Origin of the sequence: Aurantimonas endophytica, from assembly GCF_014196845.1 — a bacterium.
Taxonomy (GTDB): domain Bacteria; phylum Pseudomonadota; class Alphaproteobacteria; order Rhizobiales; family Rhizobiaceae; genus Aurantimonas; species Aurantimonas endophytica.
This window is the reverse complement of sequence record NZ_JACIEM010000001.1, coordinates 1,290,659-1,346,804: the sequence shown is the minus strand read 5'-3', so window position 1 is coordinate 1,346,804 and position 56,146 is coordinate 1,290,659. Positions and strand designations below refer to the sequence as shown.

At 68.0% G+C, this 56,146-nt stretch carries 54 protein-coding genes, 1 tRNA gene, 1 other RNA gene and 1 pseudogene (2 of these 57 cut by a window edge); 29 read left to right on the top strand and 28 right to left on the bottom strand.

What is annotated here, in order from left to right; translation table 11 throughout:
* On the bottom strand, positions 1–95 hold the start of the coding sequence (locus GGR03_RS06575) for an ATP-dependent helicase (protein ID WP_183206738.1). The gene continues 2,401 nt to the left of window position 1, outside the view; 95 of the gene's 2,496 nt are visible here — the first part of the coding sequence; it begins with the start codon at positions 93–95; its stop codon lies off the left edge, out of view.
* Between the two features lie 143 nt (positions 96–238).
* Between GGR03_RS06575 and GGR03_RS06570 the strand changes: the two genes are divergently transcribed.
* Positions 239–1,123: a dienelactone hydrolase family protein gene (locus GGR03_RS06570; RefSeq protein WP_183206737.1), complete on the top strand. Its 885-nt coding sequence runs from the start codon at positions 239–241 to the stop codon at positions 1,121–1,123.
* A gap of 124 nt (positions 1,124–1,247) precedes the next feature.
* Here the strand turns inward: GGR03_RS06570 and GGR03_RS06565 are convergent, their stop codons facing one another.
* A complete protein-coding gene (locus GGR03_RS06565) occupies positions 1,248–1,676 on the bottom strand; it encodes a hypothetical protein (RefSeq protein ID WP_183206736.1) in 429 nt (142 codons plus the stop codon).
* A gap of 239 nt (positions 1,677–1,915) precedes the next feature.
* Here GGR03_RS06565 and GGR03_RS06560 point away from each other — a divergent pair, with 239 nt between their 5' ends.
* From GGR03_RS06560 to GGR03_RS06550, 3 genes are all read left to right on the top strand, one after another.
* A complete protein-coding gene (locus tag GGR03_RS06560) occupies positions 1,916–4,483 on the top strand; it encodes a cation:proton antiporter (protein WP_183206735.1) in 2,568 nt (855 codons plus the stop codon).
* A gap of 239 nt (positions 4,484–4,722) precedes the next feature.
* The gene (locus GGR03_RS06555; protein WP_246367719.1) at positions 4,723–5,160 is read left to right on the top strand and encodes a putative pterin-binding protein; all 438 of its coding nucleotides are present in this window, start codon (positions 4,723–4,725) and stop codon (positions 5,158–5,160) included.
* Positions 5,161–5,174: 14 nt separating this feature from the next.
* Entirely contained in the window at positions 5,175–7,577 is a 2,403-nt protein-coding gene (locus GGR03_RS06550) for a putative bifunctional diguanylate cyclase/phosphodiesterase (protein WP_183206734.1), read from the top strand.
* Between the two features lie 34 nt (positions 7,578–7,611).
* On the opposite strand, the gene GGR03_RS06545 is transcribed toward GGR03_RS06550, so the two are convergent.
* A complete protein-coding gene (locus tag GGR03_RS06545) occupies positions 7,612–8,103 on the bottom strand; it encodes a thioesterase family protein (RefSeq protein WP_183206733.1) in 492 nt (163 codons plus the stop codon).
* Positions 8,104–8,220: 117 nt separating this feature from the next.
* Here GGR03_RS06545 and GGR03_RS06540 point away from each other — a divergent pair, with 117 nt between their 5' ends.
* A complete protein-coding gene (locus GGR03_RS06540; protein WP_183206732.1) occupies positions 8,221–9,630 on the top strand; it encodes an FAD-binding oxidoreductase in 1,410 nt (469 codons plus the stop codon).
* A 138-nt stretch (positions 9,631–9,768) separates the two neighbouring features.
* On the top strand, positions 9,769–13,701 hold the full coding sequence (locus GGR03_RS06535) for an AsmA family protein (RefSeq protein WP_343058658.1): 3,933 nt from the start codon (positions 9,769–9,771) through the stop codon (positions 13,699–13,701).
* A gap of 31 nt (positions 13,702–13,732) precedes the next feature.
* On the opposite strand, the gene GGR03_RS06530 is transcribed toward GGR03_RS06535, so the two are convergent.
* The 4 genes from GGR03_RS06530 to ssrA form a co-directional block, all read right to left on the bottom strand.
* Positions 13,733–13,948 (bottom strand): ribbon-helix-helix domain-containing protein, encoded by a 216-nt coding sequence (locus GGR03_RS06530; RefSeq protein ID WP_183206730.1) that lies wholly within the window; start codon positions 13,946–13,948, stop codon positions 13,733–13,735.
* Positions 13,945–14,202 (bottom strand): DUF4169 family protein, encoded by a 258-nt coding sequence (locus GGR03_RS06525; RefSeq protein WP_183206729.1) that lies wholly within the window; start codon positions 14,200–14,202, stop codon positions 13,945–13,947. Before GGR03_RS06525 ends, GGR03_RS06530 begins: the two co-directional genes overlap by 4 nt.
* A gap of 8 nt (positions 14,203–14,210) precedes the next feature.
* On the bottom strand, positions 14,211–14,804 hold the full coding sequence (locus GGR03_RS06520; protein ID WP_183206728.1) for an SspB family protein: 594 nt from the start codon (positions 14,802–14,804) through the stop codon (positions 14,211–14,213).
* A gap of 59 nt (positions 14,805–14,863) precedes the next feature.
* Positions 14,864–15,222, bottom strand: a transfer-messenger RNA (tmRNA) gene (gene ssrA / locus GGR03_RS06515).
* A gap of 214 nt (positions 15,223–15,436) precedes the next feature.
* Here ssrA and GGR03_RS06510 point away from each other — a divergent pair.
* From GGR03_RS06510 to GGR03_RS06485, 6 genes are all read left to right on the top strand, one after another.
* Positions 15,437–16,231 (top strand): thymidylate synthase, encoded by a 795-nt coding sequence (locus GGR03_RS06510; protein WP_183206727.1) that lies wholly within the window; start codon positions 15,437–15,439, stop codon positions 16,229–16,231.
* A complete protein-coding gene (locus GGR03_RS06505) occupies positions 16,228–16,779 on the top strand; it encodes a dihydrofolate reductase (RefSeq protein WP_343058657.1) in 552 nt (183 codons plus the stop codon). The genes GGR03_RS06510 and GGR03_RS06505 overlap by 4 nt, the downstream gene beginning before the upstream one ends.
* Before the next feature lie 187 nt (positions 16,780–16,966).
* On the top strand, positions 16,967–18,151 hold the full coding sequence (hflK, locus tag GGR03_RS06500) for an FtsH protease activity modulator HflK (protein WP_183206726.1): 1,185 nt from the start codon (positions 16,967–16,969) through the stop codon (positions 18,149–18,151).
* On the top strand, positions 18,151–19,302 hold the full coding sequence (gene hflC, locus GGR03_RS06495; protein WP_183206725.1) for a protease modulator HflC: 1,152 nt from the start codon (positions 18,151–18,153) through the stop codon (positions 19,300–19,302). Before hflK ends, hflC begins: the two co-directional genes overlap by 1 nt.
* Positions 19,299–19,484 (top strand): DUF2065 family protein, encoded by a 186-nt coding sequence (locus tag GGR03_RS06490; RefSeq protein ID WP_183206724.1) that lies wholly within the window; start codon positions 19,299–19,301, stop codon positions 19,482–19,484. Before hflC ends, GGR03_RS06490 begins: the two co-directional genes overlap by 4 nt.
* Before the next feature lie 234 nt (positions 19,485–19,718).
* A complete protein-coding gene (locus GGR03_RS06485) occupies positions 19,719–21,356 on the top strand; it encodes a Do family serine endopeptidase (protein ID WP_246367613.1) in 1,638 nt (545 codons plus the stop codon).
* A gap of 19 nt (positions 21,357–21,375) precedes the next feature.
* Here GGR03_RS06485 and serB read toward each other — a convergent pair whose 3' ends face one another.
* Entirely contained in the window at positions 21,376–22,263 is an 888-nt protein-coding gene (gene serB / locus GGR03_RS06480; protein WP_183206723.1) for a phosphoserine phosphatase SerB, read from the bottom strand.
* 17 nt (positions 22,264–22,280) lie between these two features.
* Here serB and miaA point away from each other — a divergent pair, with 17 nt between their 5' ends.
* The 4 genes from miaA (at position 22,281) to GGR03_RS06460 (ending at position 26,978) form a co-directional block, all read left to right on the top strand.
* Positions 22,281–23,189, top strand: coding sequence for a tRNA (adenosine(37)-N6)-dimethylallyltransferase MiaA (gene miaA, locus GGR03_RS06475; RefSeq protein WP_183206722.1), 909 nt, complete (start codon positions 22,281–22,283; stop codon positions 23,187–23,189).
* Between the two features lie 70 nt (positions 23,190–23,259).
* Complete coding sequence (locus GGR03_RS06470; RefSeq protein ID WP_183206721.1) at positions 23,260–24,042, top strand: GGDEF domain-containing protein; 783 nt, start codon at positions 23,260–23,262, stop codon at positions 24,040–24,042.
* 78 nt (positions 24,043–24,120) lie between these two features.
* The gene (locus GGR03_RS06465) at positions 24,121–24,930 is read left to right on the top strand and encodes a DUF1206 domain-containing protein (protein WP_183206720.1); all 810 of its coding nucleotides are present in this window, start codon (positions 24,121–24,123) and stop codon (positions 24,928–24,930) included.
* Between the two features lie 263 nt (positions 24,931–25,193).
* Entirely contained in the window at positions 25,194–26,978 is a 1,785-nt protein-coding gene (locus tag GGR03_RS06460; RefSeq protein ID WP_281378955.1) for an acetolactate synthase 3 large subunit, read from the top strand.
* Between the two features lie 91 nt (positions 26,979–27,069).
* On the opposite strand, the gene GGR03_RS06455 is transcribed toward GGR03_RS06460, so the two are convergent.
* Positions 27,070–28,068, bottom strand: a complete 999-nt coding sequence (locus tag GGR03_RS06455; RefSeq protein WP_183206719.1) for a hypothetical protein — start codon at positions 28,066–28,068, stop codon at positions 27,070–27,072.
* A 161-nt stretch (positions 28,069–28,229) separates the two neighbouring features.
* On the opposite strand from GGR03_RS06455, the gene ilvN reads away from it, so the two are divergent.
* From ilvN to GGR03_RS06435, 4 genes are all read left to right on the top strand, one after another.
* Positions 28,230–28,802 (top strand): acetolactate synthase small subunit, encoded by a 573-nt coding sequence (gene ilvN / locus GGR03_RS06450; RefSeq protein ID WP_183206718.1) that lies wholly within the window; start codon positions 28,230–28,232, stop codon positions 28,800–28,802.
* A gap of 50 nt (positions 28,803–28,852) precedes the next feature.
* Positions 28,853–29,446: a LysE family translocator gene (locus GGR03_RS06445; protein ID WP_183206717.1), complete on the top strand. Its 594-nt coding sequence runs from the start codon at positions 28,853–28,855 to the stop codon at positions 29,444–29,446.
* Between the two features lie 77 nt (positions 29,447–29,523).
* On the top strand, positions 29,524–31,512 hold the full coding sequence (locus GGR03_RS06440) for a hybrid sensor histidine kinase/response regulator (RefSeq protein ID WP_183206716.1): 1,989 nt from the start codon (positions 29,524–29,526) through the stop codon (positions 31,510–31,512).
* 119 nt (positions 31,513–31,631) lie between these two features.
* Complete coding sequence (locus GGR03_RS06435) at positions 31,632–32,759, top strand: ATP-dependent DNA helicase (protein WP_183206715.1); 1,128 nt, start codon at positions 31,632–31,634, stop codon at positions 32,757–32,759.
* Positions 32,760–32,841: 82 nt separating this feature from the next.
* On the opposite strand, the gene GGR03_RS06430 is transcribed toward GGR03_RS06435, so the two are convergent.
* Positions 32,842–34,344, bottom strand: coding sequence for an apolipoprotein A1/A4/E family protein (locus GGR03_RS06430; protein ID WP_183206714.1), 1,503 nt, complete (start codon positions 34,342–34,344; stop codon positions 32,842–32,844).
* A gap of 205 nt (positions 34,345–34,549) precedes the next feature.
* Between GGR03_RS06430 and GGR03_RS06425 the strand changes: the two genes are divergently transcribed.
* From GGR03_RS06425 to GGR03_RS06400, 6 genes are all read left to right on the top strand, one after another.
* Positions 34,550–35,296 carry a pyridoxine 5'-phosphate synthase gene (locus GGR03_RS06425; RefSeq protein WP_183206713.1) on the top strand — a complete coding sequence of 249 codons (747 nt, stop codon included), beginning with the start codon at positions 34,550–34,552 and terminating at the stop codon, positions 35,294–35,296.
* 224 nt (positions 35,297–35,520) lie between these two features.
* Complete coding sequence (locus GGR03_RS06420; protein ID WP_183206712.1) at positions 35,521–36,108, top strand: transglycosylase SLT domain-containing protein; 588 nt, start codon at positions 35,521–35,523, stop codon at positions 36,106–36,108.
* A 97-nt stretch (positions 36,109–36,205) separates the two neighbouring features.
* Positions 36,206–36,844 (top strand): TetR/AcrR family transcriptional regulator C-terminal domain-containing protein, encoded by a 639-nt coding sequence (locus tag GGR03_RS06415; protein WP_183206711.1) that lies wholly within the window; start codon positions 36,206–36,208, stop codon positions 36,842–36,844.
* Between the two features lie 24 nt (positions 36,845–36,868).
* Positions 36,869–37,888: a ketol-acid reductoisomerase gene (gene ilvC, locus GGR03_RS06410; protein ID WP_183206710.1), complete on the top strand. Its 1,020-nt coding sequence runs from the start codon at positions 36,869–36,871 to the stop codon at positions 37,886–37,888.
* Between the two features lie 272 nt (positions 37,889–38,160).
* A complete protein-coding gene (locus GGR03_RS06405) occupies positions 38,161–38,577 on the top strand; it encodes a PilZ domain-containing protein (RefSeq protein ID WP_183206709.1) in 417 nt (138 codons plus the stop codon).
* Between the two features lie 118 nt (positions 38,578–38,695).
* Positions 38,696–38,771 (top strand) — tRNA-Lys (locus GGR03_RS06400).
* Between the two features lie 378 nt (positions 38,772–39,149).
* Here the strand turns inward: GGR03_RS06400 and GGR03_RS06395 are convergent.
* The 12 genes from GGR03_RS06395 to GGR03_RS06340 form a co-directional block, all read right to left on the bottom strand.
* Positions 39,150–40,457 carry a cation:proton antiporter gene (locus GGR03_RS06395; RefSeq protein ID WP_183206708.1) on the bottom strand — a complete coding sequence of 436 codons (1,308 nt, stop codon included), beginning with the start codon at positions 40,455–40,457 and terminating at the stop codon, positions 39,150–39,152.
* Positions 40,458–40,787: 330 nt separating this feature from the next.
* Entirely contained in the window at positions 40,788–41,066 is a 279-nt protein-coding gene (locus tag GGR03_RS06390; RefSeq protein WP_183206707.1) for a nitrate reductase, read from the bottom strand.
* Positions 41,063–42,112: a WD40 repeat domain-containing protein gene (locus GGR03_RS06385; RefSeq protein ID WP_183206706.1), complete on the bottom strand. Its 1,050-nt coding sequence runs from the start codon at positions 42,110–42,112 to the stop codon at positions 41,063–41,065. The genes GGR03_RS06390 and GGR03_RS06385 overlap by 4 nt, the downstream gene beginning before the upstream one ends.
* Entirely contained in the window at positions 42,100–43,080 is a 981-nt protein-coding gene (locus GGR03_RS06380; protein WP_183206705.1) for a CobW family GTP-binding protein, read from the bottom strand. Before GGR03_RS06380 ends, GGR03_RS06385 begins: the two co-directional genes overlap by 13 nt.
* Positions 43,081–43,091: 11 nt before the next feature.
* Positions 43,092–44,318, bottom strand: coding sequence for a CobW family GTP-binding protein (locus tag GGR03_RS06375; RefSeq protein WP_183206704.1), 1,227 nt, complete (start codon positions 44,316–44,318; stop codon positions 43,092–43,094).
* A complete protein-coding gene (locus GGR03_RS06370) occupies positions 44,311–44,724 on the bottom strand; it encodes a transcriptional repressor (RefSeq protein WP_210291995.1) in 414 nt (137 codons plus the stop codon). The genes GGR03_RS06375 and GGR03_RS06370 overlap by 8 nt, the downstream gene beginning before the upstream one ends.
* 73 nt (positions 44,725–44,797) lie before the next feature.
* Entirely contained in the window at positions 44,798–45,793 is a 996-nt protein-coding gene (locus GGR03_RS06365; protein ID WP_210291994.1) for a metal ABC transporter substrate-binding protein, read from the bottom strand.
* A gap of 19 nt (positions 45,794–45,812) precedes the next feature.
* Positions 45,813–46,697: a metal ABC transporter permease gene (locus GGR03_RS06360; RefSeq protein ID WP_183206702.1), complete on the bottom strand. Its 885-nt coding sequence runs from the start codon at positions 46,695–46,697 to the stop codon at positions 45,813–45,815.
* The gene (locus GGR03_RS06355; RefSeq protein ID WP_246367612.1) at positions 46,694–47,464 is read right to left on the bottom strand and encodes a metal ABC transporter ATP-binding protein; all 771 of its coding nucleotides are present in this window, start codon (positions 47,462–47,464) and stop codon (positions 46,694–46,696) included. Before GGR03_RS06355 ends, GGR03_RS06360 begins: the two co-directional genes overlap by 4 nt.
* Positions 47,461–47,607, bottom strand: coding sequence for a hypothetical protein (locus GGR03_RS06350; RefSeq protein WP_183206701.1), 147 nt, complete (start codon positions 47,605–47,607; stop codon positions 47,461–47,463). Before GGR03_RS06350 ends, GGR03_RS06355 begins: the two co-directional genes overlap by 4 nt.
* Before the next feature lie 106 nt (positions 47,608–47,713).
* Positions 47,714–48,934, bottom strand: a complete 1,221-nt coding sequence (locus GGR03_RS06345) for a metallochaperone AztD (protein WP_183206700.1) — start codon at positions 48,932–48,934, stop codon at positions 47,714–47,716.
* Positions 48,935–49,052: 118 nt separating this feature from the next.
* Entirely contained in the window at positions 49,053–49,610 is a 558-nt protein-coding gene (locus GGR03_RS06340) for an NAD(P)H-dependent oxidoreductase (RefSeq protein WP_183206699.1), read from the bottom strand.
* Between the two features lie 81 nt (positions 49,611–49,691).
* Between GGR03_RS06340 and GGR03_RS06335 the strand changes: the two genes are divergently transcribed.
* Positions 49,692–50,618, top strand: coding sequence for a LysR substrate-binding domain-containing protein (locus GGR03_RS06335; RefSeq protein ID WP_183206698.1), 927 nt, complete (start codon positions 49,692–49,694; stop codon positions 50,616–50,618).
* Positions 50,619–50,794: 176 nt separating this feature from the next.
* On the opposite strand, the gene GGR03_RS06330 is transcribed toward GGR03_RS06335, so the two are convergent.
* Positions 50,795–51,688: a LysR family transcriptional regulator gene (locus tag GGR03_RS06330; RefSeq protein WP_183206697.1), complete on the bottom strand. Its 894-nt coding sequence runs from the start codon at positions 51,686–51,688 to the stop codon at positions 50,795–50,797.
* Between the two features lie 103 nt (positions 51,689–51,791).
* Between GGR03_RS06330 and GGR03_RS06325 the strand changes: the two are divergent.
* Positions 51,792–52,654: pseudogene (locus GGR03_RS06325) on the top strand (SDR family oxidoreductase).
* 29 nt (positions 52,655–52,683) lie between these two features.
* On the top strand, positions 52,684–53,157 hold the full coding sequence (locus GGR03_RS06320; RefSeq protein ID WP_183206696.1) for an AtaL-like protein: 474 nt from the start codon (positions 52,684–52,686) through the stop codon (positions 53,155–53,157).
* A gap of 212 nt (positions 53,158–53,369) precedes the next feature.
* Here the strand turns inward: GGR03_RS06320 and GGR03_RS06315 are convergent, their stop codons facing one another.
* From GGR03_RS06315 to GGR03_RS06295, 5 genes are all read right to left on the bottom strand, one after another.
* Positions 53,370–53,837, bottom strand: a complete 468-nt coding sequence (locus GGR03_RS06315; RefSeq protein ID WP_183206695.1) for a DUF6691 family protein — start codon at positions 53,835–53,837, stop codon at positions 53,370–53,372.
* A gap of 11 nt (positions 53,838–53,848) precedes the next feature.
* Positions 53,849–54,283: a YeeE/YedE family protein gene (locus GGR03_RS06310; protein WP_183206694.1), complete on the bottom strand. Its 435-nt coding sequence runs from the start codon at positions 54,281–54,283 to the stop codon at positions 53,849–53,851.
* A 36-nt stretch (positions 54,284–54,319) separates the two neighbouring features.
* Entirely contained in the window at positions 54,320–55,108 is a 789-nt protein-coding gene (locus GGR03_RS06305; RefSeq protein ID WP_183206693.1) for a sulfite exporter TauE/SafE family protein, read from the bottom strand.
* A gap of 81 nt (positions 55,109–55,189) precedes the next feature.
* Positions 55,190–55,567: a rhodanese-like domain-containing protein gene (locus tag GGR03_RS06300; RefSeq protein ID WP_246367610.1), complete on the bottom strand. Its 378-nt coding sequence runs from the start codon at positions 55,565–55,567 to the stop codon at positions 55,190–55,192.
* 10 nt (positions 55,568–55,577) lie between these two features.
* On the bottom strand, positions 55,578–56,146 hold the 3' portion of the coding sequence (locus GGR03_RS06295) for an MBL fold metallo-hydrolase (RefSeq protein WP_183206692.1). The gene runs 325 nt beyond the window's last position; the window shows 569 of its 894 coding nt (coding positions 326–894); the start codon falls outside the window, past its right edge; the stop codon is at positions 55,578–55,580.

The window sequence follows — 56,146 nt, the reverse complement described above, 5'->3', positions numbered from 1 at the left end:
TCCGGGGAGCGCGTGCCGCGGGCTGCCATCGCCCGCGCGGCAATGCCGCCGGTCGCCGCCGGTGCGGCCCGGCCTGATTCGTCGAAATCGGTCATCGTTCTTTATGTAATGGATGGCGCCCGGAACACTAGGGGAACGGCCGGTCGATGCGCCGCGGCACCCGGGCTTGGCTCCCCCGCGCGGCGCCGCTATCGTGGGAGCGGCTCGCAGTGACCGGCGAGGCGACAGGGGGATCCGCATGACCGGGACGCCGAAGATCACCCAGGCGATGATAGACGCCTACGACGAATATACCCACCTGACGCTCGACCGGCGCGGCTTCATGGCGCGGTTGACCGGACTTGCCGGCTCGGCCGCCGCCGCGGCGGCGATCCTGCCGCTGATCGCGGCGTCGCCGGCGCGGGCCGCCATCGTCGATCCGCGGGATGCGCGCCTGTCGACGGTGTGGGCGAGATTTCCGGCGGGCGACACGGAGATGCGCGCCTATGTCGCCAAGCCGGCGGAGGGCGAGGGGCCGTTCCCCGGCGTTCTCGTCATCCACGAAAACCGCGGTCTCAACGCGCATATCCAGGACGTGGCGCGGCGTTTCGCGCTGGACGGGTTCATTGCGGTGGCGCCTGACTTTCTCTCCTCGGCGGGCGGTACGCCACCGGACGAGGACGCGGCGCGCGAGATGATCGGCGGGCTCGACGGCGAGCGGACCGTCGCTGAGGCGGTCGCCTCCCGCGAGTGGCTGGCCGCATTGCCGGGCTCGAACGGCAAGGTCGGCGTGGTCGGGTTCTGCTGGGGCGGCGGCCTGGTCAACAGCATGGCGGTGGCCGATTCGGCGCTTCTGGCGGGCGTCGCCTATTACGGCCGGCAGCCCGACCCTGCGGACGCGCCCAAGATCAGGGCCGCGCTGCTGCTGCACTATGCCGGGCTCGACGAGCGCATCAATGCCGGGATCGAGGCCTATCGCGCGGCGCTCGAGGCAGCCGGTGTCGAGCACGAGATCCATGTCTACGAGGGCGTCAATCACGCCTTCAACAACGACACCTCGGCAGCCCGCTACGACAAGCAGGCGTCCGACCTTGCCTTCGAGCGGACGGTGACTTTTCTCAAGGAGCACCTGGTCGACGATTGACCTGATGTCCTCGCTTCGCGGGTGAGGTCTCGGGAGGCCGCCGCGCAAGGGCGCATCCGTTTCGCCGGAGCCGTTCCGGCCATGGCTGGTGATCAATGGCGCCGTCCGTGCCGGCGCCGGCGCCTTAGATCCCTGTACCGCGAGACAGGAGCGCGGCACGCGGGTTGGGCGTCTCGAAGGGAAAAGCAAGGCCGGACGGTCGCTCGACGACACGGCCCCGCCGGTCGTGAACCACGCCGCCGAGCACGCCGTAGCCGGCATCCTCCAGTTCCCGCTCCGCGCGAGCCGCGCAATCGAGCGTGCGCATGCGGCGTCCAAGCGTGGCGAGAACATAGGCCGCGGCAAGGGCAAGAACGGCGCTCTCAAACCAGGCCAGGCCCACCGCGTCTACGCCAAGGGTGGGACCCACTAGAAACAGGAGGGTTGCCGCCAGCGTGGCCGCCAGGACCTGCCCGTCGCGACGGGCGGTCTGCTGCCGGGATTGCTGCAGCCAGTAATACCGGTCGATCAGCAGTTCCAGCCGGCCCGGCATATCGGCTCTCGATCTGCTCACGCGATCCTCATGGTCTGTTGCGAACGGCGGGCGAGTAACGGAAGATTCATCAATTGTCGAATCGCGGCCGGCGCCCGAGCCCTGGTCGCGGTGACGGCGGATTTTCCACGACCCGAGCGCGTTGCAGCGATTGCGCCACGGAACGGCCCTGCTGCTATGTTGGGTCCTCCCGTATCCACCGCGCAGCGATCAGTCGGCGAGACGCTCGCGGCCCGATCATCTGAAACCAGGGCATAGCTTTGTTCGACGTTGCGGCAATCATCCTCGTAGTGGCGAGCCTGCTGCTGATCGTCGCGGCGCTGCAGCCGGTGGCGGCACGCTTCCAGCTGCCGTCGACCATTCTGCTGGCGGCGGTCGGCGTGGCGCTGGGGTTTCTCGCGGCGTTTCTCCTGGCGACGCCGGTCACGGACGCGTTCAACGTGATCGTCTCGCCGATCGTGAACCTGCCGGTCCGCTCGTCGATCTTCCTCTACGTGTTCCTGCCGCTCCTGCTGTTCCAGGCGTCGATCATGATCGACGTCCGGCGGGTCATGGATGACGCGGTACCGATCCTGGTGCTGGCGGTCGTCGCCGTCGTCCTGGCGGCCGCGGTGATCGGGTTCAGCCTCAACGCCCTGTTCGGCATCTCGCTGGTGGGTGCGCTGCTGCTCGGCTCGATCGTCGCCACCACCGATCCGGCGGCGGTCGTCGCGATCTTCCGCGAACTCGGCGCGCCGGCACGTCTCACCCGACTGGTGGAAGGGGAAAGCCTTCTCAACGACGCCGCCGCCATCGCGCTGTTCTCGCTGCTCCTGACGGTCATCGTTTCCAACCAGCCACTGGAAGCCTCGGACGCGCTGGTGCGCTTCGGCACCGCCTTTCTCGGCGGCGCACTGGCGGGCTTCGTCGGCGGCTATGCGCTCAGTCTTGCCCTGCCACTGATCGGCGGCATCCGGTCGGCCGAAGTCACGCTGACGCTCGGCGCCGTCTACGCGATCTACATCCTGTCGGACCAGTTCCTCGGGGTCTCGGGCGTGGTGGCGGTGGTGGTCGCAGGACTGGCGGTCTCGGCCATGGTGCCGGCGCGAATCGCGCCGAGCAACTGGCGCTATCTGCGCGATGTCTGGGAACAGATCGGGTTCTGGGCCGGGTCGCTGGTGTTCCTTCTCGCCGCGATCCTGGTGCCGCGCATCTTGTCCGAAGTGCGGTTCCAGGATCTGCTCATCGTCCTGACGGCGGTGGTGGCGGCCCTGGCTGCCCGAGCGGTGGTGCTCTTCCTGGTGCTGCCGGCGCTCAGCGCCATCGGCGCCGCCCGGCCGGTCAGCCTGCCGTACAGCGTGACGATCTTCTGGGGCGGGCTGCGCGGCGCGGTGACCCTGGCGCTGGCGCTGGTGGTCACCGAGAACGCCTTCGTCGAGCCGGAACTCAAGCGGTTCATCGCCGTCACGGCGACCGGCTTCGTGCTGTTCACCCTCTTCGTCAACGGCCTGACCCTGCACCGGGTCATCCACTGGCTGAAGCTCGACCGGCTCTCCCCGGTCGATAGTGCCGTGCGCAACCAGGTCCTGGCCCTGACGCTCGCCGAGGTGAAGGACACGCTGGAACTGACGGCGCGGCGCTACGGCCTCAACAGCGAGGCGAGCGGGGCGGTGATCGGCACCTACCGGTCGCGGATCGAGGAGGCCTCGACGCTCGACATCGAGGAGGTGCTGACCGACCGCCAGCGGGTCACGCTCGGCCTGATCGCGCTGGCCACGCGCGAGAAGGAACTGATCCTGCAGCATCACGGGCGCGGCACGATCGCGGTCGATGCCGTCGGCGCCATGCTGAGCCATGCCGAACGCCTGGTGGAAGGAGCCCGGAGCGACGGGCGTGTCGGCTACAACCGGGCGGCGCGAGAAAGCCTCGAATACGGCCGTGGATTCCGTGTCGCCTACGAGCTGCATTTCCGCTTCTCGATCGACAGGTTCCTGACGCGGCGGCTGATACGCCGGTTCGAGACGCTGCTGGTTCTCAGTCTGCTCACTACGGAGCTTCTGGAATACATTCCGCAGCGGATCACGCCGCTGCTCGGCGCGCGCATCGGGGCGATCCTCACAGAGATCGTCAAGAGCCGCCACGACGCAGCCAATAACGGGCTGCAGGCCTTGCGCCTGCAATATCCGGAATACGCGACGGCGGTGGAAGAGGAGTTCCTGTCGCAGCTCGGCGAACAGCAGGAGCTGAGCCATTTCGACGATCTGTTCGAGGAAGGCATCCTGGCGCTTGAGATCCACCAGGATCTGCGCCGCGCGGTTCTCGTGCGGGGGCCGCTGCGCGAGAGAAGACAGCTCGACCTGAAGCTGAACACGCTGGACATGATCCGGTCGCTGCAGATCTTTCGCCATCTCGACGACAAGCGGGTGAAGCGGCTGGCACGACGCCTCAAGCCGCGGATCGTGCTGCCGGGCGGCTATCTTGCGCGCAAGGGCGATCTGCCGACCGGGCTGTATTTCATCGCTTCGGGCGTCGTGGAGGTGCGGCGCGAGGACCAGACCATCACGCTGGGGCAGGGAGAGTTCTTCGGCGAGATCGCGCTCCTGACCGGTCGACCACGCGGCGCCGACGTCGTGGCGCTGACCTATTGCAACGTGCTGGTGCTGGCCGCGGAGGATTTCGACCGCTTCCTCAAGGCCTATCCGAAGGTGAGGGAGGAGATCGAGAAGACCGCGCTGCGCCGCGAAGAGGACAATGCCGGGCGTCGTGTCGCTGCATCCGAGCCGCGCTCGCAGGCCGCCGCCGGCGAGCCGGCGCAGGGGGCAAGGGAGCTGGTAGGGACCTCTGACTGAGGCTCTGCCGCGCCCGGCCACTGGCCGAGACGTCGTTACGAGAGGTCGGGCTGCAGGGCCGCAAACCCGGAAAATACGAGCGGGTCTGTTCACCTGCTCTTAGCGCCGGAATGCTATAGCCTGCTGCTGCAGAGACATTTCGTTTCGGCAACCCGAGGAGACAGCCCGTGCAGAGGAGCCCGTTCAGGGCGTTGATCGCAGCATGCTGGTTCGCGATCCTGCCCCCTGCACAAGCCGAGATGCTCGCCGCGCCCACCGGCGAAACAATACTGACCGTCTCCGGCAAGATCACATCCACCAATGTCGACGGGACAGCACAGTTCGACCGCGCCATGCTCGAGGCTCTGGGGACCGTCAGCTTCCAGACGCGGACGCCCTGGCGCGACGGCGTCACCACGTTCGAAGGCGTGCTGCTCGAAACATTGATGACGGCTGTCGGCGCAACCGGCGAGACCGTCACCGCCACCGCCCTGAACGATTACGTCACCGTCATCCCGATCAGCGATTTCACCCGTTTCGGCCCTATCCTGGCATTGAAACGGGACGGCGAGTACATGACGATCCGCGATCACGGCCCGCTCTTCATCGTCTATCCCTACGACAGCGATCCCGAACTGCAGAGCCAGACCTATTTCAGTCGGTCCGTCTGGCAGCTCCGGTCGCTGGTGGTCGACTAGGCGTGCAGCAGGCGATGTCGCTCAAGACCCTGCAATGGCTGCTTGCCGCGACCGTCTGCTGTTTCGCCGCGGCGACGTTCTATCTCTCCTATGTCATCGTGGCGCGGCAGGATGCCCTCCACAGCGTCTCCCGCTACAACGCGGCATGGACCGTCAGCCAGGGCGTCTCGGAGTTCATGCGCCTCGAGCATCGGCTCGCGGCCTACGCCATACCCGGCCGGAACGTCAGTCACGACGAGCTTCAGCTCCGGCTCGACATCCTGTTCAGCCGGCTCGCCGTGTTCGACAGCGAGGCGGAAGCCATCGGCCACGAGCGGAGCATCCGGCATTTCATCGAGAGCGATCGCTCCCACCTCGCCACGATCGACAATCTGCGCCAGGCATTGCAGACCGTCGAAGGCCTCCTCGCCAATCCGCCGGTCAGCATTCCCGATGCCATGGCCGCCTTGGCAGTGCTGGAGCCGCTCGACGCCCAGCTGACATCGCTGGCCGCCAGGGCGGCGAGCCATGGCGCCAGCCTTGCGGGGGAGGACCAGGCGGCGCTGCAGCGACTCCACACGATCTTCACCGCGCTCGCCATCGGCCTGATCCTGTGCGGCGTCGCGCTCATCGTCCTTCTGCTCAACCAGAACCGGCTGCTGATGCGCGCGCAGGGCCGGCTGCGAAACCTCGCGGACAGGCTGCAGGCGACGACGCGAAGCCTGCAGGCGCAGAACGAACGGTTCGACGCGGCGCTGGAGAACATGTCCCAGGCGCTATGCACCTTCGACGCGAACGGCCGCCTGGCAGTGTTCAACGAGCGCTTCGCGGCGCTGACCGGTCTGCCGGAGCACGAACTGGCCGGCGCGACGACCGAGGAGATCATCGAGCGGAGCGCAGGCCGGCTCCAGGTGAGCGCCTTCGAGCAGATCGCCCGCCGGCAGCGCCCGCTTGTGAAGCAGAAGCACGGGGCGCTGTTTACCCAGGAGCTCGAGGACGGCCGGGCCTTCTCGGTGTCCCACGAGCCTCTGCCCGATGGTGGCTGGCTCGCCACCTACGAGGATATCAGCGAACGGCGCCAGGCCGAGGCCCGCATCGCGCACATGGCGCATCACGACCCGCTGACCGACCTGCCGAACCGCACGCTGTTCCAGGAGCGGCTGGAGTTCGCGGTCTCGCGGTCGCGGGATGACGGAAGCCGCACGAGGGTTTTCCTGCTCGATCTGGACGGCTTCAAGGACGTCAACGACACGCTCGGGCACCACGCGGGCGACGAACTCCTGAAGGTCGTCGCCAAGCGGCTGGAATCCAGCGCGGGAACAAGGCGCCTGGCCGCACGGATCGGCGGCGACGAGTTCGCGGTGCTCGACGAGACACCCGATGGAACCGAGGCCAGCCTCGAATTTGCCCGACGACTGATCGCTTTCCTTTCATGTCCCTACGCCATCGAGGGCAAGCAGATCGACATCGGCGTCAGTATCGGGATCGCCGAGCATGCCGGGGACGCCCGCCACCCGGAGGACCTGTTGAAACGAGCCGACCTGGCGCTCTACCAGGCCAAGGCCGACGGGAAGGGACGTGCGCGGCTGTTCGAGCCGGCGATGGACGCCCACCTCCTGTTCCGCAAGACGTTCGAGGCGGATCTGCGCGGCGCCCTGCAACGCGGCGAGATTTCGGTGCATTACCAACCGCTGGTCGACACCGAGACGCGCAGCATCTGCGGCTACGAAGCACTGATGCGGTGGCAGCACCCGGTCCGCGGGTGGGTTTCGCCCGCGGAGTTCATTCCCGTCGCCGAAGACACCGGCCTGATCGACGCCCTGGGCGAATGGGTGATGCGGCAGGCCCTGCAGGAGGCTGCCCGGTGGCCGGATCACTTCACCGTCGCGGTGAACCTGTCGGCGGTGCAGTTCCGCAGCGGCGCGCTGGCCCGGACGGTGATTTCGGCACTGGCCGCTGCCGGGATAAGGCCCGAGCGGCTGCACCTGGAGATTACCGAATCGGTGCTTTTGGCAGCCAGCGACCAGACTCTTGCGACGCTGCACCAGTTCAAGAATCTCGGCGTGCGGATCGCCATGGACGATTTCGGCACCGGCTATTCCTCGCTCAGCAATCTGCGCAGCTTTCCCTTCGACACGATCAAGATCGACCAGTCCTTCGTTCGCGACCTCAGCACCGGGCCCGAAGCCTTGTCGGTGGTACAGCTGATCATCAGCCTCGGCACGAGCCTCGGGATGGAGACCACTGCGGAGGGCGTCGAGACCGAGGCGCAATACGCCTGCCTGCAGGCGCTGGGCTGCACCCATGTGCAGGGCTATCTCTTCGCCCGGCCGAAGCCGGCCCGCGAGCTTGACCATGCGGCCTCGCCGCCACTCCCGGAAGACGCGGCGGCGGATGGCGAGCCGTCCAAGACATCGCAGGGGCAGATCGCCCTCTGATCGGCGGGTTCGGCTCGCGGGTGCCCGAGGGATGCTAGGCCTGCACCAGGGGGATCCGGCGCCCCATCCGGTCCGGCCGCGGCAGCCGCGCGTGTTCCGCCGCCATCGCCGCGATACGCTGGTAGACATCGTCCGGAAACGGCGCGGCCCTCGGCCTGTCCCCGCGTTGGTCGATGGACAGGCTGAGACCCTCCAGCGTCGCGGCGCGCCAGCCATCCTCGTGGAACATCTCCTGGAACACGTGCAGCCGCTTGGCGTCGAGCCCGACGATCTGCGCGGTGACGCGGACGAGCGAGCCGGGCGGCACCTCGCGCAGATAGCAGACATGGGTCTCCACGGAGTAGGTGGTCATGCCGCGTGACGCCCGATAGGCCTCGCCGAGCCCGACCGCGTCGAACAGCCCGTCGATGCCGCGGTCGAACAGGACGTGGTAGTAGGCGAGGTTGAGATGGCCGTTATAGTCGATCCATTCCGGCTCCAGGGCCATGAGATCGGAACGAAAAGGCGCTGGCTGGCGGACGGTCATCGCGGTCTCGCATTGGCGTCGGGTCGAAGCTATCGCTAGAAGCCAGAGGCGGGGCCGCGGGGCAAGCAGCCGGCGGTGGCATCCAATCCGCAAGAGCAGTCGACCGAGGGGGGAATCATGGCGCTTCAGGACATACTCGCCGAACGTCCGGTCAGGCGGGACGGGATCGGCGACGCGGTCGCGGTGCTGCGGCAGCGCTTCGGCGAGCGGTTGGTGACGGGCGAGGACGTGCGTCGGGCGCATGCGCATTCGACCACCTATCTGCCGAACCAGATGCCCGATGCCGTGGTGTTCGCCGAGACCGAGGCGGAGGTGCAGGAAATCGTCCGCATCTGCGGCGACCATGCGACGCCGATCGTCGCCTTCGGCACCGGCTCGTCGCTGGAAGGCCACATCAACGCGCCGCAGGGCGGCATCTCGCTCGACCTGTCGCGCATGGACAAGGTGCTGGCGGTGCATCCCGAAGATCTCGACTGCGTCGTCGAGCCGGGCGTCACCCGCGAGGCGCTCAACGCCTATCTGCGCGACACCGGCCTGTTCTTCCCGATCGATCCGGGCGCCAATGCCAGCCTCGGCGGCATGGCGGCGACCAGGGCCTCGGGAACCAACGCGGTGCGCTACGGGACGATGCGCGACAATGTCATCGGCCTGACGGCAGTGATGGCGGACGGGCGCGTCATCCGCACGGCGCGGCGCGCCAAGAAGACATCCGCCGGCTACGACTTGACGCGGCTCCTGGTCGGCTCGGAAGGCACGCTCGGCATCATCACCAGCCTCAATTTGAAGCTTTACGGCATCCCGGAGACGATCCTCGCCGGCGTCTGCCCGTTTCCCGACGTCGACAGCGCCTGCAACGCTGTGATCCAGACGATCCAGCTCGGCCTGCCGGTCGCCCGGATCGAGCTGATGGACACGCAGTCGATGCAGGCGACGATCGCCTATGCGCAGCTCGACCTCGAGGCCCGGCCGTCGCTGTTCCTGGAGTTCCACGGCTCGCCCGCCGGCGTCGCCGAGCAGGCGGAGCTCTTCGCGGCGATCGCCGTCGAGCACGGGGGCGGGCCATTCCAAAGCGCCGATAGGGCGGAGGACCGGGCGCGGCTGTGGAAGGCCCGACACGACCTCTATTGGGCGGCGCAGGGCCTGCGGCCGGGGGCGAAGGCGATTGCCACCGACGTCTGCGTGCCGATCTCGCGGCTCGCCGAATGCATCGCGGAGACGCAAGCGGATATAGAGGCCTCGGGGCTGCTGGCGCCGATCGTCGGCCATGTCGGTGACGGCAATTTCCACACGACGCTGCTGCTCGACGTTGCCGACCCGCGCGAGATCGCGGCGGCGGAGGGGTTCATGGCCCGGCTGGCGGAGCGCGCCGTGGCGATGGACGGCACCTGCACCGGCGAGCACGGCGTCGGCCAGGGCAAGAGGGGCTATCTGCGGCGCGAGCTCGGCGATGCGGTTGACGTGATGCGGGCGATCAAGACGGCTCTCGACCCGAAGGATATTCTCAACCCCGGCAAGATCTTACCCTGATCTATGAGAGGCGCGGCCTCGACAGGATGCGCCCATTGCGGTCATGGTTGCACGGGGCAAGAGCTGCCATGCCGCCGGCGGGTCAGTGCGGGGCAAGCGGCTGCTGCAAGGATGGCGCGGCGCGGTTGATGGGGCCGGGTGCCGTGCGGCACCACAGCAGGAGAGAGGAGCCGGAACCTGGTCAGAGCCTTCGTCTTCTTCGGCGGTCTGCTGGTGCTCGCTCTGGTGGCGGCGCTGGTGGCGCCGTTCTTCATCGACTGGACAGCCTATCGCGCCGATTTCGAGCGCGAGGCATCGGCGATCCTCGGCCGCGACGTCGTGGTGCGCGGCGACGCCTCGGCACGCCTGCTGCCGTTCCCGTCGGTGACCTTCGGGGAGGTCGAGGTGAGGAGCGAGGCCGGCGCGCCGCTGCTGACGGTCGAGCGCTTCCGGATGGACGCCGAGCTCGCGCCCTATCTTTCAGGCGAGATCTTCATCTACTCGATGACGCTCGATCGCCCGCGGCTTCGCCTGCCGATCCGGCCGGACGGCGGTGTCGACCTGGTCGTGACGAAGCCGGCCATTCCTTCCGGCGCGACCGTGGTGCTCGACAATGTCTCGGTCAATGACGGCACCGTCATCGTCGAGCAGGGCTCGACGGGGCGCCGGCACGAGCTCTCCGACCTGAACGCCACGCTGTCGGCCACCTCTCTGGCGGGTCCCGTCGACGGACGCGGCACGTTCCGTACGGGCGGCGAGACGGTGGCTTTCGGCGTCTCGACCGGAACGCTGCAGGCAGACGGCGGCCTGCCGCTGCACGTGGAAGTCGCCAACGGCTCGCTTGCCGCCCAGATCGTCCTCGACGGGGCGGCACGCATGGAAGCCGGCCTGCCACGCTTCGACGGCACCGCGCGGTTGACCCGGCCCTGGCAACCGCCCGAAGCACAGGTTGCCAGAGCAGACGACCCGTTCCGGCCGGCCATGGTGGCGGAGACCGAAAGTGCCGGCGCCGCAACGCTGCCGCTGCGCGCGACCGGCGCGATCGCGCTGTCGCCGAGCGCGGCCGAGTTCACCGACATCAGGCTGCAGGCCGGCGGCAGCGAGCAGCCTTATCTCCTGACTGGCGCGGGCCGGCTGAGCTTTTCCGGCGTGCCGCGCTTCTCGCTGGCGCTGGAGGGCGAGCAGGTCAATGTCGACCAGGTCGCCGGCGAGGCCGATCCTGCGGCTCCGGACGCGACACGGTCGCTGGGCCTTGCCCAGCGCGTGGAGGCGATGCGGCTCGTGCTAGCCGAGATTCCGCGGCCGGGAATGGCGGGCACCGTCGAGATCAGCCTGCCGGTGGTGGTGGCCGGCGACACAACGATCCGCGACGTCGCCTTTGCCGCCAGCCCGACAGCAGACGGCTGGGCGCTGCCGCGGTTTACTGCCGAGCTGCCGGGCCGCACGCGGCTCGAGGCGGACGGCATCGTCGGCCTCGACGAGGCCTTCAGCTTTCGCGGCGACCTCCTTGTCGCCTCGCAGCAGCCATCGGGCTTTTCCGACTGGCTGAGCGGCGCCGTGGACCCGGCGATCCGCACGCTTGGCCGTGCCGGGCTTTCGGCAAGTGCCGAGTTGACGACGGAGCGGCAGGTCTTCGAGGATCTCGAGATCGACATTGGCGGCGACCAGCTGGCGGGGCGGCTGGAGCGCTCGAAGACCGGCGAGGAGACGACGATCGCAGCCGATCTTGCCGGCGGCGCGGTCGACCTCGACGCGCTGCAGGCACTGTCGCGGCTGCTGACGGGCAGCGCCGGTTCACTCGCCACGGCCGACCGGTTCGACGTGTCGCTGAACGCCGGACCGGTGAATTATTCGGACGCCGCGGCGGAGCGGATCGATGCGGACGTCGTCTATGACGGCGATACGCTCGCCATCGACAAGCTGGACATCTCCGGCCTTGCCGGCGCATCGCTGACCGCCGCCGGGCGCCTGACCGACCTGACGGGTGCGGCGGCAGGCGAATTGGCCGTGACGCTTGCCTCCGAGGCGCCGGACCGGTTCATTGCGCTGCTGCAGACCCGCTTTCCGGGGGTGCCGCTGCTCGAGGCCCTCGGGCGCCGGGCGGACCGGCTGGCACCGCTCGAGCTTTCCGGCGAGGTTCGCACCATCGAGGGCGGCGCCGACGGCCGGCCGACTCTCTTCGTCCGCCTCGACGGTACGGCCGACGGAACGAAGATCGATCTGTCTTCGGCCGTCGAGAACGGGCTGTACGCCCGCCACGAAAGCGGACGGTTCGGGCTCGACCTCCGGCTGGAGAACGACCGGCCGACGGTCCTGCTGGAGCAGCTGGGGATGGAGGCCATCGACATCGGCGCGCCGTCGCCGCTGGAGGCGGAGCTGTCGCTCTCGGCGGCGGCAACCGGACCGGTCGTCACGACCGCGACATTGCGGGCGCCGGGCAGCGAGGTGAGCTTCGACGGTGTCGTCGAGGTGACGCCGGCGGGCGTCAACGGTGTCGAGGCCTCGGTACTGATCGACAGTGAGGACGCGTCCCCGTGGCTGCTGACGACCGGCGTGGATCTCGCCCAGGGGCTTGCCACGATCCCCCTCGATGTCAGCGGCAGCATCGTCTACGGCGAGGGCGACTGGGCCTTGAACGCGATGTCGGGAGCCGTCGCGGGCACCGATGTCGGCGCGGATCTGGCCAAGGCCGACGGTGAGGCCTTCACCGGCACGGTGCGGTTCGGCAGCCTGTCGCTGCCATGGCTGGCCGAACTCGTCTACGGGCGCGGCATCGACGAGGGGGGCGGCGATACCGGTTGGCCGAAGGCCGCGTTCGGCGCGAGCCGTCTGCCGGAGGCCCCGTTCCAGGTCGCGATTCAGAGTGATTTTCTCGATCTCGGCGGCCCCGTCCTGGCGGATTTTTCCGCGAAGGTCGCCGGATCATCCGGCACGCTCACCGTCGACGAGGCGAGCGCCACCGGCCTTGGAGGAAATCTCGCGGGACGCATCGAACTGCGCAACGCCGCCGGCATTGGCGGCCTGTCGCTGGAAGTCCGCTCGGACGATGTCGCCATCGGAACGCTCTGGCCGGCACTCGTCGCCGGAGAAAGCGACGCGGTGCTCGGCGGCGAGATCCGAATCGAGGGGACCGGGCAATCCTATGCCGCGATGGTCTCCGGGCTGACCGGGGCAGGGCGGGTGACCGCCCGCGACATCGCGCTGCCGGGCATCCCCGAAACCGTGCTGCCGCCGCTGCTCGCGGCCGCAGATGCGGAAGGCTTCGTTCCCGAGGACGATACGGGCCAGGCGCTCGCCGTGCTCTCCGCCGGGCAGCGCTTCGGTATCGACGAACTGGCGACGGAATTCTCGGTCGCCGCCGGGAGGGCGCGCTTTGCCCCCGTCACCCTGCGCAAGGGCGATGCAGCCCTCACCATGACCGGCAGTCTCGACCTGACGGCGCTGACGGTCGCCGGCGACTTCTCGCTGCTGATCGAGCCGGGGGACGACCGCGTCGCCGGCGCCGAACCGTCGATCGCCTACACGCTGAGCGGTCCGCTGCGGGCACCCGAACTTTCGACCGAGGTCGCGGCGCTCACCAACTACCTGTCGGTGCGGGCGCTCGAGCGCGAGCAGGCGCGCGTCGAGGCGATGCAGGAGACCCTTCAGGAGCGGCTGCGCCTGCGGCGCGAGGCGCGCTTCTATCGCTGGCAGGAGGCCGAGGCGGCGCGCATCGCCGAAGAACGCCGGCTGGCGGCCGAGGAAGCCGAGCGCCAACGGGCGGAAGCGGCCGCCGAGGCAGAGCGGCGCGCCGCGGAGGCTGCCGCGGCGGCAGAGGCTGCAGCGGCGGCCGAGGCGGAAGCCGAACGGCAGCGCGCGGCTGCGGCGGAAGCGGCCCGGCAGCGCGAAGCGGAGGCCGAAGCGACGGCGGAACGCGAGCGGCGGGCAGCAGAACAGCGGCGCCGGCAGGCGGCGGAGCCCGCAACGCCGCAGCCTCCCGCTGCTGCGAGCCAGGACCGCGCCCTCGATTTCGACCAGCCACTCTCCGGCACGCCGCCGCCCGCGGCGGACGACAACTTCTTGCCCGGCGTGCAGGATCCGCTGCGCTTCTGATCGTCATCGAGATGTCGGCGATGCGGAGGCTTCAGCCGAGGCGGGAAAGCGCGTCGTCGAGGATGAACAGCCTGATGGCGGAGGAGAGGTTGGTGCCCGGCTTGCGCCCCGCATCGATCTCGGCGATCAGGGCCGCCAGCGACAGGCCCCGCTCGGTGGCGATGATCCGCAGCCGTTCCCAGAACCGGTCCTCGACGCTGATCGAGGTGGCGTGACCGCGGATCGAAACGGACCGCTTGCTGATCATGGCGGCGGCGGCTTGTCAGCCGCGGCATCGTCTTCGGGCCTTGCAGGATCTGCCGTCGACATGGGCCCGCCGCCGTTCTCGTGGAGAAGAGCCGCGCCGTCGAGTGCGCGTGCCTGCCGCGCCGTCTCGACGCGTGCCGCCTGGCGCAGCGCCTTCGGCATGCCGTGGCGCACGCGATTGTCCTCGGCCTGACGTTCGGCCGCCAGCCTCCGGCGGTCCTTGCGGGCACGCCGGAGATTGACGATATCGGCCATCGGAAAACTCAGGGCTTCTTGCGGAAGGCGTCGAGGGAAACCACTTCGGCCTCTTTCTTCGACGCGGCCTTGCCGTCGGATTCAGCCGAACCGTCTGCCGTATTCTCGGCAGCCGCCGTGGCGGCCTTGCCCTTGCCCGGCAGCTTGGCCGGCTTTGCAGCACGGGCCGGGGCGATCGACTGCGGCTTGGCCGGCTCGCCGGTCGCCTCGCCGACGAGTTCCGGCTGCTCGTTGGCGGCATCCATGCCGCGAACGTCGAACTCCAGTTCGAAATTCACTGCCGGGTCGTAGAAGCCTCGAATCGCGCTGAACGGCACGAGCAGGCGCTCGGGGATGTCGGAGAAGGAGAGGCCGACCTCGAAGGCCGTGTCGTTGACCTGCAGGTCCCAGTACTGGTGCTGAATCACGATTGTCATCAGCTCGGGGTATTTCTCGCGGAGCCGCGAGGAAATCCGCACGCCGGGAGCCGAGGTCAGGAAGGTGATGAAGAAATGATGGTCGCCGGGCAGGCCGGTCTTGACGACTTCGCCGATGACCTTGCGGATCACGCCGCGCAGCGCGTCCTGCGCGAGAACATCGTAACGGATGAGATCCTGGCCCATTGCGGTGTCCTGAACTTACCTGTGCAGATCCGCCGGCCTTGCCGCACGCATCATAAAAAAGTGGAGGCTTCTGTTGCCAGGCGCCTCCGAGCCCCGCCTAGAAGTGCGAACCCCCAGGACTTGAATTGAAGCGTTCGCGCTGCTTACGCAGCGAGACGTGCTTCCGCATAGTTGTCGTTTGCAACTATAAAACGGCCCGATAACGGCGGTACCATTCCGAGCGAAAGTCCGATTTTTACACCCTCGTCGATCCTATTTCGCCCCCGCCTGGCCTCATCGTCACATTACGATGAAGCCAGGTGGAGGCGCCGGGTACCGCCCCCGGGTCCGAAAGGCTTATTACATCGGCCGTTTATCGCCGTAGCCGACCGAAGCCGGCAATCGGAATATAAGGTGCTCCGCCTGCCGTGAAAAGGGCAGGACTTCCGAAGGGATGGGGAATCGGTCAATGTTCGCCGGATAGGTTCGGGGCGTGGCGTCCGGGCATCAACGACATTGCGAGTCCCGCCGCCTGCTGTCGTCCCGGCGCAGGACCTGCCGGCCGACGGCAGGTGCCGGCTCGGATCGTCCAGCCCTGTCCGGCGAAGACCGCCCCTCGCACGACCGGCGTGTCGCCGGAAGGAATCAGTCGCATGCGTCAGTATCTGGATCTCCTCGGCCGCGTCATGGAAACCGGGACCGACCGGCCCGACCGGACCGGCACCGGCACCCGCTCGGTGTTCGGTCACCAGATGCGATTCGATCTGTCCGCGGGCTTTCCGATGCTGACGACCAAGCGGCTGCACTGGAAGTCGATCGTCCACGAGCTGCTGTGGTTCCTAAAGGGCGACACCAACATCGCCTATCTCAACGCCAACGGCGTGCGGATATGGGACGAGTGGGCGGATGCCGATGGCGAGCTCGGTCCCGTCTATGGCGCGCAGTGGCGTTCCTGGCCGGACTATCAGGGCGGGCACATCGACCAGATCGCCCGGGTGGTCGAGCAGATCCGCACGAACCCGCATTCGCGGCGGCTGATCGTTTCGGCCTGGAATCCGGCGCTGGTGGACGAGATGGCGCTGCCGCCCTGCCATTGCCTGTTCCAGTTCTACGTCGCCGACGGCCGGCTGTCCTGCCAGCTCTACCAGCGCTCGGCCGACATCTTTCTCGGCGTGCCGTTCAACATCGCCTCCTACGCGCTGCTGACGGCGATGGTGGCGCAGGCGACCGGGCTCGAGCCCGGCGACTTCGTCCACACGCTCGGCGACGCGCATCTCTATGCCGACCATTTCGAGCAGGCGCGGCTGCAGCTAAGCCGCGAACCGCTGGCGCTGCCGACCCTCAAGCTCAACCCGGCCGTTACCGACCTCTGCGCCTTCGGCTTCGACGACATCGCGCTCGAGGGCTACGAGGCGCATGGCCACATCAAGGCCAAGGTGGCGGTGTGAGCGACAACGTGAACTGCCCCGGCCGGCCGGCGCTCGTTGCGGTCGTCGCGATGGCCGAGAACGGCGTGATCGGTCGCGACGGCGCGATGCCGTGGTCTGTGCCGAGCGATCTCCGGCGCTACCGCCGCCTGACCATGGGCAAGCCGATGATCATGGGCCGCAAGACGCTGGAATCGATCGGTCGTGTTCTCGACGGCCGCGACACGATCGTTCTGACGAGGTCGCCGGCCGTGCCTTTCGAGGGCGCAATCGTGGCCGATTCGCCGGAAACCGCGTTGGCTCTGGCGACCGAGCGGGCGCGAACACGCGGTGCCGACGAGATCGTGATCGCCGGGGGCGGGGAGATCTACCGCGCCTTCATGGACCGGATCGACCGCCTGCTGGTCACCCGGATCGCGGCGGCACCCGAGGGCGACGCGGTCTTCCCGCCGATCGACCCGGCCCTTTGGCTGCCGGTCCTGGACGAGGCCGCCGAGCGCGGCGAACGCGACAGCGCCGCCAGCCGCTTCCAGATATTTGAGCGCCGGGCGACTTCGGAGCGGACGTGACCCGAAGGATCGCAGTGGGGTGCGGGCCGAGCATCGGCGTTCACCATCTGCGGGTGTTCGCGGAGCGAAATGGTCGCGGCCGCGTTGAAAGCAGTTTTGTCAGTTCTTATAAGGGCTGTACTGGATCCGACGTGCGGTAGGGAGGACCGTCCCGCACGTCCATCTCTCGAAATCTGGAAGGATATCGATGCCCTGGAGCAATCAGACCGGCAATGGCGGCTGGAAAGGGAACGCTGGCGGTGGCGGCCCCTGGGGCCAGCGGCCGCAGCAGCCCCGTCCGAACAACGGCGGCTCTCCCGATCTGGAGGATATCCTGCGGCGGGGCCAGGACCGGCTTCGACGCGCCATACCGGGCGGTGGCGGCGGTGGCGGGGGCGGCAGCACGGCTGGCATGGCCGGCTGGGCCCTGCTCATCGTGGCCGGCCTCGCGGTGCTCTGGCTGTTCAAGTCGGTCTACACGGTCCAGCCCGACGAGGTCGGGGTCGAGATGCTGTTCGGCAAGCCGAAGCAGCAGCTCTCGGAGCCGGGCCTGCACTTCATGTTCTGGCCGATCGAGATGGTCGAGACCGTCCAGGTCGTCGAAAGCCAGATCACCCTCGGCAGCGGCCAACAGGGCGAGACGTCGGGCCTGATGCTCTCCGGCGACCAGAACATCGTGGATGTCCAGTTCGCCGTGCTTTACCAGGTCGAGAACCCGCAGGATTTCCTGTTCAATGTCGACGACCCGGCGGCGATGCTGCAGCAGGTCTCCGAGAGCGCCATGCGCGAGGTCGTCGGTCGCCGGCCGGTGCAGGACGTCTTCCGTGACGATCGTGCCGGCATTGCCGAAGAAGTGCGCGCAATCACCCAGGACACGCTGAACGAGTACGGCTCGGGCCTGCGCATCAACGCGATCTCCATCGAGGACGCGGCGCCGCCGACCCAGGTCGCCGACGCGTTCGACGAGGTGCAGCGCGCCGAGCAGGACGAGGATCGCTTCATCGAGGAAGCGAACCGCTATCGCAACCAGCAGATCGGCGCGGCCCGTGGTGAGGCGGCGCAGATCCGCGAGGATGCCGCGGCTTACAAGAGCCGTGTCGTCCAGGAGGCCGAGGGTGAGGCGCAGCGCTTCTCCTCGATCCTCGCCGAATTCGAACAGGCACCCGACGTCACCCGCAAGCGGCTGTTCCTGGAGACGATGGAAGGCGTGATGCGCGGCTCCAACAAGGTCATCATGGAACGCAGTGCGACCGGTGAGCAGGGCGTGCTTCCGTTCCTGCCGCTCAACGAACTGCAGCGCCAGGCGCCGGGAGCCGGACAGACGCAGGCCGCACCCCGCGCCCCTGCGGCGACGCCGGGTACTACCGCCACCCCGCAGACGGGAGCAAACTGATGGCCAACCGTTTCTACGGCGTCGTGATCGCGGTCGCAGTCGTCCTGCTGCTCGCCTGGAATTCGATCTTCATCGTCAACGAGAAGGAGCAGGCCGCCGTCCTGCGCTTCGGCGAGATCCAGCGGGTCGTCTCCGAGCCCGGCCTCTATTTCAAGATGCCGTTCTCCTTCGCCGGCGCGGACAATGTCCGCAAGCTGCCGGACCGGCTGCTGCGCTTCGACCTCGACGATATCCGCGTCCAGGTTTCGGGCGGCAAGTTCTACGAGGTCGACGCTTTCCTCGTCTACAACATCTCCGACCCGGCCCGCTTCCTGCAGTCGGTCTCGGGCTCGATCCCGCAGGCCGAGCAGCGACTGCGCACCCGTCTCGACGCGGCGCTTCGCCGGGTGTACGGCCTGCGCGGCTTCGAGGCGGCACTGTCGGCCGAGCGGGGCGACATGATGCGCCAGGTCCGCGACCAGATCCGGCCGGATGCGGCGTCGCTCGGTCTCGAACTGACCGACGTCAGGATCCGCCGCACCGATCTGACGCGGGAGGTCTCGCAGCAGACCTATGAGCGGATGCAGGCCGAGCGCCTGGCGGAAGCCGAGCGGCTCCGGGCTCGCGGTCAGGTCGCGGCGCGGGAGATCCGCGCCGGCTCCGACCGTGAGGTGGTCGAGACCGTCGCGGTTGCCCAGCGCGATGCGGAGATCCTCCAGGGTGAGGGCGACGCCGAGCGCAACGCCATCTTCGCGGGGGCTTTCGGCGCCAATCCGGAGTTCTTCGACTTCTACCGGTCGATGCAGGCCTATCGCGACTCGCTGGCGAATTCCGGCACCACGCTGGTCCTGTCGCCGGACTCGGAGTTCTTCCGCTACTTCCAGACCGATGGCGGCACGATGGGCGGCGCGCCGGCCTCGACGGGCCGGCCATCGGCGGCGCCGACGGGACCGGAAGCTGCAGCGCCTGCGGCTCCGCAGAACGGGGACACGGCAGCCGCGCCGGTTCCGCCGGCCGCAGCCGATGCGCCTGCGACGGAAGAGGCGGGCGTGCCGGATGCGCCGTCACCTGCTGCCGAGGCACCCGCCGCGGCGGACCCGACCGCTGACGTCGGCGGTGCCGACGTCTCCGAGATCGCTCCCGGAAACGCGCCGGCTGCCGCCGCGCAGTGAGCGACCTTGTCGTCGCCCTCGGTCTCCTCCTGGTGATCGAGGGCGTCGCCTATTGTCTCATCCCCACCCAGATGCGGGACATGGCACGGCGGATCCAGGCGATGCCGGACGGCACGTTGCGAGCCGTGGGCCTTGTTGCCGCAGTCTTCGGTGTCGCGCTGGTCTGGCTGGTGCGGCATTGAACACGGCAGTCGCCGCGCGCGCTACTCGGTCACGGCCGCGTCAACTGCTCGCAAGCAACTTGATTCGGTCGCTTTTTTCCGCTCCGCTCCCGACAGGGCGACGTCGTGGCAGGCTGGCGGAGACGCGCGGCGCCGGCGGGCGGCACATGCGGATGTGTCCGACGCCAGTTCGATGATCCGCCAGCAGGCGTACGACAATTCGGCCGCCGCCTTCCCGATCCGAGAGGACCTGCGATGAACGCTCGCCTGCGCCGCCTGCCGATCACGTCTCTTGCGGCTGCCTGGCTCGCCGCGTCGGCGCTGATGCAACCGCTTCCGGGTGCCGCCCAGGCCGTCGAGCCGTTGCCGGCGCCCGAGCCCTCCGTGCCGGCACTGCCGGCACCCCCGGTCGAGGAGGACGCGCCGTCCGCCCCGAGCGTTGCACCGGCGGCACCGCCCGCGGCCGCACAGGCCGCTTCGCGCGGTCCGGCCTCGGTCGCCGACCTTGCCGAATCGCTGCTCGACGCAGTGGTCAACATCTCGACGTCGCAGACGGTGGATCGCCCTGGCGGCGGCATCCCCGAGCTCGAGGCGCCGGAGGGATCGCCGCTGCAGGACTTCTTCGACGATCTCCTGCGCGGCGACGACGGCGTCGGCGACCGCCGCGTCCAGTCGCTCGGCTCGGGCTTCGTCGTCGACCCGTCCGGCGTTGTCATCACCAACAATCACGTCATTGCCGATGCCGACACCATCACCGTCAATTTCGCAGACGGGACCAGGCTCGACGCCGAACTATTGGGCACGGATCCGAAGACCGATCTCGCTGTGCTGAAGGTCAATCCGCCGGAGCCGCTGCCGGCCGTTGAGTTCGGCGATTCCGAAGCGCTGCGCATCGGCGACTGGGTGATGGCGATCGGCAACCCGTTCGGCCTCGGCGGCTCGGTCTCGGTCGGCATCGTTTCGGCGCGCGGGCGCAACATCAATGCCGGCCCCTACGACAATTTCATCCAGACCGACGCGGCGATCAATCGCGGCAATTCCGGCGGGCCGCTGTTCGACATGAACGGCCGGGTGGTGGGCATCAACACCGCGATCATCTCTCCGACCGGCGGCTCGATCGGCATCGGTTTCTCGATCCCGGCGCAGCTGGCCGTCAACGTCGTCGACCAGCTGAGGGAATTCGGCGAGACCCGCCGCGGCTGGCTCGGCATCCGCCTGCAGGCCGTCACCGACGACATTGCCGAAGGTCTCGGGATCCCCGAGGCGAAGGGCGCCGTGGTCATGGGGATCGTGCCAGGCGGGCCGTCCGACAACGGGCTGCTCAAGGTCGGCGACGTCATCGTCCGGTTCAACGACCAGGAGATCGAGTCGTCCCGCGACCTGCCACGCATCGTCGCGGAGACGCCGGTGGGCGAGACCGTGACCGTCGAATTGTTGCGCAAGGAAGACACCGCCGCCCCCGCGCAGCCCCTGTCGGTCGAGGTGACGCTCGGACGACTCGAGGACGGCGAGAAGCTGATGGCCGAGAGCGAGGCGGCAAGCGAGCCCGCCGCGAACGCCGATGCGGCCGACGACGAAGCCGTGTCGTCCGCGTCCGTGGTCACGCTCGGCCTTACCCTGTCGGCGATCGATGCGCCGTTGCGCGGGCAATATGGCCTCGGCGACGACGTCGAGGGTGTGGTGATCACCCAGGTCGAGCCGAACTCCAGCGCTGCGGAGAAGGGTATCGAGGCCGGCGCGGTGATCCGCGAGGTGGCGCAGGAAGAAGTTTCCGAACCGCAGGAAGTGGCGGACAAGATCGCCAAACTGAAGGCGGACGGGCGGCGCAACGCGCTGCTGCTTCTGGCCTCGGCAAGCGGCGATCTGCGCTTCGTGGTCGTGCCGATCGACTGACCGGGTACGACCGGCGCGATCAGTGACGGAATTCGTCGCGCCGGTAGCCCTGGAGGAAGAGCAGGGCGGTAAGGTCTCCATGGTCGATGCGGTGGCGGGCGCGCGCCGCGACAGCCGGCTTGGCGTGCAGCGCGACGCCCGAGCCGGCAAGCTCCAGCATCGGCAGATCGTTGGCGCCGTCGCCGACCGCCAGGACATGCTCGGTCCCGATCCCCAGACGGCCGGCGATGTCACGCAGGGCTTCGACCTTCGCGGCAGCGCCAAGGATCGGCTCCGCGACTTCGCCTGTCAGTCTGCCGTCCGCCGCCAGCAGCCGGTTGGCGCGGTTCTCGTGAAAGCCGAGGCGTTCGGCGATCGGGCCGGTGAAGACGGTGAAGCCGCCCGAGACGAGGGCGGTATGGGCGCCGCTCGCGCGCATCGTGGCCACGAGAGCGCCGCCGCCCGATGCCAGCGTGATGCGCTCGGCGATGACCTGGCCGATGATGGATTCCGGCAGGCCGGCCAGCAGGGCGACGCGCTCGCGCAGTGCCGGTTCGAAGGCGATCTCGCCGTTCATCGCCCGGGCCGTGATGGCGGCGACGCGGTCCTTGATGCCGATCTCCGCGGCCAGTTCGTCGATGCACTCCTGGTCGATCATGGTGGAGTCCATGTCGGCGATCAGAAAGCGCTTGCGCCGTCCGGCCCGCTCCTGCAGGACGCAGTCGAAGGCCGAGGCGGCGGCGATCCCGGCCATCTCCTCGCTCTGCGCTGCCGTCACCGGCGTTTCGAAGCCGATATCGACGGCGTAGCCCTCGTCGAGCCAGGTGGTCTCATCGGCCGATGCGCCGAGGCGGCCGGCGATCTCGCCGACGGCACCCGCGGGAAGTCCCGGCCCAGACGGGGCGGCGATGAGCGTGGCGACGAACATGGAGATACGGTCCGGATATGGCGGCTGTAGAGGCGGTTCTGATAGCGGGGCCGACGGCGAGCGGCAAGTCGCGCCTGGCGCTCGAGCTCGCCCGCCGGCTGGACGGGGTAGTCGTCAACGCCGATTCGATGCAGGTCTATGACGGGTTGTCGATCCTGACCGCGCGCCCCTCCGCGGCGGACATGGCGGCCGTGCCGCACGACCTCTATGGCCATGTGAACCCCGCCGAAGCCTATTCTGCGGGCGCCTATCTGCGCGACGCCGCCGCCAGTCTTGCCGCCGCAAAGTCCGGCGGGCGGCTGCCGATCGTCTGCGGCGGCACCGGCCTCTATTTCAAGGCACTTCTCGGGCTGCTCGATACGATGCCGCCGGTGCCGGCTGCCATTCGCGAGCACTGGCGCGGCCGACTCGCGGCGGAGGGTGCGGCGGCGCTGCACGGGCTTCTTGCCGAACGCGATCCTGCCGCCGCAGCCCGGATCGCTTCCGCCGACGGGCAGCGTATCGTGCGGGCGCTCGAGGTGGGCGAGGCGAGCGGCCGGACGCTGTCGGCACTCCAGGCCGGGCGGGGCGAGGGGCCCCTGAGCATGGCGCGGACCGTCAAGGTCGTGCTGACCCCGGAGCGCCCGGTGCTGCGCGAGCGGATCGCTCGCCGGTTCGCCGACATGCTGGCCGAGGGCGCCGTCGCGGAGGTAGCGGCGTTTCGCGCCATGCCGGGGGCGATGGGTGGGTCCGCCGCGCGCGCGATCGGCGTCGACGAACTCGGGGCCGTCATCGACGGCTCGCTGGATCTGGTGGCCGCGCGCGAACGGGCGGTGACGCGCACGCGGCAATACGCCAAGCGGCAGGAAACCTGGTTCCGGCATCAGTTCGGGCCGGATTGGCAGCGGCTGGAAGGGCCCGATCCCGCAGGCATCGAGGGCATTTGACCGATCGTCTTAAGCGGGTTTTCACGCCGAAGCGCTAGGTTTTCCGGAACGCGCTTTCGGACCTTCACCCATGACCATCAGCAAAGCGGAACTGACGGTTCTCCTATTCCTGGGAGCGATCGTCACGGCGTCTGCCGGGATCGCGGCCTTGTACGCCGTCGCCCAGCCTGCGCTCGCAGTGGCGGGTCTGGAGGAGGCGCGGCGCACCGGCACCATCCTCTTCACGGGAACGATGGCGTCGATGCTGCTGGCGGTGGCGATCGGGCTGTTCTGGCTGCTGCCGACCATGCGCCGGCAGTTCCGCGAGCAGGACAAGCTGCAGTCGCTGACCGGGGTCCTCAAGCAGCGCTCGCAGGACCTCGAGACGGCGGCGCTGACCGACCCGCTCACCGGCATGAACAACCGGCGTTTCTTCGATGCGGCGCTCGGGCATTTTCTCGCGGAGTTCGCCCGGATCAAGCGACCGATCGGGCTGATGATCCTCGACCTCGATCACTTCAAGGCGATCAACGACACCTACGGGCACGACGTGGGGGACGAGGTGCTCAAGGCGATTGCGGCTTGCCTGTTCGAGTTCACGCGGTACCACGATGTGGTGGCCCGGCTCGGGGGCGAGGAATTCGCCATCGTGGCGCCGAACGTCGAGGCGGCCGAGCTCACCATGCTGGCGGAGCGGATCCGCGGGGCGATCGCGGCGCTGCCGCTCGATCTTGGCACCATCCGGATCCGGGTGACCGCTTCGATCGGCCTCGCTGTCTCGACGCCGGAGGACGATTGCGCCGGCTTCTACAAGCGCGCCGACGTCAATCTCTATGCCGCAAAGCAGGCCGGCCGTAACCGGGTTTGCGCCTGACTCCGTCACCTTTCTGCTACAAACCGGGGAACTAGGGCCGGGGCCCGTGCGTATCGGCTGGAGCGCGCGGGGAGCAGCATGACGACGACAGAAGCAATCATCAGGGACCATGGCGATCGCATGCGATACGCGGCGCGGGCCGGCTATATCGCCCGCGGCGCAGTGTTCCTGATCATCGGTTATTTCGCCTTCAGCGCAGCCTTCGCGAGCGGCGAGGCGATGGGCGAGATGGACGCCATCGACGAGATGGCCGGCTCCGGTTTCGGAACCGCTTTGCTGCTGGCGCTGGTGCTTGCGCTTGCCGCCTTTGCCGCATGGCGGCTTTTCCAGGTGATCTTCGACATCGACGGCCACGGCACCGGGGTCAAGGGCATCTTCATCCGAACCGGACTGACGATCAGCGCCTTCGCGTACGGTGCGCTCGCCTTCTACGCGGCGACGCTCCTGATCGGCTTGGGGTCTGGCGGGGGCGGCGGCAACGGTATCGTCAAAGCCGCATACGAAGCCGGGATCGGCGTCTGGCTGACCTACGCGATCGCTGCCGGCATGGCCGCCGCCGGCGCCGCGCATGTCGTCAAAGGAGCCAAGGCCGGTTTCGAGAAGTACATGAACATCCCCGCCGACCGGAGCTGGCTGAAGCAGGTTTGCCAGTTTGGCCTGATCGCCCGCGGCATCACCTTCTTCATCCTTGCCGGCCTCCTCGTCACCGGGGCCGCGTCCTACCGCAGTGGCGACACGCCGGGGATCGAAACGGCGCTTTCGGCCATGGCCGGATGGTCGTTCGGCTGGGCGCTCTTGTCGCTGACCGGGCTCGGCCTCATCGCCTTCGGCATCTACGCCCTTGCCGAGGCAGCCTATCGGCGGATCAATGTCGAAGCCGCGGCCTGATCACGACGAAGGCACCGACGCGCGCAAAAGAGGCATTGACGCGGGCCCCGCAGGAGCCTAGCTTCCGGCCATGATCAAGACGACCACGATTCTCGTAGTAGGAGTGCGCACACGCGAGACGGCCTGAGGCCGTCCGGCGAAAGCCACGTGTGCGCAAGCAAGGGCCCCCTCAGGGCCCTTTTTTATTGCCCGAAATCCGGAGCGCCTTCGAGCCGGACGGGAACTGCAAGCGGTCCGGAACAAGAGACGGGAAGAGCACGACGATGAACGCGACTGGCCAGACACTCGAGATGACCGGAGCCGAGATGGTGGTCCGGGCGCTGAAGGAGAACGGCGTCACCGACCTGTTCGGCTATCCGGGCGGCGCCGTGCTGCCGATCTATGACGAGATCTTCCAGCAGGAGGACGTCCGCCACATCCTGGTCCGCCACGAGCAGGGCGCCGGCCACGCGGCCGAGGGCTATGCTCGATCGACAGGGAAGCCCGGCGTCATGCTGGTGACCTCGGGGCCGGGCGCCACCAACGCGGTGACGGCGCTGCAGGACGCGCTGATGGATTCCATCCCGCTCGTCTGCATCACCGGCCAGGTCCCGACGACGCTGATCGGCTCCGACGCCTTCCAGGAATGCGACACGGTCGGCATCACGCGGCCCTGCACCAAGCACAACTGGCTGGTGAAGGACGTCAACGACCTCTCACGTATCCTGCACGAGGCGTTCCATGTCGCGACCACCGGCCGACCCGGCCCGGTCGTCGTCGACATACCCAAGGACGTGCAGTTCGCCACGGGCACCTACACGCCGCCGCCGGCGCAGCCGAAGCACGAGAGCTACCGGCCGCGGCTCGATCCTGATCGCGAACGTGTCGAGGCGGCGGTCGCGCTGCTCGCGGGTGCGCGCCGGCCGATCATCTACACGGGCGGCGGCGTCATCAATTCCGGGCCGGAAGCCTCGCAGCTGCTGCGGGAATTTGTCGACCTCACCGGCTTTCCGATCACCTCGACGCTGATGGGACTGGGCGCCTATCCGGCGTCGGGCAAGAACTGGCTGGGCATGCTCGGCATGCACGGTACCTACGAGGCCAATCTCGCCATGCATGGCTGCGACGTCATGCTGTGCATCGGCGCGCGCTTCGACGACCGTATCACCGGCCGGCTCGACGCCTTCTCGCCGAACTCGCGGAAGATCCACGTCGACATCGACCCCTCCTCGATCAACAAGGTCGTGCGCGTCGAGGTGCCGATCATCGGCGATGTCGCCCACGTCCTGCGCGACCTGATCGCCTGTTGGAAGGGGCAGGGCGCTTCGGTCGACGCGCCGTCGTTCGATGCCTGGTGGCAGCAGATCGACGGCTGGCGGGACCGCAACTGCCTCGCCTACCGGCCGAACGACGACGTGATCATGCCGCAATACGCGGTGCAGCGCCTCTACGAGGCAACCAAGGACCGCGAGACCTACGTTTCCACCGAAGTCGGCCAGCACCAGATGTGGGCGGCGCAGTTCTACGGCTTCGAGGCGCCGAACCGCTGGCTGACGTCCGGCGGCCTCGGCACGATGGGCTACGGCCTGCCGGCCTCGATCGGGGCGCAGATCGCCCATCCGGATGCGCTGTCGGTCTGCATCGCGGGCGATGCGTCGGTGCTGATGAACATGCAGGAGATGTCGACGGCGGTTCAGCACGGCGCCAACGTCAAGATCTTCATCCTCAACAACCAGTATATGGGCATGGTGCGGCAGTGGCAGCAGCTGCTGCACGGCAACCGCCTGTCGCATTCCTACACCGAGGCGCTGCCGGACTTCGTCAAGCTGGCGGAGGCCTATGGCGGCCACGGTATCCGCTGCGAGAAGCCCGGCGACTTGGATGGCGCGATCGAGGAGATGCTGGCGGTCGACAAGCCGGTGCTTTTCGACTGCCGCGTCGCCAATCTCGCCAATTGCTTCCCGATGATCCCCTCGGGCAAGGCGCATAACGAGATCCTGCTGCCCGACGAGGCGACGGACGAGGTGGTCGGCCGTGCCATCGACGCCAAGGGCCGGGCGCTGGTCTGACGGAACGGTGGCGACGAACCCGACCTTCGCGGCGAGCCTTCGCTTCGGCCTTTCCGGCCGGGGCGTGGTGCGTCCGGACGAGCGCTCCCGCTCAGGCGGGGCGCTTGAACTCGACGTTGCGCCCATCCGAGCGGATCTCGAGCGTGAACGGGGTGCCGCGGACGTCGCGACCCTCATAGACGAAGAAGCTCGTGTAGTTGTGGCGGCTCGACAGCGTGATCGTCTCGATCTCCGCCTCGGGGAGCAGCGCATCGGCGATGCGCGCCACCCCCTCCGGCACTGCCTCGGCCTCGATCATCCGGTCGATCTGCATGATGACGCCGTCCGGCGCCACGGCGACCGAGACGGCGTCGCCGCGCAACGTGCCGCGCAGATCGAAAAACTCGCCGTCGCCCTCGATGGCAACGCTGTCGAAACGTGCGCCGGGCAAAGCGAGTTCGGCGTTGCCGATCACCACCAGCGGGACGGCGATCATGTCGTCGTCGGCGAAATTGCCGGCAGCGTCCCCGAGCCGCTCTTCGTGCTTGGGCTCGCCATCAGCGTGGGACTCGCCCGACGCCGCCGCGTCGGTCTCGGCGATGGCCGGCTTTCGCGCCGCCGCTTCGCCAGCGCGGCCATCTGCTGCCATGGCGGGTCCGCCCGCCGCCGCCGGCTCGCGGACTGCCTGGCTCATGGAGACTTCCGGGGTCTGGCCGGCAACGCCAGCCGCGTTGACGCCGGTCTCGCGATCGCCGGCGTCGCCGGCCCCGTCCGCTTCATCCCGGGTCCCGGCCGGACCGGTCAGGTCCGCGGGCGGTTCTCCCAGCGCTTCGGCCCCGTCCAGGGCAGCGGCTGCTTCGGCGGCGCTGTCGGCGATCCGCGCATCGGCGGATCCGTCGCCTGCCGATCCCGCATCTGCCGCCACCGCGACCAGCGATCCATCCCGGCAGGTCAGGCGGTAGGTCCCGTCCTGTCCTTCGACCCGCAGCGTCAGCTCGAAACCGGCTTCGGTCAGCGCAGGAACGCACTGTCCCGTCGGCGCCTGTGCCGCCGCGTCGAGCGACAAGGCGGCAAGCGCCGCGGCTGCGCCCATCATCGTGACCTGTCGCATGGTGATGTCTCCCGTCATGTTCCGCCCGGCGGCTGGCACCTTACCGTGGCACGGGAACATGCCATCACGGTGACCGACGTCCACCCTGCGGACGCGATCACCCCCATCTTCAACGCGCGCGGCCTTCGCGCCGCGCAACCCCGAAAGTGCCGAGTCCGACCATGAACAGCCCCGTTCCACCGCCCGCCTCCGCCTATTTCATCACGCCCGAGAAGGAGGCCATCGAGTCGCGCATTCTCGCGATCATCGTCGACAACGAGCCGGGCGTTCTGGCGCGGGTCATCGGGCTGTTCTCGGGCCGGGGCTACAATATTGAGAGCCTGACGGTCTCCGAGACCGAGCACGAGAAGCATCTGTCGCGGATCACCGTGGTGACCAAAGGCGCGCCGCACGTGATCGAGCAGTTGAAGAGCCAGCTCGACCGGATCGTGCCGGTGCACCGCGTGGTCGACCTGACCCGCGCAGCCGGCGAGGACGGCGAGAGCGGCCCGGTCCAGCGGGAGCTCGCGATCGTCAAGGTGGCGGGGCAGGGGGAGAAGCGGGTCGAGGCACTGCGGCTCGCCGACGTGTTCCGGGCCAAGGTGGTGGATTCCTCGATCGAGCACTTCGTCTTCGAGCTGACCGGGCGACCGTCCAAGCTCGACAAGTTCGTCGCGATCATGGCGCCGCTTGGCCTCGTCGAGGTCTGCCGCACCGGCGTCGCGGCGCTGTCGCGCGGCAAGGACGGGATGTAGTCCTCGCGCCTTTTCCTCCCTGTCAGCGTCGCTGACGGATCGAGCCGACCATGAGCACCGACGTTCTTCTCGCGCTTGCGGCCTTTGCCTTCGTCTCCTCGGTGACGCCGGGGCCGAACAATTTCATGCTGCTCGCCTCGGGGGTGAATTTCGGCTTCATCCGGACGATCCCGCATATGTGCGGGATCGCCTTCGGCTTCTGCCTGCTGCTGCTGGCCGTCGGCTTCGGGCTGGGAGCCCTGCTGACGGCCTATCCGCCGCTGCACCTGGCGCTGAAGATCGTCGGCGGCGCCTATCTGCTGTATCTGGCCTGGCGCATCGCGACTGCCCGAAGCATCAAGGAGCGGAGCGGCAAGGACGCCCCGATGACGTTCCTGGAGGCGGCGGCGTTCCAGTGGGTCAACCCGAAGGCCTGGGTGCTCGCGGTGACTGCGATGGCGATCTATACCGACCCGGCGCGGCCATTCCTTACCGTGCTGCTCGTCACGCTGGTCTTCGGCCTGGTCAACTGGCCGAGCGTTTCGATCTGGGCAGCGTTCGGGGTGATGCTGCGGCAGTTCCTGGCCGATCCGGTGCGGCTGAAATGGTTCAATATCGCGATGGGCGTTCTGCTGGCGTTCAGCCTCGTCCCGCTACTTCTTTAGCCATATGGTTCGAATGGCTTGGTTCCCCTGCGGGCGGGCCTATCTCACCGCGCGATAACAGTCTCGTGAGGAACATGATGGAACGCACCGAGCGGTTCGCGGCGTCGTCGAGTGAAGAGGGGCGCTACCGTCTGCTCGTCGACGCCATTACCGACTATGCGATCTATATGCTCGATCCTGGCGGCGTCATCGTCAGCTGGAATGCCGGCGCGCAGCGCTTCAAGGGCTATGCGGAATCGGAAATACTCGGAGAGCACTACTCCCGCTTCTTCACGGACGGCGACCGTGAAGCCGGTCTGCCGCAGCGGGCGCTGCAGATCGCTGCCGCGGAAGGCCGTTTCGAGACCGAGGGCTGGCGGGTCCGCAAGGACGGCACGCGATTCTGGGCGCATGCGATCGTCGATCCGATCCGCCTCGCGACCGGCGAGCTGATCGGCTACGCCAAGATCACCCGCGACCTCAGCGAGCGGAAGATCGCCGAGGAAACGCTGCGCCGAAGCGAGGAGCAGTTTCGCCTGCTGGTCAATGGCGTCACCGACTACGCCATCTTCATGCTCGACCCGGATGGCTGCGTCACAAACTGGAATCAGGGGGCGCAGCGGATCAAGGGCTATCGGCCGGACGAGATCATGGGGCAGCATTTCTCCCGTTTCTACACCCCGGAGGATCGGGAGCGTGGCGAGCCGCAGCGGGGCCTGACGACAGCGCTCGTGGAAGGGCGCTTCGAGACCGAGGGCTGGCGCGTCCGCAAGGACGGTACCCGTTTTTGTGCCCACGTGGTGATCGAGAGGATCACCAACGATGCGGGCGTGGTCATCGGCTTTGCCAAGATCACGCGCGACGTCACCGAGCGGGCCGAGGCGCAGCGGGCGCTGAGCGAGGCCAACGAGGCGCTGGCCCAGTCCCAGAAGATGGAGGCGATCGGCCAGCTGACCGGCGGTATCGCCCACGATTTCAACAATCTCCTGACGGCGGTGCTCGGCAGCCTCGAACTGGCGCGCAAGCGCGTAACCGACGACCCGGCTGTACAGGGGCTGATCGACAATGCGCTGAGAGGCGTCGAGCGCGGCGCTTCGCTGACGCAGCGCATGCTCGCCTTCGCACGTCGCCAGGACCTCGAACCGCGGCCGGTCGATCTGCGCGAGCTGGTCGAGGGCATGAGTGCCTTCCTGCAGCGTTCGCTCGGCCCGCAGGTGACCATCGTCACCCGTTTCCCGGTTCGGCTGGCGCCGGTCCAGGCCGATCCCGTGCAGCTGGAGACGGCGCTTCTCAACCTGTTCGTCAATGCGCGCGATGCCATGGAAGCCGGCGGCGAGATCGTCATCGAGGCGAGCGAGCAAACGGTCAACCCAGGCTTGAACGATCTTGCCGCGGGCCGCTATGTCCGCCTCGCCGTGATCGACACGGGCGAGGGCATGGACGAGGCGACGCTGGCGCGGGCTGCCGAACCGTTCTTCACCACAAAGGGCATCGGAAAGGGCACGGGGCTCGGCCTTTCCATGGTGCATGGGCTGGTGCGGCAATCGGGCGGGCGGCTTTCGATCAAAAGCCAGAAGGGCGTCGGCTCGACGGTCGAGTTGTGGTTGCCGCAGTCACAGGACGTTCCGGTGGTGGATGCCGATCCTCAGGAGACGGCAACGCCGCACGCCGCAACGGGGCCGCTCGTGGTCCTCGCCGTCGACGACGACGGGCTGGTCCTGATGAACACGACCGCGATGCTGGAGGATCTGGGGCATACGGCGCTCGAGGCATTCTCGGCAGCCGAGGCGCTGGAACTCATGCGCGCCGGCCGACGGATCGACCTGGTGATCACCGACCACGCCATGCCGCGGATGACCGGCAGCCAGCTTGCGGAGGCGATCCGGGCCGAATGGCCGGACGTCCCCATCGTACTCGCGACCGGCTACGCGGAACTACCGCCCGGCGGAGACCGATCGCTGCAGAAGCTTCCCAAGCCCTTCGGCATGCGCGAACTCGAAGTGGCGGTCGCCGACGCGATGGCGGGCAGGCCGCGGGGCCGCTCGCCCGAGACGGCCAGCGGCGAGGCAGCGGCCAGCAGTCCCTGAGATTTGTCCTCGTGGGCGCGATGCGATTGCCCGTGCGGGGTGAAATGGCTGGCCCGCCCGTATAGACATCGCAGCGGAGGATTCGGGCATTTGGCCGCGAGTCCACGACGGAGATCGGCTTGAAGCTCTCACCCCAGCAGGACGACGCGCTGACAGCGGTGGCACGCTGGCTCGAGGCCGGCGAGACCCCGATCTTCCGCCTGTTCGGATATGCCGGAACCGGCAAGACGACGCTGGCCAAGCATTTCGCCGAAGGCATCGACGGCGCCGTGCAGTTCGCCGCCTTTACCGGCAAAGCAGCGCAGGTGCTGCGGTCAAAAGGCGCCCGCAGCGCACGTACGCTGCATTCGCTGATCTATCGGCCGCGCGGCGAGGAGACCGTGTCGGACGAGGCGAGCGGCGTGTCGCGCGTGTCGCCGACCTTCTCGCTCAACCGGCAGAGCCCGGTCGCCAAGGCCAAGCTGGTCATCGTCGACGAATGCTCGATGGTCGACGAGGCACTCGGCCGCGACCTGATGTCCTTCGGCACGCCGATCCTGGTGCTCGGCGATCCCGGCCAGTTGCCGCCGGTCTCCGGCGGCGGCTTCTTCACCGAGGCGGAGCCCGACTTCCTGCTCAGCGAGATCCATCGCCAGGCGCGCGACAACCCGATCATCGAGCTGGCGCTGCATGTCCGCGAGGGCAAGGAACTGATGTATGGCGACTGGGGCACCGCCAAGATCATCTCCAAGCGGGATGTCGAGACGGAGAAGGTGCTGGCCGCCGATCAGGTGCTGGTCGGCACCAACCGCACCCGCCGGCGCTACAACACGAGGCTGCGCGAGCTGAAGGGCTTCGAAGGCCCCTTGCCGATGGCCGGGGACAAACTGGTATGCCTGCGCAACGACCCGCCCAAGGGCCTGCTCAACGGCTCGCTCTGGCAGGTGCTGACAGCCTCTCGCGAGACGACGAAGCCGGGCGTCAACCTCATCGTCAAGCCGGACGACGACGACATCGACCAGGGCGCGGCGAAGATCCGGCTGTTGAAATCGGCCTTCGAAGATCCCGACGCGGAGGTGCCGTGGTCGACCAAGAAGCGCTTCGACGATTTCGACTATGGCTACGCGCTGACCGTCCACAAGGCGCAGGGCTCCCAGTGGAACGACGTCATGCTGTTCGACGAGAGCTGGGCCTTCAAGGATACCCGCGAGCGCTGGCTCTACACCGCGATCACCCGGGCGGCCGAGACCCTCACCATCGTCAAATGAAAGCGGCGGCGCCCTGGAGCGCCGCCGCTTTCGTTGTCCCGCTCCCGCCGGCGGTCTTGCCTGCAGGATGCGTCGGCCACCTTCAGCAGCCGGCGGCGGAGAGATAGGCCGTGCCCGCCTCGATACGGTCGAGGGTGATCGAGCAGCCGTCGCCGACATCGGCCGAGGCGCCGGCCGCAAGAAGCTGGCGGCCCGAGCCCACGACATAGATCGTCGCCTCGGTGTCGGTGATGCCCGACAGGAACACCCGATGCTCGCCGAAGCTGGCGGTCTGCCCCGTGGTGATGCCGTTCGGCTCGCCGGCCGCTGCAGGTGCGGCCGCCGGGGCCGCGGGCGCTGCCGCTTCGGCCGGTGCTGCGGGTGCAGCCGGCTCCGCCGGCGCTGCTTCAGGTGCAGCCGGGGCTGCCGGCGCTGCAGCGGGCTCGACCGGGGCCGCTGCCGGTGCCGCGGCCTCGGCGGGAGCCGCCTCTTCCGCCGCCGGGGCGGCAGCGGCATCACAGCCTTCCGAGCTCAGCGTGACCGCGCCGTCCGCGATGCTGTCCACGGTCACGGTGCAGCCGTCGCCCGCGTCGAGCGTACCGCCCACCGCGACGCGCTCGCGCTCGCCGCCCACGGGGAAGAGCGTCGCCTCGTTGTCGGTCACGCCCGACACGAAGACGCGGGTTTCGCCGAAGATCGCGGTGCCGCCGACGGGGGTGGCGCCGGTGCTCGCAGCTTCGGCGGCAGGGGCTTCCGTCGCGGGAGCCGCAGCCGGGGCTGCCGGTGCAGCGGCCTCGGCCGCGGGAGCCGCGGCGGGTGCATCGGCCGCGGGTGCTTCGGCGGTTGGTGCCGGTGTTTCCGCGGTGGGAGCTGCGGCTGCCTGGGCCTGCTCGGTTGCAGGGGCCTCGCAGCCTTCGGAGGAGAGATAGGCCGCGCCCGCGGCGACACCGGCCAGCGTCACCTGGCAGACTTCGCCAAGATCGATCGACTCGCCGGCCGCAACGTCCTGCGGCTCGCCACCGGCAGCAGCCAGCGTCGCGGTGCCGGCTTCGGCGGATATCGCCGTCAGCACGACGGGATTGCCGCCATAGATCGCCGACTGGCCGGGAAGCAGGATCGCGCCGGTATTGCCGATCTGCGAGGCGAGGGCGGCCGGATCGCTTGCGCCGGCTGCGGGTGCCTGGCCCTGTACCGCCTGGGAGATCGCGTCGGTGCGGGCGGCGAGATCGGCGGCCAGCTGGTCGACACGGGCCTGCAGCGCATTCACCGCCTCGGCGACGTTGCCGCCGGTCTGGCCTGCCTGCTGCTGCAGGCTCTGCGACAGCGCGTCGGTGCGGGCCACCACGTCGGCACCCAGCTGGTCGACGCGGGCCTGCAAGGCGTTGACGGCATCGGCGACGCCGGTGCCTGCGGCGGCCGCATCCTGCGGAACGCGCTGGCTCAGTTCGGCGACATTGGTCTGGATCTGCGCGAGCGGCGCCTGCAGTTCCGCCAGGCGCTGCGACGTCGTCTCGTTGAGGTCGTCGATATCCGGACCGGCCCACCAGCCGATCAGGAGGCCGACGATCCCGGCAATGACGATCGGGATGAAACGTGTGCCGCCCATGGCATTCCTCCTTGCGTGCGTTGCCCGTAGTGACTAGCCAGCCGGCGCTGCTGTCAACCGGAATTCCTCCCGATCGCTGCGATGCGGTAACCGCCCCAGGGCTCCCGGGCCCCGCGACGCAGGGGTTTTCGGCTGGAATCGGCCGGCGCGACGACCGACCAATTCTGTGCTACCTGCGCGCCATGATTTGCCGATAGGGACCCTCATGCCCGCCGAACTTTCCGTCAATCTCAATGCCGTCGCGATACTGCGCAACCGCCGCGACCTGCCCTGGCCGAGCGTCGTCGACATGGGGCGCATCGCGCTCCGCGCCGGGGCCCACGGCCTCACCGTGCATCCGCGACCGGACCAGCGCCACATCCGCTTCTCCGACCTGCCGGCGCTGCGGCAGTTGATCGACGAGGAGTTTCCGCAGGACGAGTTCAACATCGAGGGCTACCCGACGGAGGCGTTCCTCCGTCTGGTCGCGGCTTCGCGGCCCGAGCAGGTGACGCTGGTGCCGGACGACCCGTCGCAGCCGACCTCGGATCATGGCTGGGATTTCATCGCCGACCGGGACATGCTGACGTCGGTCGTGGCGCAGCTGAAAGAGCACGGCGCCCGCGTATCGCTGTTCTGCGACCCGGACGCCTCGCAGGCGCAGCTCGAAGCCGCGAAGGCCACCGGCGCCGACAGAGTGGAGCTCTACACCGGTCCCTACGGCGCCTGCCACGACGATTCCGCAAGAGCCAGCAAGGAGCTGGAAAGTCTGAAGAAAACGGCTGGGATTGCAGAGGCGCTGGGTCTCGGCGTCAATGCCGGGCACGATCTGACGGTCGCCAACCTGCCGGCACTGACGCGCGCGATCCCGAATATGGCCGAAGTCTCGATCGGGCATGGGCTGACCGCCGATGCGCTGGAATACGGGATGGCGGAGACGGTGCGGCGGTTTCGGACGGCACTGGGGCAGTAGGCAGAGGGGCGTCGTAACCATCGTCGCTGTTTTCTGGGCGGTCCCGCCGGGCACTCTGCCGCTCGCGGCGCGGTCTCGTCCAATGTCAGTGGTTCAGGACCGGTCGGCATCCTGGTGATACGCCCCTCTGCCTGTGGCCGAGGCGCCGGAAGCGGCGTGGTTAACGACCAGGCACAGAAATCATTAGGATTTTTCCAGTAAATCCAGCGGACATGAGGTCCGCTATGCGTTCTATGCCTGTCATCGCCCTGTGTGCCGTTTTCCTGGCGCTGACGGGCTGTGCGTCGAAGCCCAGCCAGATCAACGACGTCTGCGCGGTCTTTGCCCAGAAGAATGGCTGGATCGGCAATTGGCACAGCGCGGCGCAGAGCGCCGAACGCCGATACGGCGTGCCGGTGCCGGTACTGATGGCGACGATCCGCATCGAATCGGGTTTCGAGCAGAAGGCCCGCCCGCCGCGCCGCAAGCTCTTGGGCTTCATTCCGTGGAAGCGCGCCTCGACGGCCTACGGTTATTCGCAGGCGCTGGACGGGACGTGGGACGAATACCGCGACGCCACCGGCAGCCGCCTGGCACGGCGCACGAGCTTCGCGGACGCGGTCGAGTTCGTCGGCTGGTATCATCGCCGCAGCCACGAGCAGAACGGCATCGCGCTGAACGACGCCTACAACCTCTATCTCTCCTATTATGCCGGGCATGCCGGTTACCGGCGAGGCGTCTGGCGCAACAATCAAGGCATGCAGGCTGCCGCGCGGCGCGCGGCCGACATGGCCCAGAGCTATGACCAGCAACTGCAAAGCTGCAGCCGGTAGGGTCTCTCCATTCTTGCCGCTCGTGAGGCCTCTTGCCGAGGCGCCACGGATCGACTAGAAGCCGAACCGTAACGTACGGTACGGATCAGCGACCCGCATGAAAGTCCTCGACCAGCAGGAAGAAGAGTTCTCCGCCCGCCAGGGCGAGGTCCTCGACGCCGTGCTGTCCCTTCTGGTCGAAGGCCGCGAGGCGCTGACCATGTCGGCGGTGGCGCGGCGGGCGAGCTGCTCGAAGGAGACGCTGTACAAATGGTTCGGTGACCGCGACGGGCTGCTGACCGCGACCGTCCGGTGGCAGGCCTCGAAGGTGCGGGCGGGCAACTGGGACCGGCAGAAGCTCGATGCCTCGTCGCTGGAGGAAAGCCTTCGTGCCTTCTGGGCCAACTGGCTGGGCGTGATCGCCAGCCGGACGTCCATCGCGCTCAACCGGGTGGCGGTAAGCCATGCGGCCACGGCCAAGAGCAATCTCGGCGCGATCGTGCTGGCCAATGGGCGTTTCGCCATCGGGGAACGGCTCAAACCGCTTCTCGAGGCGGGCAGGGAAGCCGGCCTGCTCGAATTCGACGACGCGGAAGAGGCCTTCCGCACCTATTTCGGCCTTGTCGGCCGCGACCTGCAGATCCGCCTTCTCCTGGGCGATGGCGTCGAACTGACCGAGGCCGAACGGACGCGCGAGGCCGCGCGCGCCACCAAGCAGTTCTTCGCGCTCCACGGGGCGCGAGCTTCACAACCCTGACTTCAAAAACGGAAGGAAAGCACCATGCGCGTCTATTACGATCGCGATGCCGATCTCAACCTCATCAAGTCCAAGAAGGTCGCGATCATCGGCTACGGCAGCCAGGGCCGCGCCCATGCGCTGAACCTGAAGGACTCCGGCGTCGGCGAGCTGGTCGTCGCCCTGCGTCCGGGCTCTGCCACCGCCAGGAAGGTCGAGGCCGACGGGCTCAAGGTCATGTCGGTCGCCGATGCGGCGAAATGGGCCGACCTGATGATGATGGCGACACCGGACGAGCTCCAGGCCGACATCTGGAAGAACGAGATCGAGGGCAACATCCGCGACGGCGCCGCCATCGCCTTCGCGCATGGCCTGAACGTTCACTTCAACCTGATCGAGCCGAAGAAGACCATCGACGTCGTGATGATCGCGCCGAAGGGTCCGGGCCACACGGTTCGCAGCGAGTTCCAGCGCGGCGGCGGCGTGCCCTGCCTCGTCGCCATCGACCATGACGCCTCCGGCAACGCGCTGGATCTGGCGCTCTCCTACGCCTGCGGCGTTGGCGGCGGGCGCTCCGGCGTCATCGAGACGACCTTCAAGGAAGAGTGCGAGACCGATCTTTTCGGCGAGCAGGTCGTGCTCTGCGGCGGCCTGGTCGAGCTCATCCGGGCTGGCTTCGAGACCCTGGTCGAGGCCGGCTACGCGCCGGAAATGGCCTATTTCGAGTGCCTGCACGAGGTGAAGCTGATCGTCGACCTGATCTACGAAGGCGGCATCGCCAACATGAACTACTCGATCTCCAACACCGCCGAGTGGGGCGAATACGTCACCGGCCCGCGCATCATCACCGCTGAAACCAAGGCCGAGATGAAGCGGGTGCTGAAGGACATCCAGACCGGCAAGTTCACCTCGGACTGGATGATGGAGAACAAGGCCGGCCAGTCGCGCTTCAAGGGCATCCGCCGGATGAACGACAGCCACCAGATCGAGGAAGTCGGCGAGAAGCTGCGCGGCATGATGCCGTGGATCAAGTCCAACGCTCTGGTCGACAAGGAGCGCAACTGATCGGAGCGCCTGTGGCCGCGGCCTGATCCACGGTCTCTCCCTGCCCGTCCTCGCGGCTTCGCCGCTGTGGGCGGGCGGGGAATCAAGTCCAACGCGCTAGTGGACAGGCCGGAACTGACGAAACGGCGCCCCTGCGGCGCCTGAACGAGGCGACGGCCGGCCAGGCCGGCCGTCGCCTTCGCTGCCGGCCTATCGAAGTTTTCCCCTCGCGTTCAGCATTCGCAAAGGTTTCGTTGCGATCATCGCGCGTGCGAAACCTCACGGAGGCCACCATGGGAGCGCTTCCCGAGCTCGAGCCGGACGGATCGGAACGCCGCGTTGCGCCGCGCATGCGGACGCTTAAACGCGCGAAGATCATCTTCAACGGCGGTTTCTCCACCTTCGACTGCATCCTTCGCAACATCTCCGCGACCGGGGCCCTGCTGACCATCGACGAGGCGGCGCATCTGCCGAAGGAATTCCAGATCCGCATCGGCGAGGAACGCGACGAGCGCCCGGCCAGGCTGGTCTATCGGCGCGGCATGTTCGCCGGCATCCGGTTCCTCGACGTCGCGGCCGAAGCGGAGGAGGAACGCAGCCCGCCGGTGCGCCATGACGCGGGTGACTCCGCCGACCGCGGCATCAGGCGGATCGAGCCTGAGAACCTGCCCCCCACGCTCGTCAGGCTGATGCCGTGGACGCGCCGCTGACGGGCGGAGGGGACAGCCCCCAACACGAACACCGGTTTCCGTGAACGTTGCCGGATTAAGGGGTGGACAGCTTCGCCCCTTCCGACTATATCGCCGCTACCGAGCGCTTCGGCGCCGTGGGTGATTAGCTCAGTTGGTAGAGCAGCTGACTCTTAATCAGCGGGTCGTAGGTTCGAACCCTACATCACCCACCAAATTTTCCGCAGAGATTGCATAGACACACGCCGGATAGTCGTGTTTGGAGCGGCAGACCCTTCTGCCTGGTTGGGGGTTCTACGCCGCTCGGGCGACTGCCCGCTCATCCTCGCGACAGGACTCGATACCGACCGCGCGATTTCACCCAACCGCCGCCCACCGATAGCAGCTTACTGCTGCCACCTCGCATCGAGGGTAGGGACGCGTGGAACGCCGGCTGGTCAGCGTGATTAAGGACGTTGGTGCTCATCACGCGGAGATCTCCGTCTGGGATGCGTCCGGGCCATCCGGGTCAAATCGCCAGAGTGTCCATTTACCCAGCTCAAGCGCGGCATTTGCCGTTTCAGCGGGTCCGCGGCGTGGGACCACAACCTGTCTCAGGCGGCGGGGCCTTGGAGACCGGGCGGAGGGGTAGCATCGTCGGCGTCCGGGTCACGCCCCTGTAGCCGATCGAGCATCCGCATGATCGGCGTCACCGTCAGCCCGTGCAGAAGGACCGACATCAGGACGACGAGGCCGACGATTGCCCAAAGCCGCTCCCCTCCCTCGACCTCCATGTGGTTCAGCCCGTAGGCCAGGTAGTAGAAGGAGCCTACCCCGCGGATGCCGAAGAAGGCGAGGGTGAGCTTCTCGCTCCAGGAGGCCTTCAGCCCGAGCAGTCCGATGAGGCCCGTCACCGGCCGGACGACGAGCAGGATGACGACGGCGGCGAGAGCGTCTGCCCAGGTGAGCGGAGCCAGAAGCCCGCTGACCAGAGCACCGCCGAACAGGACGAGCAGCAGCATCATCGCCAGCCGTTCGATCTGTTCGGTCATGTCGTGCATCTCGCGGTGGAAGTCGTGGTCGCGCTGCGCGCGTCGAAGGGTCAGTGCCGTGACGAACACGGCCAGGAACCCGTAGCACTGGATCATCTCGGTGAGGCCGTAGGAGACGAAGGTCGCGGCGATGGCGATCAGCCCGTCGCCGGTCTTGGCGAGCTTGGTATCCGCCGGAATATGGAACGTCAGCCAACCGAATGCGCGCCCGATCAACCACCCGCCGACGACGCCGGCGCCGATCTCCCACAGGACGCTGTGCGTGATCCATTTGAGGGCCCATGGCTCGCCTGTCGATGCGGCGAGGCCTAGCGCGACGGCGAGGTTCACGAACGGGAAGGCGAGCCCGTCGTTGAACCCCGCCTCCGACGTCAGGCCGAACCGGACCTCGTCTTCCTCGCCGGATCTTGGCGGTCCGACCTGCACGTCCGCCGCCAGAACGGGATCGGTCGGCGCCAGCGCCGCTCCGAGCAGCAGGGCGATGATCCACGGCAGACCCATCCACCATCCGCCCACCAGCGTGATAGCCCCGATGCTGAGCGGCATGGTGACGGCGAGCAACCGCCACGTGACGGACCAGCGCCGCCAACTGAACACACGGTCGAGCTTCAGCCCCGCGCCCATGAGCGCGATGATCACCACGAATTCGGTGAAGCGCTCGGTTATCTCCGGATAGGCCAAGGGCAACGGCCGGTCCGTGACCTGCGGAACCGAAAAGATCGCCATACCGATGCCGATACAGACGATAGGCAGCGACAATGGCAGACGCTTGAGCGCGAGAGGCAGCCAGGCGACCAGCGCGATCAGGAAACCCATGCCCGTCAGCACGACGATGTAGGGGTCCGGAGTCCACTCGCTTATGTCGAGCATTTCAACCGGATCGCGTGGTTTCGAGATCGAAGCGGGCCATCTGTATCCTTCCGGCGGGATCGCCTATCCGTCGAGTAGACGTTCCGGCGGGCAAACCGATCCCAGCTCCGGTTGATAAAGTGCTCCGCCGACTAGCTCGGCGGCCGGTGCGGCGGCAGCGAATCTGCTGCCCTGCGAACGCGCACCGATGCGACCGTGGACCCGTCCACCCCGGGCCTACTCGCCGCTTTTGCTCTCGGTCCTCATGTCACTCATTGCCGACTTCGGGATCAGGAAGCTCGCGCCATGCCGCCGGACTTCCAGGGCCCCGGCACGCGCCTGGTGGTCGCGTCATGGCTGGGGCGCGAAGGCCGCGGCAAGATCGGCGGGCGTCACCTCGGGAATAGTCTTGTGGACCTTGCCTATGCGGGGCCCGGCGCCGGCGACGAGGATGCCGATCACCGTCTCGATATCGGGGCAGCCGAGGTCGCGGCAGGCAAGTTCGGTGACGGAGACGGTGACGTCATCGGGAAGGCGGAGCAGCCGTCGCGTCTCGGCCTTGAGGGCGGCGACGGCCTGCGGGTAACCCGGATTCTGCTTGCGGGCGAGCGGATTGACGAAGCCGCTCATTGCCCGATGCCCCGCAGATCGAGCAGACCGAGCCTGCCGCCTTCGGTCCCGTAGCCGAAGAGATGGCCGCCGACGTCGAAGCCCATATCGGTGATGCGGTCCCCGTCCGCTGCCCGTACGGGGATGACGGCATCGTCGCCGCGGCGGGCGAAGACGACAGCGCCGTCGGCATAGCCGACTGCCACCGCGTCGCTGACCGGGTGGCAGCTCACCGCCGTGACCAGCGCCTGCGCGAAGGCGATCGGCGTCGCCTGCCTGCCCATCGGCCCTTCCTTTCCGCGGAACGGCCAGAGCACGGCGCAGTCCGCACCGGAGGTGGCGAGCCAGGCGCCGCCCGGCGACCACGAGAGCGATCTCGGCTTCGAGGGGTAGCCGCTCATCCGCATGTCGGCCCCGTCCTCGATTCGCCAGCCATGCAGGACGTTCTCGTTCATCGCCGAGACGACGTAGCGGCCGTTCGGGCTGAAGCCCACGGCGATGTGCGAGCCCATCCACGCCAGCAAGCGGTTCGCGGACGGTTTCGCCTGCATATCGGCGAGGGTCACCCCGCCATAATGGGCAATGGCGAGGCTGCGGCCCTTCGGCGCGAAGGCGAGACCCTGGACGGTCGAGACCATGTCGATCTCGTGCCGCGTGCCGTCGCTCCGGATTGCCGTGACCGTCTTGCCGGAAGAGTAGGCAATGCTGCCCCATGGCGCGGCCGCGACCGCATCCACCCATTTGCCGCCGGTCTCTGCCACCGGATGGGCGCCGGAGAGGCCGACCCGGCAGACGAGGCCGTCGTCGCCTCCGGTCAGGATCGTGTTCGCATCGGTGTGCGTCGCCACGGCGAGGATCGCTCCCGCATGGGCAACGATGCTGTCGGGCTTCGGGGCGCCCGGCTCCCAGAACCGGACGGTGCCGTCGCCGAGCGCCGCCGCCATCGCACCGGAGACGAAGCGGACAGCCGAGACATGCGCCCCCGTCGCCACTTCCTGTCCGATGTGATGCGCCAGCGGGGCTTCGCCCGCCGGCGTCGGACGCTCGGCCTGCATCAGGCGCGGCACGACTCGAAGCCCTGGCTGAGGATTTCCTTCGGCAGGTCGCGGCCGATGAAGACCAGGCGACTCTGGCGCCGCTCCCCGTCCTTCCAGGGGCGCTGGTGGTCGCCTTCCAGCAGCATGTGGACGCCCTGCACGACGAAGCGGTCGTCGTCGTCCTGCATCGACAGGATGCCCTTCATCCGCAGGATCTCGGGACCATAGCGCTGCGTGACGTCCTGGAGCCAGGGCAGGAGCTTGCCCGGATCCATCGGCGTATCGGACAGGAGCGACAGGCTGGTCACGGCGTCGTCGTGCTCGTGCTCGTGGAAATGATCGAGGAAATCGGGCTCGACCTCGAGCACGCGGTCGAGGCTGAAGGCGTCACGCCCCAGCACTTCGGCAAGATCGATCCCGCAGCGGCTGGTCCGGTGGAGCCGGGCGTAAGGATTGATCCGGCGGATGCGCGCCTCCACTTCGGCGAGTTGCGCCTCGTCGACGAGATCGGTCTTGTTGAGGAGGATCACGTCGGCGAAGGCGAGCTGTTCCTGCGCCTCATGGGCCTCCTCGATCGCGCCGAGGAGATGGACGGCATCCACCACGGTGACGATCGCATCGAGCCGGGTCTTCGCCCTGACGTCCTCGTCGACGAAGAAGGTCTGGGCGACGGGTGCGGGGTCCGCGAGGCCCGTCGTCTCGATGATGATGCCATCGAACCGGTCCGGCCGCCGCATCAGACCCCCGACGATCCGGATCAGGTCGCCGCGCACGGTGCAGCAGATGCAGCCGTTGTTCATCTCGAAGATTTCCTCGTCGGCGTCGACCACCAGGTCGTTGTCGATGCCGGTCTCGCCGAACTCGTTGACGATCACGGCGTAGCGCTTGCCGTGCGCCTCGGTGAGGATGCGGTTGAGCAGCGTCGTCTTGCCGGCGCCGAGATAGCCGGTGAGGACGGTGACGGGTGTCTGTGTGGACGGTAAAGGGGAAGCGGACATGGCGGTCTCCATCAGGGGGCGTGTGACGCGGAAAGGGTGGCGGGAAGCTCGATGCCGGGCGGCTCGGCGCCGGCGAGGGAGCTGGCGGTGAAGACCAGGCCGATGCCGACGAGGGCGACGGCCAGGATGATCCCGGCCATGGCGGCGGCGCGGGCCACGCGCAGCGGTTTCTTCTCGCCGGTGACGGCGTCGAAGAGCTGGCGGAGCGCCTTGGGATCGATATCGTGGGTGATCGCCACGATGCGCGTCCGGCGGTCGTCGGAGGGCCAGGAATCGAGCCGCTTCGGGGGATGAACGGCGTGCTGGACGCAGTGGACGACGAGCGGCCGCTCGGGGTCGTCCTCGAGGCATACAAGCCCCTTGAGGCGCAGGAGGCGGATGCTGGCCGCCGCCTTCAGCACGAGGAAGAAGGCGTCGAGGTCCTTCGCGCCGATCGGGCGGTCCGCGATCATGCAGGAGGTCAGGATGCCGCCATCGCCGTGTCGCGCGACGTTGGCATGGGCGGCTCCGCTCGCCGCCTCCGCGGACAACGCCTGTTCGAGCGCAAGCCAGCCCTCGACATCGGGCCCTATATCGTGCGGCGCGTAGCTGCGAGGGGCGAACACTCCGGCGAGGTCGAAACTGTCGGCGTTGCGGTCGAGAAGCGTCGCCGAGGGATTCAGCTCCCGCAGCCTCTGGCGCAGGAGGTCGATGTCCGCCAGGCTCGCGGGATCGCGGGCAAGGTCGGTCTTGGTGAGGACGATACGGTCGGCGAAGGCGACCTGCTTCATCGCCTCGAAATATCGCTCGATCGTCGCCTCGGCGGTGACGATGTCGATGGTGCAGACGACGCCGGCCAGCGTGAACGTCCGGCCGACGCCGTGGTCGCGAAGACCCATGGCCGGCGCGCCGCCCGGAACGATCTGGTTGATGACGGGCGCGGGATCTGCAAGGCCGGTGGTCTCGACGATCACGCGGGAGAAGGCGGGCACGGCGCCGCTGCGCGAGGCGTCGAGGAGTTCGGCGAGCGAAGATCGGATGTCGCTGCCGATCGTGCAGCAGAGGCAGCCAGTCGTCGTCACCATCATCTCCTTTTTGCCGACCCGCACGAGATCATGGTCGATCGAGATGTCGCCGAACTCGTTGACGATGACGGCGGTGTCGGCGAAGGCGGGGTTGCAGAGAAGGCCGTTGAGGAGCGTCGTCTTTCCCGAGCCGAGGAAGCCGGTGAGGATGGTGACGGGGACGTGGTCAGGCATGCGCTTCCGCCCTTTCCCGGCAGGCGGCGCAATAACCCCGCAGTTCGATCGAGGCTTCGTCGGTGGCAAAGCCGTGCCGCTCTCCCGCCTCGCGCAGCCTGGCGAAGGCCGCCGGCTGGACGAGTTCCTCGGCAATCCCGCAATCCCGGCAGATCGCGAAGACGGCGCTCCCGCCGGCATGCTCGCTCGGGTGACGGCAGACGACATATGCCGTGAGGGATTCCAGGCGATGCACGCGCCCCTCCAGCACCAGCCGTTCGAGGGCGCGGTAGACCGTCAGCGGTGCGGTGATCCCCTGGCCACGCAGTGCTGCCAGAAGCGCATAGGCCGAGAGCGGCGTGCGGGCCGCCTCGAGCACCTGGTAGACCCGCTCGTGATTGCGCACCGTGTCCATCGATCGTCCCATGCATCCTCGCGAAGATCTGGAGGCACGGGACGGACGGCCTGAGCCGGCGTCCCGTGCCTCGGGCAAGTCGGGATCAGCTCGTCTTCAGGGCGGCGACGATCTGCTCGATATTGTACTGGAACATGTCGAGATAGGTCGGGGCGGGCCCGTCCGCGCCCGACAGCGCGTCGGAGTAGAGCGTGCCGCCGACCTTGGCGTCGGTCTCCGCCGCGATCCGGTCGATCAGCCGCGTATCGCTGATGTTTTCGACGAACACCGCAGAGATGCCGTCGTGCCTGATCTGGTCGATGATCTTGGCGACATCGGCTGCCGAGGCCTCGGCTTCCGTCGAGACACCCTCCGGAGCGATGAAGGTGACGTCGTAGGCCTTGGCGAAATAGCCGAAGGCATCGTGCGAGGTCACGACTTTGCGCCTGTCTTCCGGGATGGCGGCGAGTTCCGTCTTCACCCGCTCGTCCATCGCCCTGATCTCGCCGATATAGGCGTCGCCCCGGGCGCGGTAGTCGGTGGCATTGTCGGGATCGGCGGCCGCCAGGCCCTTGACGATGTTCTCGGCATAGACGACGCCGTTCGACAGGCTCTGCCAGGCATGCGGGTCGTTCGCCCCGTGATCATGGCCCTCGTGCCCGGCGGCTTCGCCCGCCTCGTGGGCATGATCGTCGTGGCCGGCTTCAGCATGTTCGCCCGCGGTGGGATCGTGGCCCTCTTCTTCCTCTGCGAAGGGGATCGGCTGGATGCCGGTGGTAGCGACGATCTCCTCGCCCTTGAACTCGGCCGTCTCTACGAGGCGCGGAAGCCAGCCTTCAAACTGCAGGCCGTTGACGACGAGGACGTCCGCCGCACCGACGGCGCGTGCGTCGGACGGTGTCGGTTCGTAGACGTGGGCGTCGCCGTCGGGGCCGACGAGCGTCGTCAGCTCGACGTGATCGCCGCCGATCTGCTTCACCATGTCGCCGAGGATAGAGAAGGAGGCGACGACCTTGACCGGTTCCTGCGCGCCTGCCTGCGAGGCGAGGGCGCTCAGCGAGGCACCGAGCGAGAGTGCGAGTATCGTGGTCCGGAATCGCATGGGATGTCCTTTCATGGGATCAGTAATGGTAGTGGGGGCGAAGGACGGCCCGCGCGGCGACGCTGTCGAAGCGCCCGAGCAGGACCGAGACGGCATAGACCGCGCTCGCCGACAGGATGATCGCCGGCGAGGCGGGCAAGTCGTGGTGGTAGGATAAGAGGAGCCCGACCATCGAGGCGGCAAGGCCGATCGCGGCGGAGACGGCCATCTGGCCGGGCACCGTCTCGGCCCAGAAGCGCGAGGATGCCGCCGGCAGCATCATGATGCCGACGACCATCAGCGTGCCGAGCGCCTGGAAGCCGCCGACCAGATTCAGGACGACGAGCGTCACGAACAGCATGTGGACGATCCCGCCGCCACCGCCGACCGAACGCAGGAAGCCGGGATCGAGGCATTCGGCGATCAGCGGGCGGTAGAGGAGGGAGAGCGCGGCCATGGTGACAGTGGCGATCGTCGCCATCAGCAGCACGGCGGGATCGTTCAGGGCGAGGACGGTGCCGAAGAGGACGTGCAGGAGGTCGATGTTCGAGCCGTGCACCGAGACGAGCAGCACGCCGAGCCCCAACGACGAGAGGTAGAAGGCCGCGAAGCTCGCATCCTCCCGGAGCGGCGTGAAGCGCGAGACGAGCCCGGCCAGCACCGCCACGGCGAGCCCGGTGGCCAGGCCACCGACCGTCATGGCGAAGAGCGAGAAACCGGCGAGGAGGAAGCCCACCGCGGCGCCCGGCAGGATCGCGTGGCTCATCGCGTCGCCGACGAGGCTCATACGCCGGAGGACCAGAAGCACGCCCAGCGGGCAGGCGCCGAAGGAGAGAGCGAGACATCCGACGAGCGCGCGGCGCATGAAGCCATAGTCGAGGAACGGTGCGACGGCGTAGTCGAATGCGGCGGCAATGAGGGTCATGCAGCCCTCCTTGCGCCACGGGGAGCCGCGAATTGCGGGTCCTCGTTCCACGTCTCGCTCAGCGCCCGGGCCTCCTTCAGCCGCTCGGGCCGAAGCACGTCGCCGGTTTCGCCCCAGCCGACCAGTTCGCGGGCGATGAGCAGCGTCTGCGGGAAGTGCTCTCGCACCAGATCCATGTCGTGGAGAACGGCGATGACGGTGCGCCTCTCGCCGTGCCAGCGGCGGACGATGGCCAGGAGGTCGAGCACGGTGCGCGTGTCGATGGCGGTGAACGGCTCGTCGAGCAGCAGCAGGCGCGAATCCTGGACGAGCACCCGGGCGAAGAGCGCGCGCTGGAGCTGCCCGCCGGAGAGGGTGCCGATGATGCGGTCCTCGAAACCGCCCAGCCCGACCGCCTCTATCGCCTCGAAGACGCGATCGAGGGCCTTGCCCTTGATGCGGCCGAAGATGCCCGCCTCGCGCCACGCCCCCAGCGAGACGAGATCGGTCACGCTGACGGGGAAGGATCTGTCGAGCTCGCTGGCCTGAGGCAGGTAGGCGATGTCGCGGCGGCGCACGCCGCCGAGATGGACACGGCCCTCCGAGGGCGGGAGCAGGCCCATGATGCCCTTGAGGAGGGTCGACTTGCCGGCGCCGTTCGGCCCGACGATCGCCGTCAGCGAGCCGCCCGGGAAGCTGCCGGTGACGTGGTGAACGGCCGGGTGACGGCGGTAGGCGAGGGTCAGATCGTCGAGGCGGACGACAGGCATTGCCGCGGTCGTCTTCATGCGAAGACGTCCAGCGCGAAGCCGACTGCCAGCCACAGGAAGGCGATCGGGATCGCCGCCAGCGTCAGCCGCTGGAGGGCGGAGCGCCGCAGCGCCGACGTGCGTTGCATGCCGTGGGCACAAGGTTCGGGGGCGGCGGTCATGGCGGCGCTTCTTCTGGGCTGCGTGGAAGGGAAGAGGATCGGCTTGCGGGGGAGGCGCCCGTTTGCGGCGGGCGCCTCCGGCCGAGCCGAAGCGATCACGCTTCGATCAGTGGACGGCGCCCGAGCCACCCACGGCGGTGATCGTGAAGGGCACTCCCTCGACCGCGATCGTGCGCTCTTCCTTCAGGGTGTCCGTCGAGACCAGCCTAACGAGGCCCTGCCGCGGGTCGGTGATGGCGACATGTTCGCCCGCCACCGCCAGGCGCGGCCGCGGATCGCGCCAGTGGCCGTCCATCGAGTAGGGCTCCGTGACCCGCGCGCTCTCCTCGATCTCCCCGGTCAGGACGTCGAGGCGATGGAGCTGGCCGTCCTCGGTGAGGATGAAGGCGTTGCGTGGCCGTGCCGGATCGAGAGCGAAATCGACCCGTCGTGTCGGCAGCTCGACCTTGCGGAACATCGCGTCGCTGCCCGGCTCGATCAGTACGACGGCGCTGGGTCCGTAATTGCCCAGGAAGAACTGCATCGCGATGCCGCCCTTGAGCGTCGAGACATTGTCCTCTCCGAGATCGGCCGTGGAGACGTGCTCAAGCTCGGGAGCGGAAGAGTCGCGGCCCGGCGTGGCGAAAACGATCCCGTCGCGACAGCCGAACGCAAAAACCCGCGCCGACTGGGCCTGGCCATGCACGGCGGGGCACTCGACGATATCACCCACCTGGTTGCCATCGGCGTCGATGACCTTTAGACCGACGCGCGGCGCTTCGGGATCCTCGTCGGGAACCGAGACGACGGTGAAATCGCCCATGGGCGCGGCGAGGCCGTGATGGGCCGGGCCCGCCGACAGGGTCCGTGGCGCGAACGAGCCCTCCAGCACCTGACTTTCGGGAAATAGCTGAACGTCCCCGGATCCGTCGTCGAAGACGGCGATGGTGCCCGAACCCTCGATCACGTGGGCCGGCTTGGTCCCTTCGATCACTGTAGGAAGAAGCCTGGCATCCTCGATGCGCAGGTCGGCGTGATCGCCGTGGTCTTCGAACAGGATGCCGGTGGAAATCACCGCGACCTTTCCGGCGTCTCCCTGCACCGCAAAGACCGTCTTGCCGCTGGTGCTCGGATAGAGCGCGGGAGTCTGGTCGATCCTGAACTCCCCGGCGCTCGCTCCGTCACCGACCTCCACCGCACGCACGATGCCCTGCTCGTGGTCGCCGACGAACAGGCGGTAATGCGCTTCCTGGGCTTCGCCGTCCTGCGCCAGCGCGCTTCCCGCTGCCAGACTTCCGGCCCCCGCGGCTGCAATCAGCAACTTCATAACGGAAGACAATCGAACCATTCCCACGCTCCTTTTCGCATAGCGTGGGTATCGTTATATCATAACATATCATCTGCCTAGTAGGCCGTCGTGTCGACGCAGCGGGTTCGAACATTGGTGACGGGAGGGCCTGCCGAAGCTAGGCGGCGACCCCTGTCGTCTGTCTCGACGCCGGCGTGGCGGCTACCGCGGATCGGTAGTCCCTGGCCGCCCGGGCCAGCGCGGCATCGTCGAGATTGCGCACGTCGTGGACGGCGAACGGCGTCTGCCATAGCCAGCCGCACCTGCGCGCGGTGGCCCTGAGTGGCGCGAACAGTTCGGTGATCGACAAGCCGATCAGGCTGTCCGATCGGTAACTCGCCGGCGGACCACCCGTCGTCGTCGCAACCAGAAACGGCAGTCCGCGTGTCGATGCCGCGATGTCCGGTTCGCCGTAGAACAGAGGCGTCAGCACGACGTCCTGCCAGTGCTTGAGCAGCGGCGGGGTCGAATACCAGTACAGCGGGAACTGGAGTACCAACCGGTCCGCACGCAGGATCCGCTCGCGCTCCACCGTGTAGTCGACCTGGCCATCGGGGTAGAGCGCGTAAAGGTCGGCCACTTCCAGTCCGGGCAAATCATCGAGCCCGTCGAGCAGCGCGCGATTGACCCGGGACGTGGCGAATTGAGGATGGGCGAGTAACAGGACTGTGGTCACGGCGCGATCTCCTTGAAAGCGCGAATATCACGGCCGGGCAGGCATTTTCCAAAATGATGTTTGTTATGATACGCCATTCACGTGGTGAAGCTCCGCGGTATCGACCTCAACCTGCTCGTGATCCTGGATGCGCTTCTGGACGAGGCGCATGTCGGGCGGGCTGCCGGGCGTCTCGGCCTCTCCCAACCTGCTACCTCGAACGCGCTTGCTCGCGCACGGGCGCTCTTCGGAGACCCGCTGCTGGTCCGCGCGCCGCCGGCGGGGCTTCGCCGGACCCGGCGCGCTGACGCTATCCGCGCCCCCCTGCGCGCCGCTCTTGCCGAACTGGCGACCATCGTTTCGGACGGGCCACCGGATCTGACCGAACTGCGGGGCGCTGTCCGGCTAGTTGCGTCAGACGTCCCCGCGGCCGCTCTCGGCGCCGCCCTCGCGGCCGAGTTGGCGAAGCGGGCTCCCGGCATCGATCTGATCTTCCATCCCTGGCACGTCGGCGATGAGGTCGAGCGTCTCGAACGCGGGGAGGTGGATATTGTCGTCACCGTCGCGTCCGCCTCGGGCGCATCCTTGCGAACCGAAGCGCTCGGCACCTACCCGTATGCGATCATCATGCGACACGACCATCCCGCTGCGGCACCGCATACGCTGGATATCGACCGCTGGCTGGCATTCCCCCACGTCGTCGTGTCGGGTCGAGGGGACAGGCGCGGGTCGGTCGACGCGGCACTGGCGCGGATCGGACGCGATCGCCGCGTCGCCACCGTCGTGCCGACCTTCCTGCAGGCGCTGGAGTTGCTGCATGAGACGGATCTGCTGGCCGCTTTCCCGACAGGGGTGTTGGCAACCAACGTCGCCACGCGACTGACGTCCCGTCCGCCGCCGATCGTGCTGGAGCCGGTGTCGCTAAACCTCGTCAGACACCATCGCACCGATCTGGATCCGGCGGTCACGCTGGTGGCGGAACTGGTGCACGATCTTGCGCCGAGGCTGCACGGGCGGGAAGCCTCCTGATCCCCTCACGCCTGACGCGAGGAGTGGCGGGAACATTCAGGGACGCAGCCGCAAGCCTTGCATGCCGTGAGCGGCCGGGGTGTGCCAGACCTGCTGCTGACGCGCGGCGTTGCTCGCGCCTGCCTCGAGCGGATCGGTGAACATGACCAGCCGGCGACCGGTAATTGGCGGCGGTTTCATCGATCGACAAAACGCGCAAGCTCATCGGGCGTCCCGTTCGGGAAGGCTTCCCTGAGATGGTCGAGAAAGGCGGAGACGCGGGCGCTGAGCAGCCGACGGCTTGGGTACAGCGTCCAGAGGGCAATCTCTGGACCTTCGACGTCGCCCCACCGGACCAGCCGTCCGGCTTCCAGATCATGGCTGACGAGCGAGATCGGGAGCCGGCCGACGCCGACCCCCATCCGTACCGCGTCGCGTACCATGACGAGCGACGACAGGCTGAGCATCGGAGTTACCGAGATGCTCACTTCGTCCTTGTCAGTGGTCATCGTCCAGGTTTCTTCCGAACGGACGGCGCCGCGCACGATGGCGGGGACGGACGATCCCTCGGCCGGCGGCTTCAGGTCGGGGCTGGCCACGACCAGCAGCCGATCGCGAAGGAATATCCGTCCGACGAGGCTTTCGTCGGGCTCCGGGTTCACCCGGATCACGAGGTCGTAGGCTTCCTCCACCATGTCGACGGCGCGATCCTCCGTCGTCACCTCGAGCCGGACCTCGGGATGCTTCAGCGCAAAGCCGGCTGCGAGCTTGCCCATGGCGGTTTGCGAGAAGAGCAGAGGCGCGCTGATGCGCAGCCGCCCCCGGGGTCGATTCCCGCCTGATGCGATGGCGGATGCGGTCTCCTCGAGGTCGGTGAGGAGCGCCCCGGTCCGCTCATAGAGCGCCCGTCCTTCCTCGGTCAGCTTCAGCCCGCGGCCCCCGCGCTCGAACAGCCGCAGGTCGAGCCGGGCTTCCAGTTCCGTGACCCGACGCGACAGCGTCGCCTTGGGACGCCCGGTCGCGCGTGCGGCCCGGCCGAACCCTTCATGCCGGGCGACGAGGTTGAAGTCGGCAAGGGCGAGAAGATCCAACTGTTCCACCTGCGAGACGCCGTGTCCAAAATTCCCGTCTACTGGAATGAACGCGGATCATCGATCTTGCAACCATAGCCAACGCAAACCGGAGTTTTCCCCCATGACCATTCTCGTGACCGGCGCCACCGGCAATGTCGGAAGCAACGTCGTCGAACAGCTCGTCAACCGCGGCGCCGATGTGCGCGCCCTGGTCCGTGACCCCTCGAAGGCAAGCTTCCCGGCTGGCGTCGAGTCGTCAAAGGCGACCTGCTCGACGTCGAATCCCTTCGAAGCGCCATTTCGGGCGTCTCCACGCTGTTCCTGCTGAACGGCGTCGTCGCCGACGAATACACCCAGGCGCTCATTGCCCTCAACGTCGCCCGGGAAGCCGGGATCGAGCGGATCGTCTACCTGTCGGTGATCCACAGCGACATCTACGTGAACGTGCCGCACTTTGCGGGCAAGTTCGGTGTCGAGCGGATGATCGAGCAGATGGGCCTCAGCGCCACCATCCTGCGCCCGGCCTATTACATGGACGACGAGATCACGATCAAAGACGTGGTCACCGGCCACGGCATCTATCCCATGCCGATCGGCGACAAGGGCGTTGCGATGATCGACGCCCGGGACGTCGGCGAGGTCGCGGCGATCGAGCTGGTCCGCCGGGAAGAGTCGCCTGCGCCGCTCCCGCTCACCCGCATCAACCTCGTCGGTCCGGACACGCTGACCGGCGCGAGCGCTGCCGCCATCTGGACCGATGTCCTCGGCCGCACGATCGCCTATCCGGGCGACGACACCGCCGGGTTCGAGCAGAACCTGCGCCAGTTCATGCCGGGCTGGATGGCCTACGACATGCGCCTGATGGCCGAGCGCTTCCTCACCGACGGCATGGTTCCCGATGCCGGGGACCGCGACCGGCTTACCACGCTGCTCGGCCGTCCGTTGCGCTCCTACCGGGACTACGTCGCGCAGATCGCCGGCTGACGCCACCAATCCCTGCAAGGACCATCGACATGATCTATTCGACCGCCACCGTCCGGGTGAACCCGGAGGGCGAAACCGAGCTTACCCGCGAAGAAGTCTGGAAAGGCCTCGAGCTCAAGGCACGCGACGCCCGCGAGTTCCTGCCGGCCGGCCTTTGCACGCGCTGCGAGGTCATCGAGGAAAGCGCGACGCACTTCGTGCGCGAAGCCACCATCGCGGGTGCCGATTTGCGCGAGATCATCACGCTCGAGCCGCAGCGCAAGGTCACCTTCTTCCAGGCGACCGGCCCGCGCGAGGGCGCCATCGTCAACGAGCTGTTCGAGGATGAAGCGGGCGCGCTTCAGCTCAAGTTCAACTGCTACCTGGGGCTGCGGGACAAGGAGCCGAACGGCCTCGAGGAACAGGCCGAGCAAAGACAGTTCGACAGCGACAAGGGCTACAAGGCCGCCCTGCTGTCCACGCTGAAGCGCATCCGCGAGCTGCTCGCCGAAGGCCGGCTCTGAGCCGATCAACAACCCGGAGGCTGTCTCGCTGGTTGGCCAGAGAAGTCCGCGACCTTGGAACGTTCAAATAGGCCCGTGACGCGATGCCGGCCTCCGAAGCGGAGCCGTACATGTTGGACATAGACCGCTGAAGATTTGGGGTCCGGGGCGACGCCGCGTAGATGCCGGTTTCCGAACGGTGAAAATCTGCGGGTGGTCGCAGCGACCCTGCGTCAGCCGCCAGATCTTCCGCTCGAAATTCCCCCGTGTCCTGCGACAAGCCTCATGCGCCGGTCGCGCAGGATCGTCGCGATCGCCATGCCCGCCAGCATGGCCGGCAGGAAGACCAGTGTGCCGGGTGCGCCGAGGGTGAGGCCAGTCCAGGCGGGACCCGGGCAATAGCCGCCGATACCCCAGCCGATGCCGAAAATGGCGGCGCCCAGCACGAGGTCGCGGTCGATATCCTGTCGCGTCGGGAGCTGGAACTCGGCGAGCAGGAGGGGTCGTTCCCGGCGCGACAGCACGAGGCGATACCCGACAAAGGTCGTCAGCGCGGCGCCGCCCATGACGAAGGCCAGGCTCGGGTCCCAGCTTCCGAAGATGTCGAGAAAGTTGAGGACCTTTGCCGGGTCGGACATGCCGGCGACGACGAGACCGACGCCGAACAGCAGGCCGGCGAGGAAGCCGAAAAGAGGGCGCATCGAAGGCTCCTTCAGACGAGGTGGCGCAGGACGAACACCGCCACCGCGGCGAAGACCATGAAGGTCAGGACGGCGACGAGCGAACGGGACGACAGCCGCGCCAGGCCGCAGACGCCGTGGCCGCTGGTGCAGCCCGATCCGATGATGGTGCCGAATCCGACCAGCAGGCCGGCGATCGCCATGGCGAGAAGATCGCCCGGAACCGTCTGCTGCAAGGGCTGGCCGGTGACGATCAGGACCAGCAGCGGCGCGGCGACGAGGCCACCGACGAAGGCGAGCCGCCACGGCCAGTCGTCCCGGCGCCCCGGCACGGCGCCGGTGGTGATTCCGGAGATGCCGGCGATACGGCCGAAGAGGGCCATGACCATGACCGCGGACAGGCCGAGGAGGATGCCGCCGGCGAGCGAGGCGAAGGGCGTGAAGGGGGTGATGGTGTCGAGGGGCATGGGGGCAACTCCAGGGAGGGGGAGCGGAGGCAATTGTCAGCCCAGCAGCGTCTGTCCGCTGCGGAACAGCATATAGAGGGCGACGGCGACGATCAGGCCGGCGAAGGCGACGTTGAGGGTGCTCTTCCGGGCCGCCAGCCAGCGGGCGAGGAACGCGCCGGCCACACCGCCGGCGAGGCCGCCCGCGACGAAGACCAGGGCGAGCGGCCAGTCGACCAGGCCCGACAGCGCATAGTTGACGGAGGTGGTCAGGCCGAAGGCTGTGATGGCGACGAGCGATGATCCGATCGCCGTCAGCATCGGCATACCGGTCGAGGCGACGAGGCCGGGCACGACGAGAAAGCCGCCGCCGATCCCGAAGAAGCCGGAGAAGGCGCCGGTCGCGCCGCCATACCCAAGCACCTTCGGCCCGTTCCGGCGATTGCATTCGGCCGCGGGGTCGCCGACGCGGCCACGGTCACGGAACATCAGGACGGCGACAGCGATCATCAGGATGGCGAACAGGAACAGCAGCTGCTGGCCGTCGATCGCCTTGCCGAGGGTGGAGCCCAAGGCAGCCCCGAGGATGCCGGCGCCGCTGAAGAGGAAGGCGCAGCGCCACTTCACGTTGCCGAGCCGGGCATGCGTGACCAGGTTGCCGGCGGCATTGGCGGCGACGGCGAAGGCGCTGGTGCCGATCGCCATGTGGGCGCTCGGCACGCCGACGAGATAGACCATCAACGGTACCGCGAGGATCGAGCCGCCACCGCCGAACAGCCCGAGCGACAGCCCGACCAGCGAACCCGACAGGGCGCCGAGGAGATATTGTGCCAGGGTGAGGGACATGATTGCGAACTCGGGCCGCCGTCGGCGGCATGGGGATCAGGAGGAGGCGGCGCGGCGAGGCCGGCGCCTGCGTCGGCCGGTCTAGTCTGCGACCGGCAGGCCGCACTCCCGCCAGGCCTGGATGCCGCCTTCGATCGGCCGGGCGTCGTAGCCCATCTCCGTCAGCGTCTTCGCTGCGAGGGCGGCGCGGGCACCCGAGGCGCACAGGATATAGACCGGCATGGTCGCCCCGTGCGCCTGGGCGAGGTCCGGATGGACGCTCTCGGCGGTCGGATCGGCCCGCGCCTCGAGGAAGCCGCGGGGCACGTGGACGGCGCCGTCGATCCGGCCGGTGTCGGCCAGCTCGTGCGCCTCGCGCACGTCCAGTATCAGCGCCTCGGACCTGTGCGCCTCGTCCGGCTGCACCACGCCGGTGACTGCCCTGGCTTCGGCGACAAAGTCCTTCATGGTCTTGCTCATCACGGGCTCCTCAGAAGCGGTTGACGGGGATCTTCAGGTAGCGATTGCCGTCGCTCTCGGGCGGTGGCAGTCGGCCACCGCGCAGATTGACCTGAAGGGCGTGCAGCATGCGTCCGGGAAGCTCGAGCGTCTTATCGCGTTCGTCGCGGATCCGCGTGAAGTCGCTCTCGGCGGTGCCGTCCATCACATGGACGTTGCGGCTTCGATGCTCGGCGACCGTCGCCTCCCATCGGATGTCGTCGCGCCCCTTGGCGCCGTAGTCGTGGCCGACGAAGAGCCGGGTCTCCTGCGGCAGCGCCAGGATCTCTTGGATCGATTGCCACAGCACCTTCGAGGAACCGCCCGGGAAATCGGCCCGGCTGGAGCCCATGTCGGGATACATCAGCGTGTCGTGGACGAAAGCCGCGTCCGCGACGACATAGGTGACCGAGCCGAGCGTGTGGCCGGGCGACAGCATGACCCTGACGTCGAGCTCGCCGATCCGGAAGCTGGCGCCGTCGTCCCAGAGGAGGTCGAAGTCGCGCTCCGGGTCGAAAGCGTCGGGCAGGTTGTAGAGGCCGCGCCAGAGTTCGGCGATCT

Bases quoted from the DNA above. Each gene is read 5' to 3' on its own strand.
- GGR03_RS06395 (WP_183206708.1), bottom strand. From the start codon at position 40,457: ATGCTCGACATAAGCGAGTGGACTCCGGACCCCTACATCGTCGTGCTG.
- GGR03_RS06315 (WP_183206695.1), bottom strand. From the start codon at position 53,837: ATGCGCCCTCTTTTCGGCTTCCTCGCCGGCCTGCTGTTCGGCGTCGGT.
- GGR03_RS06300 (WP_246367610.1), bottom strand. From the start codon at position 55,567: ATGAGCAAGACCATGAAGGACTTTGTCGCCGAAGCCAGGGCAGTCACC.
- GGR03_RS06440 (WP_183206716.1), top strand. From the start codon at position 29,524: ATGGAACGCACCGAGCGGTTCGCGGCGTCGTCGAGTGAAGAGGGGCGC.
- GGR03_RS06420 (WP_183206712.1), top strand. From the start codon at position 35,521: ATGCGTTCTATGCCTGTCATCGCCCTGTGTGCCGTTTTCCTGGCGCTG.
- GGR03_RS06460 (WP_281378955.1), top strand. From the start codon at position 25,194: ATGAACGCGACTGGCCAGACACTCGAGATGACCGGAGCCGAGATGGTG.
- hflC (WP_183206725.1), top strand. From the start codon at position 18,151: ATGGCCAACCGTTTCTACGGCGTCGTGATCGCGGTCGCAGTCGTCCTG.
- ilvN (WP_183206718.1), top strand. From the start codon at position 28,230: ATGAACAGCCCCGTTCCACCGCCCGCCTCCGCCTATTTCATCACGCCC.
- GGR03_RS06525 (WP_183206729.1), bottom strand. From the start codon at position 14,202: ATGGCCGATATCGTCAATCTCCGGCGTGCCCGCAAGGACCGCCGGAGG.
- GGR03_RS06310 (WP_183206694.1), bottom strand. From the start codon at position 54,283: ATGCCCCTCGACACCATCACCCCCTTCACGCCCTTCGCCTCGCTCGCC.
- GGR03_RS06320 (WP_183206696.1), top strand. From the start codon at position 52,684: ATGATCTATTCGACCGCCACCGTCCGGGTGAACCCGGAGGGCGAAACC.
- GGR03_RS06455 (WP_183206719.1), bottom strand. From the start codon at position 28,068: ATGCGACAGGTCACGATGATGGGCGCAGCCGCGGCGCTTGCCGCCTTG.
- GGR03_RS06370 (WP_210291995.1), bottom strand. From the start codon at position 44,724: ATGGGACGATCGATGGACACGGTGCGCAATCACGAGCGGGTCTACCAG.
- GGR03_RS06345 (WP_183206700.1), bottom strand. From the start codon at position 48,934: ATGGTTCGATTGTCTTCCGTTATGAAGTTGCTGATTGCAGCCGCGGGG.
- miaA (WP_183206722.1), top strand. From the start codon at position 22,281: ATGGCGGCTGTAGAGGCGGTTCTGATAGCGGGGCCGACGGCGAGCGGC.
- GGR03_RS06380 (WP_183206705.1), bottom strand. From the start codon at position 43,080: ATGTCCGCTTCCCCTTTACCGTCCACACAGACACCCGTCACCGTCCTC.
- GGR03_RS06510 (WP_183206727.1), top strand. From the start codon at position 15,437: ATGCGTCAGTATCTGGATCTCCTCGGCCGCGTCATGGAAACCGGGACC.
- GGR03_RS06430 (WP_183206714.1), bottom strand. From the start codon at position 34,344: ATGGGCGGCACACGTTTCATCCCGATCGTCATTGCCGGGATCGTCGGC.
- GGR03_RS06540 (WP_183206732.1), top strand. From the start codon at position 8,221: ATGGCGCTTCAGGACATACTCGCCGAACGTCCGGTCAGGCGGGACGGG.
- GGR03_RS06445 (WP_183206717.1), top strand. From the start codon at position 28,853: ATGAGCACCGACGTTCTTCTCGCGCTTGCGGCCTTTGCCTTCGTCTCC.
- GGR03_RS06350 (WP_183206701.1), bottom strand. From the start codon at position 47,607: ATGACCGCCGCCCCCGAACCTTGTGCCCACGGCATGCAACGCACGTCG.
- GGR03_RS06550 (WP_183206734.1), top strand. From the start codon at position 5,175: ATGTCGCTCAAGACCCTGCAATGGCTGCTTGCCGCGACCGTCTGCTGT.
- GGR03_RS06425 (WP_183206713.1), top strand. From the start codon at position 34,550: ATGCCCGCCGAACTTTCCGTCAATCTCAATGCCGTCGCGATACTGCGC.
- GGR03_RS06545 (WP_183206733.1), bottom strand. From the start codon at position 8,103: ATGACCGTCCGCCAGCCAGCGCCTTTTCGTTCCGATCTCATGGCCCTG.
- GGR03_RS06375 (WP_183206704.1), bottom strand. From the start codon at position 44,318: ATGCCTGACCACGTCCCCGTCACCATCCTCACCGGCTTCCTCGGCTCG.
- GGR03_RS06555 (WP_246367719.1), top strand. From the start codon at position 4,723: ATGCTCGCCGCGCCCACCGGCGAAACAATACTGACCGTCTCCGGCAAG.
- GGR03_RS06355 (WP_246367612.1), bottom strand. From the start codon at position 47,464: ATGAAGACGACCGCGGCAATGCCTGTCGTCCGCCTCGACGATCTGACC.
- ilvC (WP_183206710.1), top strand. From the start codon at position 36,869: ATGCGCGTCTATTACGATCGCGATGCCGATCTCAACCTCATCAAGTCC.
- GGR03_RS06485 (WP_246367613.1), top strand. From the start codon at position 19,719: ATGAACGCTCGCCTGCGCCGCCTGCCGATCACGTCTCTTGCGGCTGCC.
- GGR03_RS06305 (WP_183206693.1), bottom strand. From the start codon at position 55,108: ATGTCCCTCACCCTGGCACAATATCTCCTCGGCGCCCTGTCGGGTTCG.
- GGR03_RS06365 (WP_210291994.1), bottom strand. From the start codon at position 45,793: ATGCGATTCCGGACCACGATACTCGCACTCTCGCTCGGTGCCTCGCTG.
- GGR03_RS06415 (WP_183206711.1), top strand. From the start codon at position 36,206: ATGAAAGTCCTCGACCAGCAGGAAGAAGAGTTCTCCGCCCGCCAGGGC.
- hflK (WP_183206726.1), top strand. From the start codon at position 16,967: ATGCCCTGGAGCAATCAGACCGGCAATGGCGGCTGGAAAGGGAACGCT.
- GGR03_RS06465 (WP_183206720.1), top strand. From the start codon at position 24,121: ATGACGACGACAGAAGCAATCATCAGGGACCATGGCGATCGCATGCGA.
- GGR03_RS06570 (WP_183206737.1), top strand. From the start codon at position 239: ATGACCGGGACGCCGAAGATCACCCAGGCGATGATAGACGCCTACGAC.
- GGR03_RS06470 (WP_183206721.1), top strand. From the start codon at position 23,260: ATGACCATCAGCAAAGCGGAACTGACGGTTCTCCTATTCCTGGGAGCG.
- GGR03_RS06390 (WP_183206707.1), bottom strand. From the start codon at position 41,066: ATGAGCGGCTTCGTCAATCCGCTCGCCCGCAAGCAGAATCCGGGTTAC.
- serB (WP_183206723.1), bottom strand. From the start codon at position 22,263: ATGTTCGTCGCCACGCTCATCGCCGCCCCGTCTGGGCCGGGACTTCCC.
- GGR03_RS06405 (WP_183206709.1), top strand. From the start codon at position 38,161: ATGGGAGCGCTTCCCGAGCTCGAGCCGGACGGATCGGAACGCCGCGTT.
- GGR03_RS06520 (WP_183206728.1), bottom strand. From the start codon at position 14,804: ATGGGCCAGGATCTCATCCGTTACGATGTTCTCGCGCAGGACGCGCTG.
- GGR03_RS06360 (WP_183206702.1), bottom strand. From the start codon at position 46,697: ATGACCCTCATTGCCGCCGCATTCGACTACGCCGTCGCACCGTTCCTC.
- GGR03_RS06530 (WP_183206730.1), bottom strand. From the start codon at position 13,948: ATGATCAGCAAGCGGTCCGTTTCGATCCGCGGTCACGCCACCTCGATC.